At 66.1% G+C, this 54,143-nt stretch carries 51 protein-coding genes; 28 read left to right on the top strand and 23 right to left on the bottom strand.

Annotated elements, in window-relative coordinates:
- Nucleotides 1-94: 94 nt before the first annotated feature.
- Nucleotides 95-592: an Lrp/AsnC family transcriptional regulator gene (locus VF194_RS04450; protein ID WP_330888431.1), complete on the bottom strand. Its 498-nt coding sequence runs from the start codon at nt 590-592 to the stop codon at nt 95-97.
- A 215-nt stretch (nt 593-807) separates the two neighbouring features.
- Between VF194_RS04450 and VF194_RS04445 the strand changes: the two genes are divergently transcribed.
- From VF194_RS04445 to VF194_RS04430, 4 genes are all read left to right on the top strand, one after another.
- A complete protein-coding gene (locus tag VF194_RS04445) occupies nt 808-2,805 on the top strand; it encodes a hypothetical protein (protein ID WP_330888429.1) in 1,998 nt (665 codons plus the stop codon).
- Nucleotides 2,806-2,978: 173 nt separating this feature from the next.
- Entirely contained in the window at nt 2,979-3,947 is a 969-nt protein-coding gene (gene trxB, locus VF194_RS04440; RefSeq protein WP_330888427.1) for a thioredoxin-disulfide reductase, read from the top strand.
- Nucleotides 3,948-3,980: 33 nt separating this feature from the next.
- Nucleotides 3,981-4,868, top strand: a complete 888-nt coding sequence (locus VF194_RS04435; RefSeq protein WP_330888433.1) for a LysR family transcriptional regulator — start codon at nt 3,981-3,983, stop codon at nt 4,866-4,868.
- 1 nt (nt 4,869) lies between these two features.
- On the top strand, nt 4,870-7,098 hold the full coding sequence (locus tag VF194_RS04430) for a PAS domain-containing sensor histidine kinase (protein WP_330888425.1): 2,229 nt from the start codon (nt 4,870-4,872) through the stop codon (nt 7,096-7,098).
- A 274-nt stretch (nt 7,099-7,372) separates the two neighbouring features.
- On the opposite strand, the gene VF194_RS04425 is transcribed toward VF194_RS04430, so the two are convergent.
- The 3 genes from VF194_RS04425 to VF194_RS04415 form a co-directional block, all read right to left on the bottom strand.
- Nucleotides 7,373-8,026 carry an HAD family hydrolase gene (locus VF194_RS04425; RefSeq protein ID WP_330888423.1) on the bottom strand — a complete coding sequence of 218 codons (654 nt, stop codon included), beginning with the start codon at nt 8,024-8,026 and terminating at the stop codon, nt 7,373-7,375.
- A 38-nt stretch (nt 8,027-8,064) separates the two neighbouring features.
- On the bottom strand, nt 8,065-9,024 hold the full coding sequence (gene msrP, locus VF194_RS04420) for a protein-methionine-sulfoxide reductase catalytic subunit MsrP (protein ID WP_330888421.1): 960 nt from the start codon (nt 9,022-9,024) through the stop codon (nt 8,065-8,067).
- Nucleotides 9,025-9,131: 107 nt separating this feature from the next.
- Nucleotides 9,132-9,611 carry a Dps family protein gene (locus tag VF194_RS04415; RefSeq protein WP_330888419.1) on the bottom strand — a complete coding sequence of 160 codons (480 nt, stop codon included), beginning with the start codon at nt 9,609-9,611 and terminating at the stop codon, nt 9,132-9,134.
- A gap of 233 nt (nt 9,612-9,844) precedes the next feature.
- Between VF194_RS04415 and VF194_RS04410 the strand changes: the two genes are divergently transcribed.
- Complete coding sequence (locus VF194_RS04410) at nt 9,845-10,318, top strand: DsrE family protein (protein WP_330888417.1); 474 nt, start codon at nt 9,845-9,847, stop codon at nt 10,316-10,318.
- A gap of 5 nt (nt 10,319-10,323) precedes the next feature.
- Here the strand turns inward: VF194_RS04410 and ada are convergent, their stop codons facing one another.
- Nucleotides 10,324-11,394 carry a bifunctional DNA-binding transcriptional regulator/O6-methylguanine-DNA methyltransferase Ada gene (gene ada, locus VF194_RS04405; RefSeq protein WP_330888415.1) on the bottom strand — a complete coding sequence of 357 codons (1,071 nt, stop codon included), beginning with the start codon at nt 11,392-11,394 and terminating at the stop codon, nt 10,324-10,326.
- A gap of 70 nt (nt 11,395-11,464) precedes the next feature.
- Nucleotides 11,465-13,267, bottom strand: a complete 1,803-nt coding sequence (locus VF194_RS04400) for an acyclic terpene utilization AtuA family protein (protein WP_330888413.1) — start codon at nt 13,265-13,267, stop codon at nt 11,465-11,467.
- A 58-nt stretch (nt 13,268-13,325) separates the two neighbouring features.
- On the opposite strand from VF194_RS04400, the gene VF194_RS04395 reads away from it, so the two are divergent.
- The 3 genes from VF194_RS04395 (at nt 13,326) to VF194_RS04385 (ending at nt 15,188) form a co-directional block, all read left to right on the top strand.
- The gene (locus tag VF194_RS04395) at nt 13,326-13,721 is read left to right on the top strand and encodes a double zinc ribbon domain-containing protein (protein ID WP_330888411.1); all 396 of its coding nucleotides are present in this window, start codon (nt 13,326-13,328) and stop codon (nt 13,719-13,721) included.
- A 355-nt stretch (nt 13,722-14,076) separates the two neighbouring features.
- Nucleotides 14,077-14,337: a glutaredoxin 3 gene (gene grxC, locus VF194_RS04390; RefSeq protein ID WP_330888409.1), complete on the top strand. Its 261-nt coding sequence runs from the start codon at nt 14,077-14,079 to the stop codon at nt 14,335-14,337.
- An 8-nt stretch (nt 14,338-14,345) separates the two neighbouring features.
- Entirely contained in the window at nt 14,346-15,188 is an 843-nt protein-coding gene (locus VF194_RS04385; RefSeq protein WP_330888407.1) for a carbon-nitrogen hydrolase family protein, read from the top strand.
- On the opposite strand, the gene VF194_RS04380 is transcribed toward VF194_RS04385, so the two are convergent.
- The 3 genes from VF194_RS04380 to VF194_RS04370 all read right to left on the bottom strand — a co-directional run bounded on the left by VF194_RS04380 (nt 15,158) and on the right by VF194_RS04370 (nt 17,169).
- Nucleotides 15,158-16,012, bottom strand: coding sequence for an inositol monophosphatase family protein (locus VF194_RS04380; protein ID WP_330888406.1), 855 nt, complete (start codon nt 16,010-16,012; stop codon nt 15,158-15,160). The genes VF194_RS04385 and VF194_RS04380 overlap by 31 nt on opposite strands.
- A 109-nt stretch (nt 16,013-16,121) precedes the next feature.
- Nucleotides 16,122-16,652: a GNAT family N-acetyltransferase gene (locus tag VF194_RS04375; protein WP_330888404.1), complete on the bottom strand. Its 531-nt coding sequence runs from the start codon at nt 16,650-16,652 to the stop codon at nt 16,122-16,124.
- A gap of 7 nt (nt 16,653-16,659) precedes the next feature.
- Entirely contained in the window at nt 16,660-17,169 is a 510-nt protein-coding gene (locus VF194_RS04370; RefSeq protein WP_330888402.1) for a class I SAM-dependent methyltransferase, read from the bottom strand.
- A 174-nt stretch (nt 17,170-17,343) separates the two neighbouring features.
- On the opposite strand from VF194_RS04370, the gene VF194_RS04365 reads away from it, so the two are divergent.
- Nucleotides 17,344-17,775: a DUF1178 family protein gene (locus VF194_RS04365; RefSeq protein ID WP_330888400.1), complete on the top strand. Its 432-nt coding sequence runs from the start codon at nt 17,344-17,346 to the stop codon at nt 17,773-17,775.
- A 12-nt stretch (nt 17,776-17,787) separates the two neighbouring features.
- Here VF194_RS04365 and ubiG read toward each other — a convergent pair whose 3' ends face one another.
- Nucleotides 17,788-18,525, bottom strand: coding sequence for a bifunctional 2-polyprenyl-6-hydroxyphenol methylase/3-demethylubiquinol 3-O-methyltransferase UbiG (ubiG, locus tag VF194_RS04360; protein ID WP_330888398.1), 738 nt, complete (start codon nt 18,523-18,525; stop codon nt 17,788-17,790).
- 153 nt (nt 18,526-18,678) lie between these two features.
- Here ubiG and VF194_RS04355 point away from each other — a divergent pair, with 153 nt between their 5' ends.
- The 8 genes from VF194_RS04355 (at nt 18,679) to VF194_RS04320 (ending at nt 28,690) form a co-directional block, all read left to right on the top strand.
- Entirely contained in the window at nt 18,679-19,899 is a 1,221-nt protein-coding gene (locus tag VF194_RS04355; protein WP_330888396.1) for an aspartate kinase, read from the top strand.
- Between the two features lie 63 nt (nt 19,900-19,962).
- Nucleotides 19,963-22,233: a phosphoenolpyruvate--protein phosphotransferase gene (gene ptsP, locus VF194_RS04350; RefSeq protein ID WP_330888394.1), complete on the top strand. Its 2,271-nt coding sequence runs from the start codon at nt 19,963-19,965 to the stop codon at nt 22,231-22,233.
- Nucleotides 22,234-22,314: 81 nt separating this feature from the next.
- Nucleotides 22,315-23,538: a RodZ domain-containing protein gene (locus tag VF194_RS04345; RefSeq protein WP_330888392.1), complete on the top strand. Its 1,224-nt coding sequence runs from the start codon at nt 22,315-22,317 to the stop codon at nt 23,536-23,538.
- A 97-nt stretch (nt 23,539-23,635) separates the two neighbouring features.
- Nucleotides 23,636-24,775, top strand: a complete 1,140-nt coding sequence (gene ispG / locus VF194_RS04340) for a flavodoxin-dependent (E)-4-hydroxy-3-methylbut-2-enyl-diphosphate synthase (RefSeq protein WP_330888390.1) — start codon at nt 23,636-23,638, stop codon at nt 24,773-24,775.
- A gap of 28 nt (nt 24,776-24,803) precedes the next feature.
- Nucleotides 24,804-26,051 (top strand): histidine--tRNA ligase, encoded by a 1,248-nt coding sequence (gene hisS, locus VF194_RS04335; protein ID WP_330888388.1) that lies wholly within the window; start codon nt 24,804-24,806, stop codon nt 26,049-26,051.
- Nucleotides 26,052-26,053: 2 nt separating this feature from the next.
- A complete protein-coding gene (prfA, locus tag VF194_RS04330; RefSeq protein ID WP_330888387.1) occupies nt 26,054-27,142 on the top strand; it encodes a peptide chain release factor 1 in 1,089 nt (362 codons plus the stop codon).
- 2 nt (nt 27,143-27,144) lie between these two features.
- Complete coding sequence (gene prmC, locus VF194_RS04325; RefSeq protein WP_330888385.1) at nt 27,145-27,993, top strand: peptide chain release factor N(5)-glutamine methyltransferase; 849 nt, start codon at nt 27,145-27,147, stop codon at nt 27,991-27,993.
- A gap of 208 nt (nt 27,994-28,201) precedes the next feature.
- Complete coding sequence (locus VF194_RS04320) at nt 28,202-28,690, top strand: DUF4167 domain-containing protein (protein ID WP_414656071.1); 489 nt, start codon at nt 28,202-28,204, stop codon at nt 28,688-28,690.
- A gap of 126 nt (nt 28,691-28,816) precedes the next feature.
- Here the strand turns inward: VF194_RS04320 and VF194_RS04315 are convergent, their stop codons facing one another.
- Nucleotides 28,817-29,878, bottom strand: a complete 1,062-nt coding sequence (locus VF194_RS04315) for an alpha/beta hydrolase family protein (protein ID WP_330888381.1) — start codon at nt 29,876-29,878, stop codon at nt 28,817-28,819.
- 252 nt (nt 29,879-30,130) lie between these two features.
- Between VF194_RS04315 and trxA the strand changes: the two genes are divergently transcribed.
- Nucleotides 30,131-30,454, top strand: a complete 324-nt coding sequence (gene trxA, locus VF194_RS04310; protein ID WP_330888379.1) for a thioredoxin TrxA — start codon at nt 30,131-30,133, stop codon at nt 30,452-30,454.
- On the opposite strand, the gene VF194_RS04305 is transcribed toward trxA, so the two are convergent.
- From VF194_RS04305 to VF194_RS04265, 9 genes are all read right to left on the bottom strand, one after another.
- Complete coding sequence (locus VF194_RS04305) at nt 30,451-31,782, bottom strand: folylpolyglutamate synthase/dihydrofolate synthase family protein (RefSeq protein ID WP_330888378.1); 1,332 nt, start codon at nt 31,780-31,782, stop codon at nt 30,451-30,453. The genes trxA and VF194_RS04305 overlap by 4 nt on opposite strands.
- Nucleotides 31,754-32,698: an acetyl-CoA carboxylase, carboxyltransferase subunit beta gene (gene accD / locus VF194_RS04300; protein ID WP_330888376.1), complete on the bottom strand. Its 945-nt coding sequence runs from the start codon at nt 32,696-32,698 to the stop codon at nt 31,754-31,756. Before accD ends, VF194_RS04305 begins: the two co-directional genes overlap by 29 nt.
- 18 nt (nt 32,699-32,716) lie before the next feature.
- A complete protein-coding gene (trpA, locus tag VF194_RS04295) occupies nt 32,717-33,559 on the bottom strand; it encodes a tryptophan synthase subunit alpha (RefSeq protein ID WP_330888374.1) in 843 nt (280 codons plus the stop codon).
- On the bottom strand, nt 33,556-34,767 hold the full coding sequence (gene trpB / locus VF194_RS04290) for a tryptophan synthase subunit beta (protein WP_330888372.1): 1,212 nt from the start codon (nt 34,765-34,767) through the stop codon (nt 33,556-33,558). The genes trpA and trpB overlap by 4 nt, the downstream gene beginning before the upstream one ends.
- Before the next feature lie 10 nt (nt 34,768-34,777).
- Nucleotides 34,778-35,422: a phosphoribosylanthranilate isomerase gene (locus VF194_RS04285; protein WP_330888370.1), complete on the bottom strand. Its 645-nt coding sequence runs from the start codon at nt 35,420-35,422 to the stop codon at nt 34,778-34,780.
- A gap of 2 nt (nt 35,423-35,424) precedes the next feature.
- The gene (gene pyrF / locus VF194_RS04280; RefSeq protein ID WP_330888368.1) at nt 35,425-36,141 is read right to left on the bottom strand and encodes an orotidine-5'-phosphate decarboxylase; all 717 of its coding nucleotides are present in this window, start codon (nt 36,139-36,141) and stop codon (nt 35,425-35,427) included.
- Between the two features lie 82 nt (nt 36,142-36,223).
- Nucleotides 36,224-37,009, bottom strand: a complete 786-nt coding sequence (locus VF194_RS04275; RefSeq protein ID WP_330888366.1) for an SGNH/GDSL hydrolase family protein — start codon at nt 37,007-37,009, stop codon at nt 36,224-36,226.
- Nucleotides 37,006-37,794 (bottom strand): hypothetical protein, encoded by a 789-nt coding sequence (locus VF194_RS04270; protein WP_330888364.1) that lies wholly within the window; start codon nt 37,792-37,794, stop codon nt 37,006-37,008. Before VF194_RS04270 ends, VF194_RS04275 begins: the two co-directional genes overlap by 4 nt.
- Complete coding sequence (locus tag VF194_RS04265; protein WP_330888361.1) at nt 37,791-38,840, bottom strand: OpgC domain-containing protein; 1,050 nt, start codon at nt 38,838-38,840, stop codon at nt 37,791-37,793. The genes VF194_RS04270 and VF194_RS04265 overlap by 4 nt, the downstream gene beginning before the upstream one ends.
- Before the next feature lie 110 nt (nt 38,841-38,950).
- Between VF194_RS04265 and VF194_RS04260 the strand changes: the two genes are divergently transcribed.
- The 4 genes from VF194_RS04260 (at nt 38,951) to VF194_RS04245 (ending at nt 41,434) form a co-directional block, all read left to right on the top strand.
- Nucleotides 38,951-40,003 carry a polysaccharide deacetylase family protein gene (locus tag VF194_RS04260; RefSeq protein ID WP_330888359.1) on the top strand — a complete coding sequence of 351 codons (1,053 nt, stop codon included), beginning with the start codon at nt 38,951-38,953 and terminating at the stop codon, nt 40,001-40,003.
- 144 nt (nt 40,004-40,147) lie between these two features.
- Nucleotides 40,148-40,666: a hypothetical protein gene (locus tag VF194_RS04255; protein WP_330888357.1), complete on the top strand. Its 519-nt coding sequence runs from the start codon at nt 40,148-40,150 to the stop codon at nt 40,664-40,666.
- Nucleotides 40,617-41,198 (top strand): hypothetical protein, encoded by a 582-nt coding sequence (locus VF194_RS04250; protein WP_330888355.1) that lies wholly within the window; start codon nt 40,617-40,619, stop codon nt 41,196-41,198. Before VF194_RS04255 ends, VF194_RS04250 begins: the two co-directional genes overlap by 50 nt.
- The gene (locus VF194_RS04245) at nt 41,198-41,434 is read left to right on the top strand and encodes a hypothetical protein (RefSeq protein ID WP_330888353.1); all 237 of its coding nucleotides are present in this window, start codon (nt 41,198-41,200) and stop codon (nt 41,432-41,434) included. Before VF194_RS04250 ends, VF194_RS04245 begins: the two co-directional genes overlap by 1 nt.
- 154 nt (nt 41,435-41,588) lie before the next feature.
- Here the strand turns inward: VF194_RS04245 and ggt are convergent, their stop codons facing one another.
- From ggt to VF194_RS04230, 3 genes are all read right to left on the bottom strand, one after another.
- Complete coding sequence (ggt, locus tag VF194_RS04240) at nt 41,589-43,193, bottom strand: gamma-glutamyltransferase (protein ID WP_330888351.1); 1,605 nt, start codon at nt 43,191-43,193, stop codon at nt 41,589-41,591.
- 158 nt (nt 43,194-43,351) lie between these two features.
- Nucleotides 43,352-45,688 carry a bifunctional salicylyl-CoA 5-hydroxylase/oxidoreductase gene (locus VF194_RS04235; protein WP_330888349.1) on the bottom strand — a complete coding sequence of 779 codons (2,337 nt, stop codon included), beginning with the start codon at nt 45,686-45,688 and terminating at the stop codon, nt 43,352-43,354.
- A gap of 97 nt (nt 45,689-45,785) precedes the next feature.
- Complete coding sequence (locus tag VF194_RS04230) at nt 45,786-46,370, bottom strand: hypothetical protein (protein ID WP_330888347.1); 585 nt, start codon at nt 46,368-46,370, stop codon at nt 45,786-45,788.
- A gap of 155 nt (nt 46,371-46,525) precedes the next feature.
- Here VF194_RS04230 and rpsT point away from each other — a divergent pair, with 155 nt between their 5' ends.
- The 6 genes from rpsT (at nt 46,526) to gyrB (ending at nt 54,134) form a co-directional block, all read left to right on the top strand.
- Nucleotides 46,526-46,789, top strand: coding sequence for a 30S ribosomal protein S20 (gene rpsT / locus VF194_RS04225; RefSeq protein ID WP_330888345.1), 264 nt, complete (start codon nt 46,526-46,528; stop codon nt 46,787-46,789).
- 452 nt (nt 46,790-47,241) lie between these two features.
- Nucleotides 47,242-47,685, top strand: a complete 444-nt coding sequence (locus VF194_RS04220) for a rhodanese-like domain-containing protein (protein WP_330888343.1) — start codon at nt 47,242-47,244, stop codon at nt 47,683-47,685.
- A gap of 58 nt (nt 47,686-47,743) precedes the next feature.
- Entirely contained in the window at nt 47,744-49,183 is a 1,440-nt protein-coding gene (dnaA, locus tag VF194_RS04215) for a chromosomal replication initiator protein DnaA (protein ID WP_330888341.1), read from the top strand.
- A gap of 188 nt (nt 49,184-49,371) precedes the next feature.
- The gene (dnaN, locus tag VF194_RS04210; RefSeq protein WP_330888340.1) at nt 49,372-50,490 is read left to right on the top strand and encodes a DNA polymerase III subunit beta; all 1,119 of its coding nucleotides are present in this window, start codon (nt 49,372-49,374) and stop codon (nt 50,488-50,490) included.
- A 5-nt stretch (nt 50,491-50,495) separates the two neighbouring features.
- Nucleotides 50,496-51,683, top strand: a complete 1,188-nt coding sequence (gene recF, locus VF194_RS04205) for a DNA replication/repair protein RecF (protein WP_330888337.1) — start codon at nt 50,496-50,498, stop codon at nt 51,681-51,683.
- 18 nt (nt 51,684-51,701) lie between these two features.
- Nucleotides 51,702-54,134 (top strand): DNA topoisomerase (ATP-hydrolyzing) subunit B, encoded by a 2,433-nt coding sequence (gene gyrB / locus VF194_RS04200; protein ID WP_330888335.1) that lies wholly within the window; start codon nt 51,702-51,704, stop codon nt 54,132-54,134.
- The last annotated feature ends 9 nt before the right edge of the window (nt 54,135-54,143 follow it).

The raw sequence follows: 54,143 nt of genomic DNA, 5'->3' as shown, positions 1-54,143 counted from the left end.
CTCCCCGTGGGGACGCCAGACCGGCGCGACGCTGCTTCTCGCAGATTCCCGTTTCGCAAATTCCCGCAAACCGACGGATGACGGCCGTGCCGGATCAGTCGGCGGCTTCTTCCTCGGCCGGCATGTCGACCGGCACGCCCGGCTCGTTCTTCGAACAGCGGATGGTCAGCGCTGTCTTCACATGGGCGACATTCTGCAGCGCCGTCAGCTCCTTGGTCAGGAAGGTCTGATAGGCATCCCAGTCGCGCGCCACAATCTTGAGGATGAAGTCGTTCTCGCCGGCCAGCATGTAGCATTCGCGCACCTGCGGCCAGGCGGCGACGGTCTGTTCGAAGGCGACCAGATCGTGCTCGGCCTGGCTGTTGAGGCCGACCATGGCAAAGACGGTGACCCCGTAGCCCAGCAACTGAGGGTTGAGCTCGGCATGATAGCCGCGGATATAGCCGGCCTCTTCCAGGGCGCGGACCCGGCGCAGGCAGGGCGGGGCGGAGATGCCGACCCGCTGGGCAAGCTCGACGTTGGTCATGCGGCCGTCATCCTGCAAGTCGGCAAGAATCTTGCGGTCGATCAGATCGAGCTTGACGCGTTGCATGGAAATTTTCTCAGCGGCTAACAATGCGCAATAATATTATAAGCGGCCTGCCGAATCCAAGGCCCGCCGGCTATTAATTTCACCCGGCCGCGCCATCGCGGCCCTGGCCGGGTTGTTTCACCCCCGCACGCTTGGTGGTAAGCATGGCACCCGGATCGGATGGGGGGCGGCCGATCCCGATTCTCCGTCCCGGCCCCGTAAGTTGGCACCTCGCGATGGCGCTCAAGATCGAAACCTTCACCAATGCCGACGCCAAGGGTGGCTGGCGGCCCGGCAACAATTTCGGCGGGCATAGTCTTTTCAAGGCTTTAGGGCACCCGAAAGTGGCTGCCGCTGCGCGCCGGCTGGTCGAGGGGCTGGCGAGGTTCAGCCGGCTGGCGGTCTATGACCCGGAGCCGCAGGCAGCGGCCGAGCATCTCGACGCCTTCTTTCCGATTCCGCGGCGGAATCTGGCCGGCGTCTTTGTGCAGCGCATTGAGGATATCGGCCAGACCCGGCTCGGCCAGGCGACCCGGCCGGTCACCGCCATCAAGGCGCTGGCGCCGGATGCGGTGCTGATCACCGCCTTCGATGCCGCCATCCACAAGGCGCAGATCGCCCGCCTGCTGCCGCCGGGCTGCACGGTGCTGACGCTGGACGAGATGCGCCTGCCGGACGACTGGCTCAGCAACAGGGGCCGCTATCTCGACCCGCTGAATTTCGCGACCAACTTCGCGCTCCTGCGCGACGAGGCCGGCGCCGATGGCGACGGGCTGCATACGCGCGTGGTCACGGCGAATTACTGGAGCGGCTATGGCGCCGGCGATCCGGCGCTGTGGCTCTGCCTGTTCGATCCGGCCGGCCGGGTGCTGGCGGAATGGATCGAACCGCTGGCCGGCGCGTTCCATACCGTGACCATCGACAGCCGCGACATCCGCCGGCGGTTCGGCCTGGGCGATTTCGTCGGCTCGCTGTTCATCCATGCGCTCCGGATCAAGGGGCACGACGTCGTCAAATACGCCCTGGACTGCTTCTCGGAATCCGGGCGGCAGCTCTCCTGCACCCATGACGCCAATGCCTGGCCGGCCGATCTCTATGCCGGCATCCCGGCGCCCAAGGCGGGCGAGCGTCTGGTGCTGTGGGTGCAGAACAGCCATCCGGTGCCGATCCCGTCGGGCGGCATCGGAGTCAACCTGGTCGGCTCGCAGGACATCGCCTGGTGGGATGGCGAGGTGCCGCCCTTCGGCACCACGGCGGTCGATCTCGGCCGGCTGCTGCCGAATGCGACATTCCCCGACCAGATCGAGATCCAGGCCGGCCGCTATTTCGTCCGTCCGCGTTACGAGATCGTCCAGGCGCCGAACGACCGCAAGGAGGCCGGCCGCCGGCGCATCGCGCATGCGAATGTGGAGCGCATCGATCTCAAGCCCGATCCGCGCCTGCCGGAACTGAGCAGCCTGATCGGCAAGGGCTATGTGATGCCGCTGCCGGTGCTGCCGCTCAGGGAATGGAAGTCGGTGACGATTCCGACCCCGATGTCGACCGCGCAGCATGAATTGCCGCTGCGCGCCGTGCTGTACGATGCCGATGGCAGCATCGCCGCCGAGGAGTATCTCGGCCGGCTGGCGCGGCGCGATTCGCGGCCGGCCGATATCGAGGTCTGGCTGGCCCGGGCCGGCGCCGAGCTGAAATCCGGCTACGGCCATATCGAATATCTCTACGATTTCCGCAATGGCGGCGAAGCCGATGGCTGGCTGCATGCGCTGGGGCTGTACGAGCAGCGTTCGTCCGGCCATGCCGCCGAAACCATTTTCGGCGCGCATATCTACAACATGCCGATCACCTACCGCGACGAGCCGCAATCCTACACGCATCGTCCGCCGGGCCTGACGACGCGGCTGTTCCTCCGCCTGGCCGGGGCGCCGTTCGATGCGCTGTGCCACCTGATCTATCCCGCCTCGCTGCCGCAGGACGTCTACGGCCAGGCGCAGTCGCAGACCAGGCTGATCCTGTTCAACGCCCGGGCCGAGCAGGTCGCCGAGCGGCCTTTGCCGATCCCCTATGGCGGCTCGCGCTTTTTCCGGGTTTCGGAGGTGTTTTCGCCGGCCGAGCGCCGCGCCGCCGGGGACGCCGGCTGGGTGCAGGTCCGCGATGCGAGCTGCCGCCTGTTCGGATTCCACGGGCTGCAGAACGGCCAGACGAGCTTCTGCCTGGATCATATGTTCGGTTTCTAGACTCCAGGCCGCTTGAGTCAGGTCGGCGCCGCCCCATTTGATCGATTCGATACACCAAGCCCGCGTCCGGGCCGGCGTGTTCGCGGTCCGGGCGCTTGCGCTTGCACCGGCTACAACCCCTGTCATAATCATGGAATCGCATTTATGGCGCTGCAGCGCCGGAGTTTTCCGCCATGGCCAAGACGCATCGTACCAAGGTTCTGATTCTGGGCTCCGGCCCCGCCGGCTGCACCGCCGCGATCTACGCGGCCCGCGCCTCGCTCGAGCCGATCATGGTGCATGGCCTGCAGCCGGGCGGCCAGCTTACGATCACCACCGATGTGGAGAATTATCCCGGCTTCGCCGAAGTGATCCAGGGGCCATGGCTGATGCAGCAGATGGAAGCCCAGGCGGCGCATGTCGGCACCACCATTCTGCACGACTACATCACCTCGGTCGATCTGTCGAAACGCCCTTTTGTCGCCAAGGGTGACAGCGGCGATACCTATATCGGCGACACCCTGGTGATCGCCACCGGCGCCCAGGCGCGCTGGCTGGGACTGCCGAGCGAGCAGGCCTTTCAGGGTTTCGGCGTTTCCGCCTGCGCCACCTGCGACGGTTTCTTCTTCCGCGGCAAGAAGGTGGTCGTGGTCGGCGGCGGCAATACCGCCGTCGAGGAGGCGCTGTATCTCACCAATCACGCGGCGGAGGTCACGGTGGTGCATCGCCGCGACGCCTTCCGCGCCGAGAAGATCCTGCAGCAGCGCCTGTTCGCCAACCCCAAGATCAAGGTGATCTGGGATCATGTGATCGACGAGATCCTCGGCGACGAGGAGCCGAAGGGCGTGTCCGGCGTGCGCCTGAAGAACGTCAGGACCGGTGCGACGCAGACGCTGGCCACCGATGGCGTCTTCATCGCCATCGGCCATACGCCCAATACCGAGCTGTTCAAGGGCCAGCTGGCGCTGGACGGCGACGGCTACCTGATCACCAGGCCGGGCACCACGCAGACGGACGTGCCGGGCGTGTTCGCGGCGGGCGATGTGCAGGACAAGATCTATCGGCAGGCCGTTACCGCCGCCGGCACCGGCTGCATGGCGGCTCTGGAGGCGGAACGCTTCCTCGCCCATCACGCGCCCGCGGCCGCAGAAGCAGCCGACTGAATACGGCTGGGGGCAGGGGGCTGAATGTCGGCGCTGGACTGGGACAAGCTGCGCATCTTTCATGCTGTCGCCGAAGCCGGCAGCCTGACGCATGCCGGCGAATCGCTGGGCTTGAGCCAGTCGGCGGTGAGCCGCCAGATCGGCGCGCTCGAGGCGCAGCTCAATGCCACGCTGTTCCATCGCCATGCCCGCGGCCTGATCCTCACCGAGCAGGGCGAGCTGCTCTACCGCACGGCGCGGGAAATCTTCTCCCGCCTGGCGGTCACCGAGGCGATGATCGCCGACGCCAAGGACAAACCCTCCGGCGAGCTTTGCATCACCAGCACGGTGGCGTTCGGCACCATCTGGCTGGCGCCGCGGTTGAAGGAGTTCATGGACCTCTATCCTGACATCCGCATCGAGCTGGTGGTGGACGACCGCGAACTCGACCTGTCGATGCGCGAGGCGGATGTGGCGATCAGGATGTGGAAGCCGACGCAGGCCGATCTCATCTACCGCCGGCTGCTCACGGTGCACAACCACATCTACGCTTCGGTGGATTACGTCACCCGCCATGGCGCGCCGCAGAAGAGCGAGGATCTCGACCATCATCATCTGGTCGTCTACGGCGAAGGCGCGCCGGCGCATTTCAGCAATATCAACTGGCTGCTCACCGCAGGCGATCCCGCCGTGCCGCGCGAGCCGACATTGACGGTCAACAACGTCTACGGCCTGATGCAGGTGGTTGCCAGCGGGCTCGGGATCGCGTCGCTGCCCGATTACATGGCGGAGGGCAATCCGCGCATCGTGCGCCTCCTGCCCAATATCGACGGGCCGAGTTTCGATACCTATCTGGTTTATCCGGAAGAGCTTCGCAACACCAAGCGGCTTGCCGTCTTTCGCGACTTTCTGCTGCGCAAGGTGGCGGACTGGCAGTACTGACATGATGGCGCGCTCTTCCCCGACAAATGCCGTAGCGCGCCAAAACGATCTTCTGGTCAAAATCCGGCGCCCCTACGACATGGTGGCGCAGGTCCTCGCCGCCGCGGCGGTCGCCTTCCTGCTGGACGGCTATGTCTCCGGCTTCTGGCGCCTGGCATACGTCGCCGCCACCGCAGGGGTGATCCTGCTGCAGCTTCTGATCTACCGGGGTCTGCGGGCCGACCGCGACCGGCGGCAAAGAGCGCCGCTCTGGAGATGGCGGCTGCTGGCCGTCTACGCGGCGAATGCCGCCGTTTTCGGCGCGATGTTCGTGCTTCTGGCGCGCCTGCCGCACGAGCCGGCGCCCTTGCTTGCCCTGTTGTGCATCGTCGGCATGGTGGTATCGGTCGCGCTGACGGTGGCGGCGCAGCTCATCGTCTCGATCATCGTCATCGTGGTTTCGTTCCTGCCGGCCGTTGCCGTACTTGTGATCGATCCGGATTTCGAAAAGCGCGTGATGGGCGCGGTCTCGATCATTCTCGGCCTGCTGCTGCTTGCCTTCGCCTATCGGCTGAACCGTTACTTTGCGCGTTCGACCGAGCTGGTGGAACGCCTGCGCAAGACGCTTCTCGACCGCAACCGGGTCAGCGCCGATGCGGAGGAAGCGCAGCGGCGGCTGCGTTCGATTCTCGATACGGCGCCCTTTCCCATCGTCGTCGTCCGGCGCGGCGACGGCGCCTTCCTGTACAGGAACCGGCCGGCGGCGGAGCTGTTCGGTATCGACAACGATCCTGCCGGCAAAGGCGTGCCGAGCTACATGCTCGACCCGGTGCATCATGCCCGCATTTTCCCGGAGCGGAATGAAAGCGGGCAAGCGAAAGCGGACGAGGAATTGCAGATCGCAACCGCCGCGGGGAAGGTGATCTGGGCGACGCTGGCCGCGGTGCCGATGCGCTACGCGGAAGAGGATGCCGCGCTGGTCGTCGTCAACGACGTCACTGCGAAAAAGGAATCGGAAGAGAAACTGCGCGAAACCGAGCAGCGCCTGAGCGACGCCCTGGCCACCGCGCCTGACGGCGTGGCGCTCTATGACGCCGACGAGCGTCTGGTGATCTGCAATCAGGCCTATGCCCGCATCATCGGCGTGTCCCACGATGTTGCCATCGGCATGACGCATGACGAAATCTGCCACCAATCCCTGGTCAGCCGGCCCTCGCCGGAACGCAGTTCCGTCCATACCGACTACCCGGAATGGCTTCGCAGCCGCGTCCACATCTTCAAGCGGGCGGAGGGCGAGCCGCATATCTTTTACGATACGCGCGAACGCCGCTGGCTGCAGATCCGCGATTTCCGCCTGACCTCGGGCGGTACGGCATCGCTGATCACCGATATCAGCGAGCTGAAGGCGCGCGAACGCGAACTGCGCGAGGCGAACGAAATCCTCGCCACGCAGGCGGAGACCCTGGCGGCACGGACCGAAACGCTGGAGACGGCACGGCAGGCCGCCATCAAGGCGCATCAGGAGGCGGAGTATGCCAACCGGGCCAAGTCGCAGTTCCTTGCCCATATGAGCCACGAACTGCGCACTCCGCTGAACGCGATCATCGGCTTCTCCGAGATCATGGCGCTGCGGCTGCTTGGATCTTCCGGCGTGCCGCAATACGACCGTTACGCGGAAGACATTCTGGCGGCGGGGCGGCATCTGCTGTCGGTGATCGACGACATCCTCGACCTGTCGAAGGTCGAGGCCGGCAAGATGCAGGTCATGGCCGAAATGGTGCCGTGGAACCGCCTGGCGCAGGATTGCCTGACTTTGCTGCGCCCGCTGGCCGCCGACCGGCTGGTCAATCTGCAGGTCGAGCCGGCGCCGGAAGGGGCGGCATTGTTCGCCGACCAGCGGCTGGCCAAGCAGATGCTGGTCAACCTGCTTTCCAATGCGGTGAAATACACGCCCTCGGGAGGCCGCGCCAGCTTTCGCATGATCCCGCAGACCGATGGCGCCGCCGTCGTCGAGGTCTGGGATACCGGCGTCGGCATGAGCGCGGCCGACATTCAAAAAGCTCTGGAGCCGTTCGGGCGAATCGATTCGGCCCTGGTTTCGCAGATGCGCGGAACGGGTCTTGGCCTGCCTTTGGTGAAAGCTCTGATTGAACTGCATGGCGGGCGCATGGAGATTGAGAGCGTTGTCGGCCAGGGTACCCTCGTGCGCCTCTATTTCCCGCCGCCCGCGGCTTTGGCGATGACAGGATAAAGCCTGGTTTAGCGCCATTTTTTTCCAAGGCGTACGTTATGCATACATCGCATAGCTGACTTGACAATTCGATGGATTCTCAAATCGGTTGCTTAGGCTTACATCTGTGTCCGTCAGATGTTGCGTCGCAGCATCTTCTGGGTTTTTGGCTTCGGCCAGAAACTTTGGCCGTGGCAGCTCCCCCGCTGCACCGGCCGTCCGCGCGTCTCGCGCGGAGCCTCCCTGTTAAGACTTTGCCGGCCTGGAAATCAGGCCGGCTTTTTTTTGCCCGCAGCTAGCGCAGTAGCAGGCCGGGCAGGTCTGCCATATCGCGGAAGATACGGCAGCCCAGATCATGGAGGGCGGCCGCGTCCGGGTCCTCCAGGAGCGGCCGATAGGCGAAGACCTGCATGCCGGCACGGTGCCCGGCCAGGGCGCCCGGCAGGCTGTCCTCGACGACGGCGCAGGTTTGCGGGGCATAGCCCATGGCTTTCGCGGCATGCAGGAACAGGTCGGGATGGGGCTTGCCGCGCGCGACCTGGCGGGCGCTGAAATAATGGCCGCCGAAATGACGGTCGAGCCCGCACAGCGCCAGGCTCAGGGCGATCTTCTCCGGCTCGGAGGAGGAGGCCACGCATTTCGGCAGCGCGACTGCATCCAGCATGGCCGGCACGCCGGCGACCGGCTTCAACTCGCTACGCAGGCGGCGATAGGTTTCGGCCTGCAGATCGTCTTCGAAATCCTCGGGCAGCACGATGCCGTAGCGCTCGCGCAGCAAGGCGAAGCAGCTTGGCAGGCTCAACCCGGTCAGATCGCGCGCCAGACAGGCCTCATCCACCTCGGCGGGCAGGCCGTAGGGCTTGAGCTTCTCGTGGAAGACGCGGTTCGCCAGCGGCTCGCTGTCGACCAGAGTCCCATCCATGTCGAAGATGACGAGATCGAAGGCCATGCCGGCTGCATAGCCGGCCCGGCCTCGATTGGAAAGGCCTACATGAACAGCCGCTCGTTGGGCAGGTCCTTGTAGAGATCGGCGACAAATTCGCCGTAGCCGTTGTAAAGCTGCGTCGGAACCCGCTTGCCGCCGGTGCCGATCAATTCCTCGCTGGCCTGACTCCAGCGCGGATGCGACACCTTCGGATTGACGTTGGCCCAGAAGCCGTATTCATCCGGGGCGATCGCTTCCCAGAAGGTTTTCGGCCGCTGGTCGGTGAAGGTGAAGCGGATGATCGATTTGATCGACTTGAAACCGTATTTCCACGGCACGACCAGGCGGATCGGCGCGCCCATCTGCTTGGGCAACGGCTTGCCGTAGACGCCGGTCGCGATGAAGGCGAGGTCGTTGTTGGCCTCGGCCATGGTCAGGCCTTCGATATAGGGCCAGGGATACCAGAATTGCCGCTGGCCGCTTGCTTCCTCGGGCCGCGTGAAGGTTTCCATGCGCAGGTATTTCGCGTTCGAGGTCGGTTGGGCGAAATCGACCAGCGCCTTCACCGGGAAGCCCGTCCACGGCACCGCCATGCTCCAGGCTTCGACGCAGCGATGGCGATAGAGCCTCTCCTGCAGCGACATCTTGCGGATCAGGTCCTCGGCGTCGATGGTCATTTCCTTCGCCACCATGCCGTCGATCCTGATCTGCCAGGGCGCGACCTTCAGCTTCTGCGCATCGCTGGCGATATGCTTGTGCGAGCCGAACTCGTAGAAATTGTTATACGACGTCACCACTTTCTCGGCGGTGATGTCGCGGTCCAGCACGAAACCGGGATTGCGTTTGGCGGGATAGAGGTCGCTGGTTTCGGCCCAAGCCGGCCGAACTGCCGAGATCAGCCCGCTTGTGCCCAGCCCGGCGGCGCCCAGCCCGACGAGCAGCTTGCGCCGGTTGAAGAACACTGCTTCCGGCGTTGCGGCGGATTCCGGTAATTCCCAGCCATGACGGCGCTTGATCAACATGGTCACTCTCCCACCGAAGCGGCACCCAGAACGACGGCGCCCGACTCCGACCCTACCGCGTCAGGGATCGAGCGCCAATCAAGCTTCGGTGAGGTCGCCGGTTGCGATCACTTCTTCTCGAGCAGGCTGCGCAGCATCCATGCGGTCTTCTCATGCGTCTGCATGCGCTGGGTCAGCAGATCGGCGGTCGATTCGTCATTCACCCGGTCGACATCCGGGAAAAGCTCGCGGGCCGTCTTGGTCACCTGCTGATTGCCGAGCACCAGGTTTTTGATCATGTCCTCGGCCTTGGGCACGCCGGTTTCCTCGCTGATCGAGGAAAGCTTGGCATATTGCGCATAGGAGCCCGGGGCGTAGTGCCCGAGCGCACGGATGCGCTCGGCGATCAGATCGACGGCCAGGGCCAGTTCCGTGTACTGCGTCTCGAACATGGTATGCAGGGTCTGGAACATCGGGCCTTCGACATTCCAGTGGTAGTTATGGGTCTTGAGGTAAAGCGTGTAGGTGTCGGCCAGCAGGCGCGACAGGCCATCGGCGATGATTTTCCGATCCTGTTCGGAGATGCCGATATCGATGGCGACGGACATGGGATGGCTCCTTTGCTTGGATCGTCTAAAATTTAGAATTGTTCTAGAAAATGGCAACTAGGGTCGGCGCTCCTCCGCATATTCCGCGGCGGCAAAGATTTGCCATCAGGAAGTATATCATCCGCCCCTATGGCATGCTGCAACGCCGAAAGTCGGCGCTTGCGCTTTTTCTATTTCTCATCAAGAAAGTGTATATTATACTATATTACGGGATATTTAAGGAGGATCATAAAATGACAATGCAGCAGGTGGGATTTTGGGGCAGAAGGATTGCCGCCGTCATCGCCATGGTGCTGGCATTCGGCGTCGCCGCCCATGCCCAGCAGAACGCAGCCCAGGGGCATCATCATCTCGTCATCCAGGTCGATGAAAACGACCCCGCGAAGATGAACCTCGCGCTCAACAATGCGTCGAATGTCTTCGCGTATTATCTGGAGAAGAACGAGCCGGTCGAGGTCGAGATCGTCGCCTACGGTCCGGGCCTGCATATCTTCCGCGACGATACCTCGCCGGTGAAGAAGCGGCTCGAGGCGCTGAAGCAGACCTACGACAATCTGACCTACAGCGCCTGCCACAATACCATGAAGGGCATGGAGAAGGCCGAGAAGAAGCCGGTCAAGCTGGCCCCCGAAGTGCAGGTCGTGCCGGCGGGCGTCACCCGCATCATGGAACTGCAGGAAAAGGGCTGGACCTATATCCGGCCCTGATCCGCTCACTCGGCTGCGGAGTCGAGCCGGGCGCTTTCCTTGGCCAGCAGCTTTTCCTTGCGCGGCAGGCCCCAGCGATAGCCCCCTAAGCCGCCGTCGCTGCGCTTCGCCCGATGGCAGGGCACCAGCACGCCGATGATGTTGCTGGCGCAGGCGCTGCCGACGGCGCGGACCGCCTTGGGCAGGCCGATGGCCTGGGCGATCTCGGCATAGGACCTGGTCTCGCCCGGCGGGATCGCCTGCAAGGCCGTCCAGACGCGGATCTGGAAGGGAGTGCCGCGCAGGTCGAGCCGCAGGTCGCGGGGTATGGGGCGGCCTTGCAGCGTCGCGTCGAGCGCCGCAAAGGCCTGTCCGCCGGCCGCCTCGTCCTGCTGCAATTCGGCTGCGGGGAATTCCGCGCGGAGTTCGTCCACAAGGGCGGACTTGCCGTCGCCGAACAGGAGGGCCGCAACGCCGCGCGGGCTCTCGGCCACCAGCGTCCAGCCGATCGGCGTGCGGCGGATCGCATAACGCAAAGTCAGTCCCCTGCCGCCGCGCCGGTAATCGGCGGGCGTCATGCCGAGCCAGCGGCCGGCCTTTTCATAGACCCGGCTGGTGGCGCCGAAACCGGCGCCGTAGATGGCATCGCTCACGCCGTTGCCGGAGCGCAATTCCTGCTTGAGCATCGTCAGCCGCATCGCTTCGCCATAGGCGCGGGGGCTCAGGCCATAGGCGGCGGCGAAGCGGCGCTGCAGATGCGTGGCGCCCATATGCGCCACATCGGCAAGCTGGGCCAGGCTTGGCGCGGCTTCTCCCGCCAGAACCTTTTCTTCGATCAGTTCCCGCGCGCGTTCCAGACGGGCATCCGCCGCCGGCACCCGTTCCGGCCGGCAGCGTTTGCAGGGCCGGAAACCGGCCTCGATCGCGGCAGCCGGATCGGCGAAAATGCGGACATTGTCGCGCTTCGGCGGCCGGCTGATGCAGGACGGACGGCAGAACACCCTGGTCGAGGTAACGCCGTAGAAGAAGCGGCCGTCCGCGCTTCTGTCATTGGTGCGGATCGCGGCGAACTCGGTATCGGTCGGGATGCGTGTCATGATCTGAGCCTCTGTCCTGGCTCCTAACATAGGCGGCCCGCACCAGCCCTGCTATCCGGCTTTTGCGCTGCTATTCTGCCGCAAGGCCCCAGCTTGCCGGCACTGGGATCGGGTAATCCAGCAGCATCTGGGCATAGGCCTTGCCCTGCGGATCGTTGCGCAGGGAGGCGATGCCGCCGCCGCCAAGCGCCTGGTGCAGAACGAAATTCAGGCCGTTGATGCCCGGCCATTCGAAGCGCTCGATGCCGCCCTCGACCAGATGGCTGAAATAGCGCCGCACGGCATCTTCGGTCAGGGCCGCGCGGATCGCCGCCAGATATTCGGGCCTGCGGGCGATGACGCCGATATTGCTGTCGTCGCCCTTGTCGCCCGAGCGGGCATAGGCCAGCCGCACCAGCGGGACGGCATGACGCGGCTCATCCGGCAAGGGCGCGGGCACGGGCTTGCCCGCCGGCGCGCCCCCCGTATCGCCGGCAATGACCGGCAGGTCCAGCCGCTGCGGCTGGCCGTCCAGTTCGAGGCTGACCGGCACGGCGGCTTTCGGAATCAGGCAGGAGAAAAGCCGCATGACGGGCTGCGGCGTCGGCCGGCCGCCGAAGAAACCGGTCGTGCCGGGAGAAAAGGACGTGCCGGCAGGTGCGATCTCGCGCGCGAAGATTTCGAGCGCCGCCTTGTCGGCATGACTGACCGCGAGTTTAAGCACGACCTCGCGGCTGGCCGCCGCGCCGGGTCCGGCATGCGGCCCGTACATCGCCTCGGCGCCCAGCACTTCCATCGAGACCGCGCGATAATCGCCCAGATTGGCCATCGTGAAGATGCGGCGCGTGCGCTTCAGGATGGCCTCGGCGGTGCGCTCGGCCTTCGCCCGCGCCTCGGTCCCGCCGATCGTCAGATGCGCCACGGCGCGGAAGCCGTCGAGATACGTTGCCGATACCTTGTAACGGTCGGAGGGCGGCCGGTCCCTGGCGCCGCTGACGCGCACGCGATCCGCGCCGATCTCTTCGATCGTCACCGCGCTGAAATCGCAGGTGACATCCGGCAGTTTGTAACAGGCGGGGTCGCCGATCTCATAGACCAGTTGCTCGGCGACCGTGCCGAAGCTGACCAGCCCGCCGGTGTTTTCCGGCTTGGTGATGACGATGCCGCCATCGGCCGAGACTTCCGCAATCGGATAGCCGATATCGTCCCAGTCGGGGACGTGGCGCCAATCGGTGAACAGGCCGCCGGTGGCCTGCGCGCCGCATTCGATGATATGCCCGGCGAGGCTGCCGGCGGCGAGACGGTCGAAATCGCGGATGTCCCAGCCGAATTCGTGGATCAATGCCCCCAGGCACAACGCGCTGTCGACGCAGCGGCCGGTCACCACGATATCGGCGCCGGCCCGCAAGGCGGCGGCGATCGGCGCCGCGCCGAGATAGGCGTTCGCCGACATGAAACGCTCGGGCGCCCTCCTGCCATCCGGCGCGCCGGGCTGCATCGGCTCGAGCAGCGGCTTCAGCTTCTCCATGTCCGGCATCAGGTCGTCGCCCAGCACGACGCCGACCTTCAGATTAAGGCCGGCCTGCTCGATCAGTTGCCGGATCGCGGCGGCGCAGGCGGCCGGATTGACGCCGCCGGCATTGGAAACGATCTTGACCTTGCGCCGCGCGATCTCGGGCAGCAGGCGCTTCATCGTCACGGTGACGAAATCGGTGGCATAGCCCTGGGTGGGATCTTTGGCGCGCATGCGCGCCATGATCGACATGGTGATTTCCGCCAGATAATCGAAGATCAGGTAGTCGACCGCGCCGGAGGACAGAAGCTGCGGGGCGGCAACCATGGAATCGCCCCAGAAGGCCGAAGCCCCGCCGATGCGCACCGTCCTGCCGGCCATGCCCTGGTTCCCTCCATAATGGTTTTCTGCCACCATAGCCGCGATGCAGCAGCCCGTCATGCCTCCCTTTGCCCGGCCGCTTCGGGCGGCACGCGCGGCCTGGCGCGGCGCCATCGACTCGCTGCTGCCGCCGCAATGCATGCTGTGCCATGCCGAAACCGACGCGCCAGGGCGGCTATGCGGCACCTGCTGGCCCAGCATCGGCTTCATCGCCGAGCCGTTCTGTCCCGTCTGCGGCACGCCTTATGCGGCTCCGGTGCCGGAGGGGCTGGTCTGCGGCAGTTGCCTGCGCGAGCCGCCGCGCTTCGCCCGGGCGCGGGCTGTCTTCGCCTATGCCAGCGGCGGCCGCGAGCTGGTGCTGCGGTTCAAGCGTGGCGACCGCACCGACCTGACGCCCGGCCTGGCTGCGATGCTGCGGGTCAGCGCGCCGCTTTGCTGGCCGATTGCGATCTGATCGCTCCGGTGCCGCTCAACCGCTGGCGGCTCTGGCGCCGCCGCTTCAATCAGGCGGCCTTGCTGGCCCAGGCGCTGGCGCCTGACGGACAAGCCGGCTGCCGTCGATCTGCCGGAGCGGCCCAAGCCGACCCGCAGCCTGGGGCATGCCGGCCGCACCGAGCGGCGGCGCATTCTCGCCGGCGCGATCGGGGTCAATCCGCACCGCCGGCAGGAGGCCGCCGGAAAGCGCATCCTGTTGGTAGACGTTTTCACAACGGGTGCCTGCCGCGGATGTCCTGACACTGGCGCGGGTTGTACGGCCGGAATAGCGCACAATATAATTGATCGAGGGGCTCGAACGGACCGAAGCGAAAATGGCTGATATCCTGATTTATACGACCTTCATGTGCCCATACTGCTCTCGCGCCAAGGCGCTGTTGGAGAAAAAGGGGCAAAAATACACCGAGATCGACGTCTCCTACGACGCGGCCAAGCGCGCGGAGATGACCGAGAAGTCGGGCGGCCGCCGCACCGTGCCGCAGATATGGATCAACGGACAGCATGTCGGCGGCTGCGATGATCTCTATGCCCTGGATCGCGCCGGCAAGCTCGATCCGCTGCTGACGGCGGTGTAGGCGGCATCATGGCGGGCCGGGTCAAGATCGGACTGGTGCAGCCCAATGTCTGGGACGACATGGCGGCCAATATCGCGCATGTCTCGGCGCTGGTGCGCAAGGCGAAATCCGAAGGGGCCGAGTTGATCGCGACGCCGGAGAATTCCGGCTTCATGGGCGCCAATGCGGCGGCCAGCATCGCCGCCGCCCGGCCGGAAGACCAGCATCCGGCCCTGCAGGCCTTTCGCGATCTGGCGCAGGAGCTCAGCGTCTGGCTGCTGGTCGGCTCGCTGGCGATCAGGCCCGAGGGCGCCAACCGCAACTACAACCGCTCCTATCTGCTGGCGCCGGACGGCACGATCGCCGCCCGTTACGACAAGATCCATCTTTTCGACGTCGATCTGCCGTCCGGCGAAAGCTATCGCGAATCCAATTCGATCGCGCCCGGCAGCGAAGGCATCCTGGCGCCGCTGCCCTTTGCCACGCTGGGCATGAGCGTCTGCTACGATCTGCGCTTTCCCGCGCTCTATCGCGGCCTGGCGCAGGCCGGAGCCAATCTGATCTCCATTCCGGCGGCCTTCACCAGGGTGACCGGCGAGGCGCATTGGCATGTGCTGCTGCGGGCGCGGGCCATCGAGACCGGCACTTTCGTGATCGCCCCCGCCATGTGGGGCAACCATCCCGGCAACCGCCAGACCTACGGCCATTCGCTGGTGATCGATCCCTGGGGACGGGTGCTGGCCGATGCCGGCGAAGGCGTCGGCACGGTGACCGTGGAGATCGATCTGGCGGAGGTGGCCAAGGCGCGGGCGCAGATCCCGGCCTGGCGGCATGATCCTATCTATAGCTTGCCGGCGCGCGCCGCCGAGTGATTGCCCGGATGCAGTTCCGGCGAGGCCGGCGCATAGAGGGGAAGCGTGATTCCAATGGCGGCGGCGAACGGCGCCCAGAGTCCGGGCGTTAGTGCCAGCACCGGCTCGGCGCGCTGCAATCCGTCGAGGCCTTCGTAATCGTTGGTCAGGCCGCCGGCCTCGCGCACCATCAGCAATCCGGCGAGGGCGTCCCACGGCTTCATGCGCGCTTCGTAGAAGCCGTCCAGCCCGCCCTCGGCGGCGAGGGCGAGCAACAGCAGGCCGCTGCCGATGCGGCGGTATTGGCAATGCGCGCGCAGAAGCTGTTCGATCAGCGCGGCATGGGGCGGCCCGGCCTCGTCATGGCCGATGCCGAGCCCGATGCAGGCATGATCGAGACGGCGGGTCGCGCTGACCGAAATGGGCGCGCCGTTGCAATACGCGCCGAAGCCGCGCCGCGCCGTATAGAGGCGGTTGCCCACCGGATCGTAGATCAGGCCGAGTTCGATCACGTCGCCGACGACCAGCGCGATGGCAACGCACCAATAGGGCAGGCCGCGCACGAAATTGGCGGTGCCGTCGATCGGATCGATTACCCAGAGCGCATCGGTCTCGCCGCCGCGCCGGCCGCGCTCCTCGCCGAGGATGCCGTCATGCGGGAAGGCCGAGAGCAGCCGCGAGGTGATCAGGTCTTCCGTTTCGGCATCGGCCTGACTGACGAAATCCTGCACGCCCTTGAGCTTGACCACCAGCTCGCCGCGGTTGTCGTAGAAACCGCGCGCCAGCTTGCCGGCTTCCCGGATCACCTGTTCGGCATGCTGCAGTCTTTGCTCGACATCGATCATGGCGTGTCCGCATGGTCGGGTGGATGAGTGTTACAATGGTAGCGCCGGGGTCCGCGCTCGCCCAGTATTAAACCGCGAAAAGGAAGCTAAATCCCGCTCAGGCGGCGATTCAGGCGGCCGCCCAGCGCGCGCGGGCGAGCGCAAACCATGCGACTTTCTGCGCGCCCATCATCTGCTCGCCGCTATGGCTGAACCCGAGCTTGTCCAATACGCGCTGCGAGGCTTTGTTTTCCGGCGCGGTCAGCGCGATCAGCCGCTCGAGCGCGGTGGACCCGAAAGCGAAATCCAGGGCCGCCCGCCCGGCTTCGGTGGCAAGACCGCGGCCCCAAACCGTCTTGGTCAGCAGATACAGCAATTCGGTCTGTTCCGCCTCGGGAATCCAGCGCAGGCCGCATTGCCCCAGCAGACGGCCGCTGGCCCGATCCTCGACCGCCCAAACGCCGTAGCCGCGCCGGTCCCACTGGTCGTTGAAGTTGTGGATGTTGCTCTTGGCCCGCTGTTCGGCTTCCGGGCGGGGCAGGCCGCGACCCGGCGCCATGTACCGCATCACGATGTCGTCGGCATAGAGGCGCGCCAGGGCCTCCCAGTCCCGCCCGGTGAAGCGGCGCAGGACGAGCCGTTCGGTTTCCACTCGGTTCATCGGCGATCTACCGCTTGATGGCGCAGATGCGTTGCCGCATCGCCGGATAGGGTTGCTCGTCCGGCCCCTGTTCGAAGGCGCGGATCTCCAGCGCATCCTTGCAGCGTTCGAACAATTCGTTCGGGGTCAGAAGGAAATCGGGATTGCCAGGGCGGCCGAAGCGCTCGTTACCGCGCGCGAATGTCTCGTAAAGCAGTATGCCGCCGGGTTGTAGCGCGGCAATCAGGAGCGGAAAAAGCGGGCGCCAGAGATAATTGGTGACGACGATGCCGGCGAATTGGCGCTCCGCGAGCGGCCAGGGGCCGTCCTTCTCCAGATCGGCTTCGATCAGGCTGGCCGCCGGATCGCCCGCCAGGTCGGCGACGCCGCCGAGGTCGCGATCGAGGAAGGTGACCGCATGGCCGCGCGCAAGGAAAAGCCGGCCATGCCGGCCGCCGCCGCAGGCAAGGTCCAGTACCGGCCCGCCGGCCAACACCAGCGGCGCGAACCGCAGAATCCAAGGCGACGGCGCCGCCATTGCCGCTGAATGCCCTGTCACGCGATCTGCCTCACCCCGGCCGTTGCCGTTTACCAAGAAAAAACAGCCTCTTGACCCACTTGTTGCGCCCCCACGACAGCACCATGTATAACGCAAGCCACTACTCTACCTGTATTTGGACTTGCCCGAATCGCAACCGAATCACTGGCGCGCATGATCAAGTACGAATTGAAATGCCGCAAGGAACACGTCTTCGAGGCGTGGTTCTATGACAGCGCCACCTACGACAAGCAGGCGGCCGGCGGCAAGGTGGTTTGTCCCGTCTGCGGCTCCCGCAAGGTGACCAAGGCGCCGATGGCGCCGCGCATCGCCAAATCCAAATCCGACCGGGCCAGCGAACGCGCCTCGCAGGAGGCGCAGCAGAAGGCCGTCATGATGAAGGCCTTGCGCGAATTGCGCGAGCATATCGAAAAGAATGCCGATTACGTCGGCGACAAATTCGCCGAAGAAGCGCGCAGAATCCATTACGGCGAGACGGATGAGCGCAACATCTACGGCGAGGCCAGCAAGGACGAGGCGCGCGAACTCGCCGAAGAGGGCATCGACATCGCGGTCATCCCCTGGGTGCCGCGCGGGGATGCATAACGGCCTGCCGGCTTATTTCACCGCCACCATCATGTAATTGACGCCGGTATCGCGGCCGAGCTGCCAGCGGTCGCCGAGCGGATCGTAGCTCACGCCGGCGAGTTCCTGCACGGCCAGGCCGGCATGACGCAGTCCGGCCGCCAGTTCGTGCGGCTTGACGAATTTCTTCCAGTCATGCGTGCCGCGCGGCAGCCAGCCGAGCACGTATTCGGCGCCGATCACCGCCAGCGCGTAGGCCTTCGCGGTGCGATTGAGCGTTGCCGCGATCAGCAGGCCGCCCGGCTTCACCATCTGGCCGCAGGCCTTCAGGAATCCCTCCAGATCGGCGACATGCTCGATCACCTCGAGCGCCAGCACCACATCGAAGCTTTCGCCGGCGGCGGCGAGCGCCTCGGCGCTGGTACAGCGATAGTCGATCGCCAGCCCGCCCTCGCCGGCATGCAGCTGCGCCACGCCGATATTGCGCTCGGAAGCATCCACGCCGACCACCGCGGCGCCCAGACGGGCCAGCGGCTCGGCGACCAGGCCGCCGCCGCAGCCGATATCCAGCAGACGAAGCCCCGAAAGCGGGGCGGCCTTGGCCGGATCGCAGGCAAAATGGCTGGCGATCCGGTCACGGATAAAACCCAGCCGGACCGGGTTGAATTTATGCAGCGGCCGGAACTTCCCCTGGGGATTCCACCATTCCGCCGCCATGGCCGAGAAACGGGCGATTTCGGCCGGATCGATGCTGGCGGCAGTCTGTGTCATGGTATCCCCGCGTAAGCTGGAAAAGACGGCAAATTCCCGGCCGGTTGGCTTGCCTTCCGGAGGGCGCCAAGAGTATTAAGGAGCCGCCTTCTACCGGCAAGTTTCCGGCCGGTCAGCTAACGACAACAAAAGTGAAAGACAGGATCGAGCGACATGGCGCGCTTGGTGATGAAATTCGGCGGCACGTCGGTTGGTTCGGTGGATCGGATCAAGAACGTCGCGGCAAAGGTGAAGCGCGAAGTCGAGGCCGGCAACCAGGTTGCCGTGGTCGTCTCGGCGATGTCGGGCGAGACCAATCGCCTGGTCGAGCTTTGCAAGCAGGTCGATCCGGTCCATGACCAGCGCGAATACGACACCGTGGTCGCCTCCGGCGAGCAGGTGACGACCGGCCTCGTCGCCATGGCGCTGCAATCGGCGGGCGTCAAGGCGCGGTCCTGGCAGGGCTGGCAAGTGCCGATCCGCACCAGCGCGATGCATGGCAAGGCGCGTATCGAGAGCATCGAGGGCGACGCCATGCTCAAGGATATGGCTGCCGGCGTGGTGCCGGTGGTGGCGGGCTTCCAGGGCATCGCGCCGGGCGATCGCATTGCGACCTTGGGCCGCGGCGGCTCGGACACCTCGGCGGTGGCTTTGGCCGCGGCGCTCCAGGCGGACCGCTGCGACATCTACACCGACGTCGACGGTGTATACACCGCCGATCCGCGCATCGTGAAAAAAGCACGGAAGCTGGATAAGATCACCTACGAGGAAATGCTCGAACTGGCCTCCCTCGGCGCCAAGGTGCTGCAGACACGTTCGGTCGAGATGGCGATGAACCATCGCGTCCGCACGCAGGTATTGTCGAGTTTCGCGGATGTGCCGGGCACATTAGTCGTTGATGAGGATGAGATCGTGGAAAAGCAGATCGTTTCCGGTGTCACCTATTCCGCCGACGAGGCGAAGGTCACCCTGATCGGCGTGGCCGACCGCCCGGGGATTGCGGCCGGCATTTTCGGTCCGCTGTCGGACGCCGGCATCAATGTCGACATGATCGTGCAGAACATCTCCGAGGACGGCAAGAAGACCGACCTGACCTTCACGATGGGCCGCAGCGATCTGGATCGCGCGGTGCAGATCCTGGAGAAGCAGGAGAAGAGCCTCGGCTGGGTCAAGCTGGTGCCGGACCGCAATGTCGTGAAGGTGTCGGTGGTCGGCGTCGGCATGCGCAGCCATGCCGGCGTGGCGCATACCATGTTCAAGGCCCTGGCCGAGAAGGGGATCAACATCCTCGCCATCACCACTTCGGAGATCAAGGTGAGCGTGCTGATCAGCGCCGATTACACCGAACTTGCCGTGCGTGCCCTGCATACTGCCTTCGGTCTCGACGCCGAATGAAGGAGGGCCGATGCACGGCGGAACCGCCTCATCATCCCTCCGGCTAGCTGACGGAGCGGAGCAGTGACCCCGGGCCGGGCGCCGCCGCCGGGCCCGCGCGGCCTGCTGCGCCGTCTCCGCGAGGTGATGGCGGAGGCCGGTTCGGTCGAGGAACGCCTCAACCGCGTCGTGCGCAACATCGCCGCCAACATGGTGGCGGAAGTCTGTTCGGTCTATCTGCTGCGCGGCGACGAGCTTGAACTCTACGCCACCGAAGGCCTGAACCCGGACGCCGTGCACAAGACCCGGCTGAAGGTCGGCGAAGGTCTGGTCGGCGACATCGCCAGCCATGCGCGGCCGCTGGCGCTGGCGGATGCGCAAACCCATCCGCAATTCGCCTATCGCCCGGAAACCGGCGAAGAAATCTATCACTCGCTGTTGGGCGTGCCGATCCTGCGCGACAGCCGCGTCATCGGCGTCCTGGTCGTGCAGAACCAGACCCGCCGGCAATATGCCGATGAGGAGGTCGAGGCGCTCGAGACCATCGCCATGGTGCTGGCCGAGATGGTCGCCTCCGGCAAGCTGAGCGGCGGCGAGGATCTGGCGGTTGCCGCCCGCGCGCCGCTGGTGCCGTTCCGCGCCGATGGCCGGATGCTGTCGGAAGGCCTGGCGATCGGCGTCGCGGTGCTGCACGAGCCGCGCATCCATGTCGAGAAAACCATCGCCGACGACATCCCCTACGAAAAGGAGCGGCTGGACGCCGCGGTCGCGTCGATGCGGGATCAGGTCAACCGTATGCTTGAGCGGCCCGACAGCGAGATCGTCGGCGAAAGCCGCGAGGTGCTCGAAACCTACAAGATGTTCGCGCACGACACCGGCTGGCTCGCCAAGCTGCATCAGGCGGTGGAATCCGGCCTGACGGCGGAAGCCGCCGTCATGCGCGTGCAGGGCGATACCCGGCATCGCATGCAGGCGATCACCGATCCCTATCTGCGCGAGCGTCTCGCCGATCTCGACGATCTGGCCAACCGGCTGCTGCTGCATCTGGCCGGCAAGCCGGCCCATTCGGCGGCCGAGAACCTGCCGGACAATGCCGTGCTGCTGGCGCGCACCATGGGGCCGGCCGAGCTGCTTGATTACGACCGGCGCAAGCTCCAGGGCGTCGTGCTGGAGGAAGGCTCCAGCGTCAGCCATGTCGCCATCGTCGCCCGCGCGCTGTCGATTCCGGTGATCGGCGGCGTCGAAGGCGTCATCGACCGCGTCGAGCCGGGCGATCCCGTAATCGTCGATGGCGATCATGCCCAGGTCTTCGTCCGTCCGGCGCCGGATGTCGTCACCGCCTTCCAGCAGAGCCTTTCCTTGCGCAAGGCGCGGCTGGCGAAATACGCCGCCCAGCGCGACGATCCGCCGGTCACCCGGGACGGCACGCGCGTCTCGCTGCTGATCAATGCCGGCCTTCTGATCGACCTCAGCCATCTGGACGAGACCAATGCCGACGGCATCGGGCTCTATCGCACCGAGCTGCAGTTCATGGTGCGGCCGACCTTGCCGAAGGCGGAGGCGCAGACGGCGATCTACCGGCGCGTCATCGAGCATGCCGGCGACCGTCCGGTCGTGTTCCGCACGCTCGATATCGGCGGCGACAAGGTGCTGCCCTATCTGATCCGCTATCCGGAAGAGAATCCGGCCATGGGCTGGCGCGCCATCCGCCTGGCGCTGGACCGTCCCGCCCTGCTCAAGGTGCAGTTGCGGGCGCTGCTGGCGGCGGCGGCGGGGCGCAACCTGCATATCATGTTTCCGATGATTGCCGAGGTGGACGAATTCCGCCGCGCCCGCCGGCTGCTGGACCGCGAGGTGCAGCGGCTGGTCAGCTTGCGCAAGCCGGTGCCGCTGAAGATCGCCGTGGGCACGATGCTGGAGGTGCCGGCGCTCGCCTGGCAGCTCGGCGCCCTGCTGCCGCTGGTCGATTTCGTCTCGGTCGGCTCCAACGACCTGATGCAGTTTCTCTTCGCCTCCGACCGCGGCAATCCCAAGCTGGCCGACCGTTACGATCCGCTCAGCCCCAGCATGCTCGCCTTCCTGCATTGGGTGGTGCAGCAATGCCGCGCGGCGGGCAAGCCGGTGACATTGTGCGGCGAGATGGGCAGCCGGCCGCTCGAGGCCATGGCGCTGCTGGGGCTTGGTTTCGAACGGCTGTCGATGCCGGCCAGTGCCATCGGTCCGGTGAAGGAGATGCTGCGCAGCCTGGATGTTCGACGTCTGGCCGAATTCATGTCGCCGTTATACCAGTCATCCGAGCATAGTATCCGGGCACAACTCGAAGAATTTGCCCGCGAGAATGGCGTAATCGTTTGATTAGGCTGGTTTCCCCGCCCGATTGCCGTAATATGGCTCAGGGGTTGCAAGTAGCGTGTGAACAGGGGGCGGGTGAATCCAATGAATACGCAGTCCGGTGCCAGGCCGGCCGCCATGGAAGTCGTCGCAGAGGAAACGCGTTATGAAGGGGTTGGCCACAGCCTGAGGGTTGTGCGCGAGCGCCGCGGCGTCGCCTTGGCTGATGTCTCCGCGCGGCTGCGCATCCGCCGCCCCTATCTGGAGGCGATCGAAGCCGGCCGTTTCGATGAGCTGCCGGGCGCGGTGTATATCACCGGCTTCCTGCGTCAGTATGCGGAATTTCTCGGCCTGGATGCCGAGCAGGTGCTGAAGACCTATCAGGATGAAGCCGACGCGTCGCTGCGGCGCCCGGTGCTCAATTTCCCGATGCCGCGGCCGGAGCAGCGCACGCCGCCGCTATGGCTGGTGATCGGCGCGCTGCTGGTCGCCGGCATCATCTATATTCTCTGGTACAACCATCAGGCGGCGTTGCGTTTCGGACAGGAGCTGGTGGAAGCCGTACCGCCCAAGCTCGCCGAACTCATCCCCAGCACGCAGCCCATCGCCCCGGCATCGACAGCCGCGCCTTCGACGACTGCGCCATCGGCAGCCACGCCACCGATTGCCACGCCGTCCGCCACGGCGCCGGCTACACCCGTGCCGAATGCTGCAGCCTCCGCCGCACCGGCCGCGCCATCCGCTCCGGCGGCGGCATCGACGACGACGCCCTCGCTGCCGCCGCCCGGCGGCGCGGCGGCACCGGCCACGCCGGCTCCGGCGGCCGCTTCGGTCGATCCGAATTCCGTAACCCCCGCACCGGCAACCCCCGCACCGGCAACCCCCGCACCGGCGCCGTCTTCGGCCCCGGCGGCGGCTGGCGGATCAAACCCGGCCACCGGAGCCTCGACAACGGCCGCAGATCAGCCGGCGGCCGGGGCCGCGACGGAAACCGCCGTCGCCGAAGCCGCTCCCGCCAAGCCGGCGACCTATGGGGCGCTGCCGGGGGAAAGCCGGATTCAGCTCGAAGCCACCGCCCCGGCCTGGATCCAGGTCCGCGGTCCGAACAACGAGCAGATCTTCACCCGGCTGCTGAATACCGGCGAACGCTATCTGGTGCCCGACCGCTCCGGTCTGACGCTTCTGACCGGCAATGCCGGCGGCCTGCGGATCGTCGTCGACGGACAGGCTCTGCCGCCGCTCGGCGCCGACGGCGAGGTGAAGCGCGGCATCGAGCTCGACCCGGACCGCCTGAAGGCGCCGCCGGCTGCGGCGGCGAACCAGGGCTGAGCGCCGGGGATTTCGGCCGGCTGCCTTGCTATTGCGGGGCAAAGACGCCATGTTACGCGCGCCATGCCGGCCGTAAGAGGGTCGGGCGGCTGAACCCATGAGCATTCGACCCTATCGCGATATCCAGCGCCGCCGTTCGCGGCAGATTTTCGTCGGTTCCGTGCCGGTCGGCGGCGATGCGCCGATCACCGTGCAGACGATGACGAACACGCCGACCGCCGACGCGAAGGCGACGATCGACCAGATCCGCCGCTGCGAGGAGGCCGGCGCCGATATCATCCGCGTCTCCTGCCCGGACGAGGCGTCGACCGCCGCACTGAAGGAGATCGTGCGCGCCGCCAGGGTGCCGATCGTCGCCGATATCCATTTCCACTATAAACGTGCCATCGAGGCGGCCGAGGCGGGTGCTGCCTGCCTGCGCATCAACCCGGGCAATATCGGTTCGGCGGCGCGCGTGCGCGAGGTAGTGCAGGCGGCGAAGGATCACGGCTGCTCGATGCGCATCGGCGTCAATGCCGGCTCGCTGGAAAGGCACCTGCTGGAAAAATACGGCGAGCCGTGCCCGGAGGCGATGGTGGAAAGCGCGCTGGATCATGCGCGCATCCTCGAGGATCACGGTTTCCGCGAGTTCAAGATCAGCGTGAAGGCCTCGGATGTCTTCCTCGCCGTCGCCGCCTATCAGGGCCTGGCCGAGGCCTGCGATTATCCGCTGCATATCGGAATCACCGAGGCCGGCGGGCCGCGCAGCGGCACGGTGAAATCCTCGGTCGGCCTCGGCATGCTGCTCTGGTCGGGCATCGGCGATACGATCCGCGTCTCGCTCTCGGCGCCGCCCGAGGAGGAAGTCAAGGTCGGCTTCGAGCTGCTGAAATCGCTGAACCTGCGGCATCGCGGCGTCAACGTGATTTCCTGCCCGTCCTGCGCGCGCCAGCAATTCGACGTGATCAAGACGGTCGAGATTCTGGAGCAGCGGCTTGCCCATATCACCACGCCGATGACATTGAGCGTGATCGGCTGCGTGGTGAACGGTCCGGGCGAGGCGCGCGAGACCGATATCGGCTTCACCGGCGGCGGCAATGGCACGCATCAGGTCTATTTGAGCGGTGTGACCGCACATCGCCTGCAGAACGAAGACATCGTCGACCATCTGGTCAAGCTGGTGGAAGCCAAGGCGCGCGAAATCGAGGCCGCCAAGGCGCAGCAGGCCGGCGATCAGGCGGCTGACGCCGCCTCTTAGCCCACTACATCTACAACGGAGACACGCCGTGGCCCAGTTGCAGCCCGTGCGCGGCACGCATGACATTCTGCCCGATGAATATGCCCGCTTCCGTGCGGTGGTGGAGACCGCGCGCCATGCCGCGGCTTTGTTCGGCTATCGCGAGATGGCGACGCCGATCATCGAATTCACCGATGTCTTCGCCCGCTCGATGGGCGAAACCTCGGATGTCGTCTCGAAGGAGATGTATTCCTTCACCGACAAGGGCGGCGAGGAGCTGACGCTGCGGCCGGAATACACCGCCGGCATCTGCCGCGCCTTCATCTCCAACGGACTGCAGCAGCATGTTCCGTTCAAGGCATTCGCCTGGGGACCGATGTTCCGTTTCGAACGGCCGCAGAAAGGCCGGCAGCGGCAATTTCATCAGATCGACGTCGAGGTGATCGGCGCCACCGAGCCGGAGGCCGATGTCGAGGTGATCGCCGTCGCCGCCGAAGTCCTGCGCCGGCTCGGCATATTGGACAAATGCGCGCTCGAGCTGAACACGCTGGGCGATCCGGAAAGCCGCGCCGTCTACCGCACGGCGCTGGTGAAGTATTTCGGCGACCACGTCGAGAAGCTGTCGGAAGACAGCCGGCGCCGGCTGGAGAAGAATCCGCTGCGCATTCTCGATTCCAAGGACGAGGGCGACCGCAAGCTGGTCGCCAACGCGCCGCTGATCGAGGAATATCTGACGCCGGCGGCGCGCGATTTCTTCGCCGCCGTCAAGGACGGCCTCGGCGCCAATGGCATCGCCTTCGAGGTCAGCCCGCGTCTGGTGCGCGGCCTTGATTACTACACGCATACGGCTTTCGAATTCACCACCACGGCTCTGGGCGCCCAGGGCACCGTGCTGGCCGGCGGCCGCTATGACGGCCTGATCGAGCAGCTTGGCGGGCCGTCCACCCCCGGTATCGGCTGGGCCGGCGGCATCGAGCGCCTGGTGCTGCTCAGCAATCCGCTGCCGATGCAGCGGCGCATGATCGCCGTGATCCCGATCGGCGCGGAGGCGGAGGCCGAAGCGGTGAAGATCGCCACGGAACTGCGCCGCAACGATATTCCGGTCGAGCTTGCCTACAAGGGCAATGCCGGCAAGCGCTTCAAGCGGGCCGACAAGCTGGGCTGCTTCGCCGCCGTGGTGATCGGCAGCGACGAGATGGCCAAGAATGCCGTCATGCTGCGCGATCTGGCCAGCGGCGAGCAGACGGAAGTGCCGCGCGACATGCTGGTCGCCCAGCTCGTTCGGCTGCAGGGCTGACCATGGAGGTTTCCGGCCTGCCCGAGGCCAAGCTCGATCGGGTGATCGAGCGCTACGACATGCTGCAGGCGCAGATGGCGTCGGGCGGCCAGGATGCGGCCGCCTTCGTCAAGCTGTCGAAGGAATATGCCGAGATCGAGCCGCTGGTGCAGGCGATTCAGGCCTGGCGCAAGCTGCGCCGCGACCTGGCCGATCTGGCCGCCATGCGCGACGATCCGTCCGCCGATGCGGAGATGCGCGCGCTTGCCGAGGCGGAATGGCGGGAGGTGCAGGCGGCGCTGCCCGAGGCCGAGAAGAAGGTGAAGATCCTTCTGCTGCCCAAGGATGAAGCCGACGAGAAGAACGCGATCCTCGAGGTGCGCGCCGGCACCGGCGGCGACGAGGCGGCGCTGTTCGCGCGCGACCTGTTCGAGATGTATCGCGGCTATGCCGCCCAGCATGGCTGGCGTTTCGAGGTCGACAGCATTGCCGATACCGAACTGGGCGGCTTCCGCGAAGCGGTGGCGACCATCTCCGGCCGCGGCGTCTTCGCCCGGCTGAAATTCGAATCGGGCGTGCATCGCGTGCAGCGCGTGCCGGAAACCGAGGCCTCGGGCCGCATCCATACCTCGGCGGCGACGGTGGCGGTGCTGCCGGAAGCCGAGGATGTCGATATCGAGATCAACGAAAGCGATCTGCGCATCGATGTCTATCGGTCCTCGGGCGCCGGCGGCCAGCATGTGAACACCACGGATTCCGCCGTCCGCATCACCCATATTCCGACCGGCATCGTCGTCGCGCAGCAGACCGAACGCTCGCAGCACAAGAACAAGGCCAAGGCGATGAAGATCCTGCGCGCCAAGCTTTACGAGGCCGAGCGCGAGCGCACCGCCAGCGCGCGGGCGGCGGACCGCAAGGGCCAGGTCGGCTCGGGCGACCGCTCCGAGCGCATCCGCACCTACAATTTCCCGCAGGGCCGCGTCACCGATCATCGCATCAACCTGACGCTCTACAAGATCGAGCAGGTGATGACCGGCGAGGCCCTGGACGAGATCATCGAGGCGCTGATCGCCGAGGACCAGGCCAGCCGCCTCGCCGAACTCAACAGCTGAGCATGCAGATCGGCGAACTGCTGCTGGAGGCGACACGGCAACTGAAGGCGGCCGGCGTCGATGCGCCGCGGCTGGGTGCCGTCCTGCTGCTCGCCGAAGCGACCGGCCTGAGCGCCGATCGCATCCGCATCGATCTCGATCGGGCGGTCGCCGGCGAGGCGGAAGCCGCCTTCAGGACAATGCTTGCGCGCCGGCTGCGGCGCGAGCCGATATCGCATATTCTCGGCCGGCGCGAATTCTGGGGTCTGGAATTCTGCGTCACCGCCGATGTGCTGGATCCCAGGCCGGACAGCGAGACTTTGATCGCCGCCGTGCTGGAGCGGATCGCGGAACGCAGCGCGGCGCTGCGGATCGTCGATTTCGGCACCGGCTCGGGCTGCCTTCTGCTCGCCTTGCTGCACGAATTGCCGGCGGCCGCCGGCCTTGGCATCGACCGCTCGGCGGCGGCGCTCGCAATCGCCGAAGCGAATGCCGCGCGTCTTGGCCTTTCGGCACGCGCGCGGTTCCGGCAGGGCGACTGGGGCGCGGGCCTGGACGGACGCTTCGACATCCTGATCGCCAACCCGCCCTATATCGAGACCGCCGCGATCGACGGCCTGGAGCCTGAAGTGGCGCATCATGAGCCGCGCCTGGCGCTCGACGGCGGGGCGGACGGCATGGCCGCCTACCGGCGGCTCATTCCCGATCTTGCGCGCCTGGCCGCGCCGAATGCCGCGGTGGCGCTGGAAGTGGGGCAGGGACAAGATGTCGCAGTTGCCGGTTTGCTCGAGGCTGCCGGTTTCGGAGAAATCGCGGTCAAAGCCGATCTGGCCGGGATCGGCCGCGCCGTTCTGGCCCGGCAGGCGAATTAGATTCCTGCCAAAAAGGGGTTGGCAGCAGCCCCCGCCCCCCTTATGTTGGTTTCCGGGATGACGCAGCCCCAAGGAATCTCGCCCAAAGAGCGTTGAACCCGGGGGTGCATAAGGCAGGCGGCGTCATCGCCTCTTCGACGGATGTCGGGTGTGAATGCTCGATCGAGAGGCCGTCCGCTTCGCGCGCGGATGTTGAGCGTCGCGATGCGTGTGCGCAATTCGCCTGGATGCGCTATTTGCGAAAAAGCGAGATGAAGCTGTGAATAAGAATCGTCAACGTGGCGGCCGCCCCCAGGGCCGTCGGCCGCACGGTAATATGAACGGGACCCACCGTAATTTTGATTCCAATGGTCCCGATGTGAAGATCCGCGGCACTGCCAGTCATATCTTCGAGCGGTATTGCCAGCTGGCCCGCGATGCCAATGCCGCAGGCGATCGGGTTGCCGCGGAGAATTACCTGCAGCATGCCGAACATTACTATCGCATCATGCTGGCGCAGGGCGTCACGCCGATGCAGCGGGCCGCCAATGGCGGCGGTCAGCAGCAGCCGGCACAGCAGGCGGCCCAGCCGCAGCCGTCGCAGGCTTTCGCCGATGGCGAGCAGCCGAGCCTGGAAATGGAACTCGAGGCGGCGCTGGATCCCGCGGAAGGCAGCAACGGCAAGGCCGCCGATCAGGACGAGGCGACCGCCGCCTGATCAGGCCGGCCGCCGCCGCGGCGGCCGTCTTGACATCGTGAAAAGGGCCGCCGTAGCCCGGCGGCCTTCATGCGTCTGCACGAAATGCATCTGTGTGGATTTTCGCCCAGGTATTGCGCGCTCAGGCTATTGCCCGCCCAGGCTATTGCCATCTGTGGCGCCGGCCGCTTCGGCTTCGACGCCGAGCTTTTCATCCGCGATGGTGAACTGGCGGATCGGCAGGGTTTCGTTTTCCGGCACGATCGGCGCCAGCACGATATCGACCTTCAATTCCTTGTCCAGCAGGCCGTGGTCGCCGAGGTAGCGCTCGAAGAAATCCACCGTGCGGCTGATGCTGTCTTCCCGGGCCTCGCCCCGGAAGGTATGGCCCTGGCCGTGATAGATCTTCATCTCGTGCTCGGCGCCGACTTCCTGCAGCAGGTTGGCCAGTTCGTAGGCGCGCCGCACCGGCACGGTGCCATCGCGGTCGCCATGCAGGATCAGGGTGGGCGGCATGCGATGCACGCCCTGGCGCTGCACTTCCGCCGGCATGGCGCCGACGACATCGACCACCGCCTGGATGCGCGGATCGCGGCTGCCCAGGCTGAGGGCATGGAAGCCGCCGAGCGAGAGCCCGAAGATGCCGATGCGGTCGGGATCGACATAGGGCTGCTTGGAAACGAAGGAGACCGCGGCCTCGATCACCCGCTCGCGTTCGTCGCGCAGCAGCGGCGAGGCCTTGTGGCTTTGTGGGATGCCGTCGAAATAATGCACCACGAAAGCGGAGATGCCGCGGTCGGCGAGGGCTTTCGCCTGTGGGTAGAACAGCGCGCCGTCGCCCAGGCCATGGGCGCCATGCAGGATCAGCACGGCGGGGGACTTGTCCGTTTCGGTCTGATCCCCGTCTGCCTTGACCACGTCGACCCGCACCCGGCGGCCATTGATGGTAAAGCCTGCGCCTTCGGCCTCGGCGGCGCGGCGTGCCGGCTCGGCGGATTTGGCCGGGTGCTGGGCCGGGCGCTGGGCGTGTTTCCTGGCCGGCTTGCTGGCGGGCTTCGGGGCGGCGCCGGTCGCGCGCGGCTGGGCCTGGGCCGCCGGAGCGAGCGCCATCGCCACGCTGGCGCCCAGCGCCAGGGCAACGGCCGCCTTCCGGCTCGAGGCCAGAAAATGGCTCCACGACAGCAGACTTTTGGCAGGCCCCCCGGCCATTGAACCCCCTCTTCGAAACCGCGCCCCCGGAGCATGATTTCTCAGGCATGATGGGGGGCGCCCGATCACGAGCTTATTTCGGTTTGTAACAAGGCCATGCCGCTCCTGTCCAGCTTCGTTTTCTGCCGAATTTGTAAACTTAACATGATAAATCAGTGACTTGCGCCCTGCTTGACGCTGCGGGGTGGGCTTCTTACCTTTACCGCCACCACCGGAATCGTTCCGGCCTTTCCCCATCAACGAGGATTCCGCATGTCCGCGCCGACCAAAGTCACCGATGCCTCCTTCGAAAGCGATGTGCTGAAGTCCTCCAGCCCGGTGCTGGTCGACTTCTGGGCCGAATGGTGCGGCCCCTGCCGTCAGATCGCCCCGGCGCTGGACGAGATTGCCGGCGAGATGGCCGGCAAGCTCACCGTCGCCAAGGTGAACATCGACGAAAACCCGATGACGCCGTCAAAGTTCGGCGTGCGCGGCATTCCGACCATGATCCTGTTCAAGGACGGCAAGCCGGTCTCCACCAAGGTCGGTTCGATGCCGAAGAGCCGCATCGTCGAGTGGCTGAATTCGTCGATCTAACCATTCTCGGCTAGGATCCGGCCCGCCAGATAGAGCGAGCCGGTGATGACAACCCGGGCCGGCGCGGCTTGAATGGCTGCGCCGGCCCGGATCATGTCTGCGATCCGCTGCGCCGCCCGGGAGGGACTCTCGGCGGTCGAAGCCTGCAATCCCGCCGAATGCGCCGCTGCGGCGAGATTTTCCGCCGACAGGCTGTTCGCTTCGCCCGGGATGGCGATGCAGCAGGCGCCCTGCATCAGCGGCAGCGACGCGAGGGGCCGCAGCAGGCCGGCGGCATCCTTGGTATTCAGCACCCCGGCGATCAGCCAGGTCGGCCTGGGCGGCAATTCCCGCAAGGTCGCGGCCAGGGCTTCTCCCGCCATCGCGTTATGGGCGCCGTCGAGCCACAATTCCGTGCCTGTCGGCATGGCGTCCAGCAACGGGCCATGGCCGAGCCGTTGCATCCGGGCCGGCCAATCCACCGTCTGCAGGCCGGCGGCGATGGCCGCCTCGGGGATGGCGAAGCCGTCGAGCTGCGTGGCGCAGGCAATCGCGATGCCGGCATTGACGATCTGATGCGGGCCGCGCAGGGCCGGGCGCGGCAGGCGAAAGGCCTGCATGCGGCTTTCCCATAACAGGCCGGTGGGCATCGGTGTCGCATTCCATTCCCGGCCGTGCCGGAACAGCGGCGCATGGTTCCGCGCCGCCGCCGCCTCGATGATCGGCACGGCTTCGGCCGGTTGCGGCCCGATCACGCAGGCGACCTCCGGTTTGATGATGCCGGCCTTGGAGACGGCGATCTTGGCGATCGTATCGCCGAGGAAGCCGATATGGTCGATGCCGATCGGCGTGATCGCGGTCAGCAGAGGCCTGGGCACGACATTGGTGGTGTCGGCGATGCCGCCCAGGCCGGTTTCGAGCAGCACGATATCGGCGGGCTCTTCGGCGAAGGCGAGAAAGGCGGCTGCCGTCGTGATCTCGAAAAAGGTGATCGGCTGTCCGGCATTGACGCTCTCGCAGCGCTCGAGCAATCGCAGCAGCCTTTCATCCGAAATCAGCCGGCCATTCAGCCGGATGCGTTCGTTGAAGCGCACCAGATGCGGCGAGGTATAGGCATGCACGCGATAGCCGGCCGCCTCGGCGATGGCGCGCAGGAAGGCCGTGGTCGACCCCTTGCCCTTGCTGCCGGCGACATGGAATACCGGCGGCAGATGCAGATGCGGATCGCCCAGCCGGGCCAGCAGGGCGCGGATTCGGTCGAGCGAAAGATCGATCGCCTTGGGATGCAGCGCCGTCAGGCGCTGCAGGATGGCATCGAGGTCAGAGGGTGCGCTTGCCGGGAGAGCCATGCGGAATCTCCCCGGTCGGCGGAATCTCGATGCCGGGGCGCGGCAGCGAGACGACCTCGGCCGTTGGCGCCGGGCTGAGCAGCAGCGACACGACGCGGCCCAGCGTTTCGCGCAGCTCGTGGCGATGCACCACCATGTCCAGCATGCCGTGATCGAGCAGGTATTCGGAACGCTGGAAGCCTTCCGGCAATGTCTCGCGGATCGTCTGCTCGATCACGCGCGGGCCGGCGAAGCCGATCAGCGCGCTCGGCTCGGCCAGCTGGATATCGCCCAGCATGGCGTAAGAGGCCGTTACGCCGCCGGTGGTCGGGTCGGTGAGCACGACGATGAAGGGCAGATGCGCCTCGCGCAGGCGCTGCACGGCGATCACGGTGCGCGGCATCTGCATCAGGCTCAGGATGCCTTCCTGCATGCGCGCGCCGCCGGCGGCGGAGAACAGGATCAGCGCCGCACGCTGCGTGATCGCCAGATTGGCGGCGGCGATCAGCGCCTCGCCGGTCGCCATGCCCATCGAGCCGCCCATGAAGGCGAAGTTCTGCACCGCGATGACGACATCCTGATCCATCAAGGTGCCGTGGGCGACGGCGAAGGCATCGCGCATGCCGGTCTTGGCGCGGGCATCCTTCAGCCGCTCGGGGTAGCGCTTGGAATCGCGGAAATGCAGCGGGTCCTGCAGAACCTCGGGCAGTTCGATGGTCTGGTATTCGCCATTGTCGAACAGGGCGGCGAAACGCTGCTTCGGCCCGATGCGCATGTGATGGTCGCATTTCGGGCAGACATGCTGGTTTTCTTCCAGCTCCTTGGCGTAGATCATCTGCCCGCAATTGGGGCACTTGGTCCACAGATTGTCCGGCGTGTCCTTCTTGCGCGTGAGGTCGCGGATTTTCGGCAGGACCGTGCGGGTCAACCAGTTCATCGCAAGTCTCCTGAAATCTTAGGCGGCCACTTTGCGCGCATTGCGCACCGCGCTGCCGAGTTCGCGTACCAGGGCCAGCATATGCTCGACCGGATCGAGGCCCTTATCCTTCGCTTCGCCGATGCGTTCCACCAGGGCCGAGCCGACCACGGCGGCATCGGCGATAGCGGCGATCTCGGCGGCGCGGCGGCCCTCGCGGATGCCGAAGCCGACCGCGACCGGTATTTGCGTATGCTTCTTGATGCGGGCGACGGCCGCGGCCACGGCGGCGGTATCGGGCGCGGCGGCCCCGGTGATGCCGGCGATCGAGACGTAGTAGAGGAAGCCGGAGGTGTTCTGCAGCACCGCCGGCAGGCGCTGATCGTCCGTCGTCGGCGTCGCCAGCCGGATGAAGTGGATGCCGGCCTTCATCGCCGGAATGCAGAGTTCGTCGTCTTCCTCCGGCGGCAGGTCGACGACGATCAGGCCGTCCACCCCGGCCGCCTTGGCGTCGGCCAGGAAGCGGTCGACGCCGTAGGCCGAGATCGGGTTGAAATAGCCCATCAGCACGATCGGCGTATTGTCGTCGCCTTTGCGGAAGCCGCGGACCAGCTCGAGCGTCTTCTTCAGGCTGGCCCCGGCGGCAAGCGCGCGCAGATTGGCGGCCTGGATCGACGGGCCGTCGGCCATCGGATCGCTGAACGGCATGCCCAGTTCGATCACATCGGCGCCGGCCGCCGGCAGGCCGGCCAGCAGCTTCGCGCAGGTTTCCTGGTCGGGATCGCCGGCGGTGATGAAGGTGACGAGGCCGGCGCGGCCTTCGGCCTTCAGCGCGGCAAAGCGTTTCTCGATGCGGCTCACGGCGTCATTCTTCCCCGTCATAGCTTCACCCCGAGCGCCTTGGCCACCGTATAGATGTCCTTGTCGCCGCGGCCCGACAGGCAGACGACCATCAGGTGATCCTTCGGCAGCGTCGGCGCCAGCTTGGCGACATGCGCCAGCGCATGCGAGGACTCGAGCGCCGGAATGATGCCCTCCAGGCGCGAGCAGAGCTGGAAAGCCTCCAGCGCTTCCGCGTCGGTGGCCGAGACGTAGTTGGCGCGGCCGACGTCATGCAGCCAGGCATGCTCCGGGCCGATGCCGGGATAATCGAGGCCGGCCGAGATCGAATGCGCTTCGGTGATCTGGCCGTCGGCATCCTGCAGCAGGAAGGTGCGGTTGCCGTGCAGCACGCCGGGCACGCCGCGCGCCAGCGAGGCGGCGTGCTTGGACGTATCGAGGCCCTCGCCGGCGGCCTCGACCGCATAGATCTGCACGCTGCGCTCGTCCAGGAAGGGATGGAACAGGCCCATGGCATTCGAGCCGCCGCCGATGCAGGCCACCAGGCTGTCGGGCAGGCGGCCTTCCTTTTCCATGATCTGCCGGCGGGTTTCGTTGCCGATCACCGACTGGAAGTCGCGCACCAGCATCGGATAGGGATGCGGGCCGGCCACCGTGCCGATGATGTAGAAGGTGTCGTGCACGTTGGTGACCCAGTCGCGCAGCGCCTCGTTCATCGCATCCTTCAGGGTGCGCGAGCCGGATTTCACGCTGCGCACTTCGGCGCCCAGAAGGCGCATGCGGAAGACGTTCGGCTGCTGGCGCTCGATATCGACTTCGCCCATATAGATGACGCAGGGCAGGCCGAAGCGGGCGGCCACCGTCGCGGTCGCCACGCCATGCTGGCCGGCGCCGGTTTCGGCGATGATGCGCTTCTTGCCCATCCGTTTGGCCAGCAGAATCTGGCCGATGCAGTTGTTGATCTTGTGCGCGCCGGTATGGTTCAGCTCTTCGCGCTTGAGATAGATCTTGGCGCCGCCGAAATGCTCGGTGAGCCGCTCGGCGTAATAGAGCGGGCTGGGGCGGCCGACATAATCCTTCAGGAAGTAATCCATCTCGGCCTTGAAGGCCGGATCGCTCTTGGCGGCCTTGTAATGCCGCTCGAGATCGAGGATCAGCGGCATCAGGGTCTCGGCGACGAAGCGCCCGCCGAACATGCCGAAATGGCCGCGCTCGTCGGGGCCGGAGCGATAGGAATTCAGCGCCGTCATGCGATCATCCTCACTGCAGGCCTTTCGCCGCCTTGAGAAAGGCGGCGATCCTGGCCGGATCCTTCTTGCCCGGCGCGCTTTCCACGCCGGACGATACGTCCACCGCCTTGGCGCCGGACAGCTTGACGGCGGTGGTCAGATTCTCCGGCGTCAGGCCGCCCGACAATATCCAAGGGCGGTTGAACTGCGCGCCCTGCATGATCGTCCAGTCGAAGCTGACCGCGTTGCCGCCCGGCCGGTTCGCGCCTTTCGGCGGACGCGCATCGAACATCAGCCAGTCCACGGCATCCTGATAGTCTTTGGCCATAGCGAGGTCGGCCGGGGTTTCGACCTTGATCGCCTTGATGATCGGCAGGCCGAAATAGATGCTGATGGCGCGGCAGCGATCGGGCGTCTCGTCGCCGTGCAATTGCAGCAGATCGAGCCGCGCCTTGGCCAGGATCTGGTCGAGGAAATCGGTCTCCGGATCGACGAAGACGCCCACGCGATCCGTGCCGGTGGGCATGGCGCGCAGCAGGTCCTCGGCCTGTTCCGCCGTCAGATTGCGCGGCGAGGGTGGATAAAACACGAAGCCGCACATATCGGCGCCGTTCTCCAGCGCCGCTTGCAGCGCCGCATGGTCGGTGATGCCGCAGATCTTGGTGAAAACGCTCATGGCTACGCCGCCTCGGCCAGTTCCCGCGCGATCGCCTGCGCCGCCGCCTCGGGACTGGCGGCCTCGGTGATCGGCCGGCCGATGACGAGGTGATCGGCGCCCAGCCGGAAAGCCTCGCCCGGGGTCATGACGCGCTTCTGATCGCCGGCCGCCGCGCCTTTCGGGCGGATGCCCGGCACCACCAGCTTGAAATCCGGGCCGCAGGTGGCGCGCAGCATCTCGATCTCGGTGGCGGCGCAGATCACGCCATCGGCGCCGTTGTCCTGCGCCAGCTTCGCCAGCCGCACGACCAGGGCGCTGACATCGCCGGACACGCCGATGGCGGCAAGATCGCCCGCATCCAGCGAGGTGAGCACGGTCACGGCCAGGATCAGGGGGCGCTGGCGGCTTTCCCGGGCGGCTGCCACGGCCGCCTTGATCATCGCCGGCCCGCCCGCCGCATGGATGGTGAGCATCATCGGCCCCATCGCGGCCGCGGCCGAGCGGACGGCGCCGGCCACCGTGTTCGGGATGTCGTGGAATTTCAGGTCGAGAAACAGCGGCGTTCCGGCCGGCAGCACGGCGCGGACCTCGGCCGGGCCATGCGCGGTGAAGAATTCCTTGCCCAGCTTGACGCCGAAGCCGGCGGCGGCGGCGGCGCGGGCGCAGCGCACGGCATAGGCCAGTTCAATGGTGTCGATGGCGCAGAAAACGGGGGCAAGGGGGGCAGCTTTTGTCATCGGCCGGGCTTATAGCCCAAACGCCCGGTGGAGTCTCCCCTCCGGCGATGTCGATTGGCGGCGGTTGGAATCATTTATGGAGTCATTTATGGGCGGAAACCGCGGAATTCGGCACTCCGCCGGGGCCCGGGGCCAGCGCTCCGGCGAGGGCCCGGGCCAGGGCCTCGGCCCAGCAGCCATAGCCGGTATCGTTCATATGCAGGCCGTCCGGTGCCAGCATGTCGGCCGGGCGGAGCTGGCCCGAGTCCTGCCAGTGCTTCATCGCCCCGAAGCGCTGGAACAGGCCGACCTGCAGCTCCGCCGCGACGCCGCGCAGCAGGGCCTCCATGGCCGCATGGTCGGGATCGCGCAGCACCTTCGGCGCATATTGCAGGTCGATCAGCACCACATCGGCGCCGCCGGCCTTGAGTTCGGCCACCGCCTGGCGGAGGCCGCCGGCATAACGCCCGATCCCGTCGGAGCGCAGCACCGCATTGGTGCCGAGCTGCCAGAGGATGAGGTCGGGTTTCAGATCCGTCACGTCCCGGCGCAGCCGCTTGCGCATGTCGTCGATCGTTTCTCCGCCGATGCCGCGGTTGACCATCTTGACCGTTGCGATGCCGAGATAGCGCGGCCAAAGCCGGGCAAGCTGCGCGGGATAGGCATGCGCGGCGTCGCTGGCGCCGGCGCCCTGCGTCGAGGACGAGCCGAAGGCGACGACGGTGACCGCTTCGCCGCGGGCGATGCGGGCGGCGACATGCGGCAGCGGCTGGCCGAGATCGAGCAGGGCCGCGGGGGTCTCGCAGCGCGGCGTCGCCGCCAGGTCCGCCGCCTCGACATTGGCGGGCAGCAACAGCAGCAGGAGGAAGACCTGGATGCCGCGCCTCACTGGCCGCCGCCCTCCCGGGCCGGTGCCGCGGCGCGGACGATCAGGCCGGCCAGCAACTCGGCCAGGCAGCGATTCTCGGCTTCCGCCTCGCGCATCTGCATCGCCTGATCGGCATGACGCAGATCGAAAACGTCGTTTTCGTCCCAATGCCGCATGATGTCGTAGCGCGGAAACACCAGGGCGTTGTAGCCGCCGGCGATCTGGCCCATGACGTCGTCATAGGGCGCGGCGTCGATCAGCGCCGAAAGGCGCGCGCGGTATTGCGGCGCGATCAGCACGACATCGATATTGGACGCCTTGAGCGCCTGCAGCCCGTTTTCCAGCGCGGCGCCGAACAGGTTGATGTCGATTTGCTGCGCCGCATCGACATTGCCGGTCTGCCACAGCAGCAGATCGGGCTTCGCGGCGGCGATGCCGGTCCGGATGCCATCCGCCATCTGCTCGGCGGTCAGCCGGCGCGCCGAGCGGTTGTCGATCTTCAGCCGCAAGCCCGGCAGTTTGGCCTCCAGCGCGGCGGGCAGGCTGGCGATATAGGATTTCGGCATGCCCTGGCGTGCCGGCGTTACCGACGAGCTGCTGCCCAGCACGATGACATGGACTTCCTCATGGGCGGCGATGCGGGCCGCCACGCCCGGCAGCGGCGCATCGACGAAGGTCAGGCTTTCCGGCGCCGCGCAGCGGTCGCCGGCCGCGGCGGCATCCGCTGCCCGGGCCGCGCCAGTCACCAGCCCTGCCAGCAGCCCGCCCGTCAGCAGGCAGAGTACCGCCAGGATCGTCGCTCTCATGTCTTGGCCGTCCTCCCGGCGATGTCGGCGCGCGCCTCGCCCTCGGCCCCCAGCAGCCCGGCGAGAGCGATCATCAGGCCGATCCCGGCGAAACTTACGATCACCTGGGCCGGCAGGCCGGGGGAAATCTCGGTCAGCACGAAATGCGCCGCGAAGGACAGGAAGATGCCGGTGCAGAAGACATGCAGCGAATGCTGGCCGCACAGGATCACCGGCCGGGCGAGGCGCCAGCGCAGAAAGCCGCTGTCCGGCCGGACCAGCAGGATGGTGAGATAGGCCAGGGCGAGGAAATGCAGAAGCCGCAGCAGGTCCAGCTCGGTCTTGTCGATGGGATAGATCAGGCGGGCGAACCAGCGCGGCATGTAGGCCGCCCAGGGCGGATGCAGCCAGGTCAGCACGATCAGGAAGGCGAAGGCCAGGTAGCCGGCTGCCGCGGCGGCGAACGGCCGCCTGGGCAGGCCCTGCCAGGGCGCATCGGCGCGGCGCATCGCGCACCAGGCGCCGAGCACGAACAGGAACTGCCAGGCCAGCGGGTTGAAGAACCAGCCGCCGCGCGGATAGGCCGGCAGGTTCCAATGGGTGAACTGCACCGCCAGCCACAGAAGGAAGGAGGCGGCCAGCACGAGGCGCGGCCAGCGCAGCAGTGCCCACATGATCGGCGGGAAGGCCAGCATGAGCGCGATATACATCGGCAGCACGTCCATGTTGACCGGCTTGAACTTGAGTATCAGCGCCTGCAGCATCAGCATCTGCGGCGCCTCGAAGAAGCCGCCGATGTTCATCTCCTCGGCCAGGGCCTCGTTGTAGCGGACGCTCAGATAGGCGAGCAGCACGGAATAGCCCGAGATGAAGACGAAAATCTCGGTGGCGTCGCTGAAGCCGTAATTGCGGTTCGAAATCCAGCTCACCACGTTGTTGGGGATGTGGTTGAGGAAGATGAAGAACAGCGCCATGCCGCGAAAGAAATCGAGCCGCAGATCGCGCGGCTTCTTCGCGGGCGCTGAGGTTGCAGTGGCGGCGGCAACGGGCGGGGCGGCGGAAGCCATGCAAGGATGTTTCCTGATCCTTCGGCCTGATCCTCTGGCCGGCATTATCGGGAAAGGCTAAAGTGCCGGCAATCCTCGCGCCCGCTTTTCCCCTTTTTGCCGGTTTTCCCATGCGAAAGCTTCTGCTTCTCTGCGCCTTGCTCGCCAGCGCCCCCGCCCATGCGGCCGCCGGTCCGCCGGCCGATCCTCTCGCCCTGGCGATGTCCAGCCATGCGGTGATCCTGATGTATCACCGCTTCGGCGAGGACGGCATTCCCTCGACCAATATCCGGCTCGAGCAGTTCGACGCCCAGCTCGCCGCGCTCGCCGCGGGCAAATACCATGTCCTCGGCCTGCCCGAGATCGTCGCCCGGCTGAAAAAGGGCGAGCCCTTGCCCGACCGGACCGTGGGCCTGAGCGCCGACGATGCCTATGCCTCGTCCTTCACCGAGGCCTGGCCAAGGCTGAAAAAGGCCGGGCTGCCATTCACCCTGTTCGTCGCCACCGAGCCGGTCGATCAGAAATTGCGCGGCTATCTGACCTGGGATCAGATCCGTCGGATGAAGGCCGAGGGCGTCACTATCGGCGCCCATGGCAATGCCCATCCCAGCCTGCCGGCAATGACGCCGGAAGCGATGCAGGCCGATCTGGAAACCTCGATGCGGCGCTTCCGCGAGGAGCTGGGCGAAACGCCGAAGCTGTTCGCCTGGCCGTTCGGCGAATGGGATGCCGCCAGCATGGCGGTGCTGCGCGGCTTCGGCTATGCGGCGGCCTTCGGCCAGCATTCCGGCGTGGCCTATGCGGGACATGGCATGTTTTGGCTGCCGCGCTTTCCGATGAACGAGCATTACGGCAGCCTCGACCGCCTGCATCAGGCCGTCGAGGCCTTGCCGCTGCCGGTCAGCGATATCACGCCGCAGGACGTGCTGATCAGGCTGGGCCAGACGCCGAATCCGCCGGTGCTCGGCTTCACCGTGGCGCCCGGCGTCGAGCGGCTGAAGCAGATGCGCTGCTATACCGGCCCGGGCGAGGCCGTCGCGATCACGGATCTGGGCGGGCAGCGCTTCGCCGTGACGCCGCCCAAGGCCTTCGCGCCGCCGCGCGAGCGGATCAGCTGTACGGTGCCGACGCAGGAGCAGGGCCGTTTCCGCTGGTTCGGCATCCAGTTCACCGTCCAGAAATAATGAGTCGGAAATAGCCTAACCCGCTGGTTTGGCTGGGCGGGTCGGCGGCGGCCGCGCGCCATCCGGTGCGAGCCAATTGCAGCCCATTCCGGCCAATAGCCGGCCAATGCGACGCCAGTTCCATGCCGATTCGAGGCCAGTGCGATGCCCGATCTGCCGCAGCCCGGCGCGCCGACCGGCTGGCCGGGCGGCGAACTGGAGCGCGGCATCCGCCGCTATCAGAAGACGCGGGGCGTCGCGCCGGACGGCGTGCTGCTGCCCCTGCCGGAGGGCGGCGTTGGCGCCGATGGCGCGGGCGAGACGCTGGCGGCCCTGCAAGCCGGGCTGGGCGGCAGGCTAGAGGGCTATGACGCGCCGCCGCCCGAGGAGGTCGACGTCTTCCATGACGCGCATGCGCGCAACGATGCGGATGCGCCGCCGTGCTCGACCATCGTCACGCCCGCCACCGCGGCTTCGGACGACACCGGCCAGGCCAGGCATCCCGTCGGCGTGCGCACGCCAGCGAGTGGCCGGGCTCCGAGCGCGCAGGGCCAGCCGGCGATGACGAAGCCGGGCCAGCAGGAAGCCGTTCTGCCGGCTGCGCTGGTACCGGCCCCGGCCGAAAGTTTTTCCGATGCTGCGCTATTATGCCAGCCCGAAACGGGACCAGATCCATTCGCCTGAGCCGCTCGACATCACCATCCATCGCCATGTTTTCGATGTCGAAACCGCCCGCTCCGGCGGCCGCGTGATCGGCACTTTCGACGAGACCTGGCAGCCCGACATCCGGCGCGTCGCCAATTCGATCCGCCCGGGAGAAGAGCAATGGGCCATTGTGAACAACAATGAGAACAATCCCAGTTTCATGATCCAGATGTGGCATCGGTATTCGCCGGAGCAGCTGAAGACGGCGACATCGATGAAGCACAACGACATCTTCTTTTACCGCGATCCGGGCAACAAGGAGCATGACCTGCTGTCGCGGCGTTTCTATCGCCTGTTCGGCAAGTTCGCGACCAACAGGGATCAGACCAGCTTCTGGATGCCGGAGCGGAGATTCTGGTCGGAGCAGAAGAAAGGCTCGCTGTTCTGGCTCGGATACGATGCGATCCGCTGGGCGAAGGAAGATCCGCAGCGGGTGTTTTTCTATAACACGAACGGTTGGGCTTTCCGGCCGGACGATGCCGGCGTGATCAGACAGGCGGCGGCAGATTGATGGCACCGCCGCCGCCGCATCCGACGGTGCGGTTCCGGCTCGGCGTTGCGGTCTGGACCATGCAGGGGCCGCCGCATCACGGCGTCGGCGAGGTCGATTTCTACGCCACGCCGAAGAACAAGGAGCAGGCGGCGCTTTCTGCATTTCAGCGGCAATTCCGGCCTGCGGCCGGTGGATGCGACGGCGAAAGTCATTCCGTTCAGGACGGCCGATGCAGGATGAGGGACAGCGCATGACGCCGATGACGCATCCGGGTTGAGCCGCCATGACGGCCGTCCCTGGTTCCGTTCGCGCCGGCTCTGCGGTTCCGCCAATGCGCGGGCGGCGATGATCCGCCGTGCCATGAAGGCTCGGGAGGAGCCGGGTTGAGCCCGGTCAGTACGCCCCCGGTCAATACGTCAGGGCGCAGCCGTCCTTGCGCGGATCCGAGCCGGCCTGCAGCACGCCGTTCTCGGCATCGATCATGATCGCCTGGCCGCCGCCATGCGGCATCTCGGCCATCTTGATCTCATGCCCCAGCGCCGCGAGGCCCTGCAGCACTTCGGGGCGGATGCCGCGCTCGGCCTCGAACTTGCCCGAGATATGGAAGCCGCGGGCGCAGTCGATCGCTTCCTGCACGTTCATGCCGTAATCGACGATATTGGTCAGCACATGCGCCTGGCCGACCGGCTGGAAACCGCCGCCCATCACGCCGTAGGACAGCCAGGGCTTGCCGTTCTTCAGCGCCATGGCGGGGATGATGGTATGCAGCGGCCGCTTCAGGGGCGCCACGCAATTGGCATGCGCCGGATCGACCCGGAAGCCGTAGCCGCGATTCTGCAGCAGCACGCCGGTCTTCGGGCTGCACAGCCCGGTCCCGTAGGGGAAGAACAGCGAATTGATGAAGGAGCAGACATTGCCCTCGGCATCGGCCACCGTGATGTAGACCGTGTCGCGATAGACGAAACCGCCGACCGGGCCCGGCGCGGCCATGGCCTTTTTGAGGTCGATGCGGCCGCGCAGCTCGTCGGCGAAGCGCATCGACAGCAGCCTGTCGATCGGCACATCGGCGAAGGCGGGATCGGCCACGTAAGTGTCGCGCGCCTGGAAGGCGAGCCGCGTGGCTTCCGCTTCGATGTGGAACCGCTCGACGCCGACCGGATCGTATCTGCCCAGGTCGAAGCCGCTCAGGATGTTGAGCATCAGCAAAGTGATGATGCCGACGCCGTTGGGCGGAATCTCCAGCAGCTCGACATCCCTGTAGCGCGTCGAGATCGGATCGACCCAATAGGCTTCCTGGCCGGCGAAATCCTCCAGCGTATGGGTGCCGCCCAGGCTTTGCAGATAGGCGACCATGTCCTCGGCGACCCAGCCGGTATAGAAACCGTCGCGGCCTTTCTCCGCGATGGCGCGGAATACCTTGGCATGCTCGGGCTGGCGGAAGACCTCGCCGGCCTTCGGCGCGCGGCCGTCCTTCAGCCACATGCGGGCGGAATTCGGGTCGGTCTGCAGCTTGGCCTCGTTGCGCTGCCAGTCGGTGCCGACGCGCTCGGTGATGGCGAAACCCTCTTCGGCATGGCGGATCGCGGGCTGCAGCAGATCGGCAAGCGGCATGCGGCCGAAGCGCTTGTTCAGCTTGCTCCAGGAATCCACCGCGCCCGGCACGGTCACGGCATGGACCGAGGTCAGGCCGATCTCCTTGATGCCCTGTTCGAGCAGCCATTCGCAGGACAGGCCCCTCGGCGCGCGGCCCGAGCCGTTCAGACCATAGACCTTGCCGCCCTTGGTGATGTCGGTGCCCGCCGGCGCGTAGAGCACGAAATTGTCGCCGCCGATGCCGGTGGAGCCCGGCTCGACCACGCATTGCACGGCGCAGGCGGCGATGGCGGCGTCGGCGGCATTGCCGCCGCGGCGCAGGATTTCGATGGCAGTCAGCGTCGCAAGGCTGTGCGAGGTGGCGGCGGCGCCGTTCCGGCCCATCACGACCGAGCGGCCAGGCAATTGCAGATCACGCATGAGGCTTGGGGACTCCGGGGAAGATCAGGACCCGGAGCTTATGCCGGACGCGCCGTCATGGAAAGCCAGGAGTCGAACAACAAAACGTCACCCCGGCGCCCGCCAGGAAAATGGCGCCGGGAAAATGGTGCCGGGAAAATGGTGCCGGGACGGCGCGGCTAGATGTCGTCGCGCCGGGCGCGCTGTTTGGCGAAGGCATCCGCCGCGGCGGCTTCCTCGCGCTCGCGCGCCTTGCGCTGGTAGAGCTGGTCGCGGCCCGCCTGGTACTGTACCGGCCAGTGGATGCCGCGCCAGTCGTAATCGGCGGCGGCATGCAGGGTGAAGTACGGGTCGGCCAGATGCGGCCGGGCCAATGCGCAAAGGTCCGCGCGGCCGGACGCCACGATGGTATTCACCTGATCGGCCGTGGTGATGGCGCCCACCGCCATGGTGGCGATGCCGGCTTCCTGGCGGATCGCATCGGCGAAGGGCGTCTGGAACATGCGGCCATAGACCGGCCTGGCCGCGGCCGAGGTCTGGCCGGCGGAGACATCGACGAGATCGCAGCCATGCGCCTTCAGCATCCTGGCGATCTGGACGGAATCGGCGATGGTCAGCCCCTCGGGCACCCAGTCGACCGCCGACAGCCGCACCGAGATCGGTCGCTCGGCCGGCCAGACGGCGCGGACCGCATCGAAGATCTCGAGCGGAAAACGCATGCGGTTTTCCAGGCTGCCGCCATAGGCATCGCCGCGCCGGTTGCTGAGCGGGGAGATGAAGCTGGAGAGCAGGTAGCCATGCGCCATATGCAGCTCGAGCAGATCGAAGCCGGCGTCGATGGCGTGCCGCGCCGCCGCGATGAAGTCGTCGCGGACCGCGTCCATGTCGTCCCGGTTCATCTCGCGCGGCACCTGGCTATGCGGCAGATAGGCAAGCGGCGAGGGAGCGACGATCTCCCAGGCGCCCTGCGGCAGCGGCTCGTCATAGCCGCCCGACCAGGGCAGGCAGGTGGCGCCCTTGCGGCCGGCATGGGCAAGCTGGATGCCGATCTTCGCCTCGCTATGCGCGTGCACGAAATCGGCGATGCGCCGCCAAGCTTTGGCATGCATGGGACTCCACAGGCCGGCGCAGCCGGGCGTTATGCGGGCCTTCGGCGCGATGTCGGTCATCTCCGTCATCACCAGCCCCGCGCCGCCGATGGCGCGGCTGCCCAGATGCACCAGGGTCCAGTCGTTCGGCAATCCGTTCTCGGCCGAATACTGGCACATCGGCGAGACCACGACGCGGTTGGCCAGGGTCAGGCCGCGCAGCTTGAACGGCGTGAACATCGGCGGCGGCGGCGCGGGCGATGGCGGCAGGCTCAGGCCCTGTTCGCGCTGCACCTTTTCGGCAAACCAGCGGTCGATCGCGGCGACGAAAGCCGGATCGCGCAGGCGCAGATTGTCGTAGGTGATGCGCTTGGACCGCGACAGCAGGCTGAAGGCCAACTGGATCGGCTCGAAACCGCGATAGCGATCGGTATGCTCGAACCATTCGAGCGACAGCTGCGCCGCATGCTGCAGGATCGAAACTTCGGTCTGCCGCGCCTCTTCGAATGCCCGCAGCGCCGCCGGCAGCGAATTATGGCCGCCATGCAGGGCGCGGTTGAGCGCGATGGCGTCTTCCATCGCCAGCTTGGTGCCGGAGCCGATGGAAAAATGCGCCGTATGCGCCGCATCGCCGATCAGCACCACATTGTCGTGCACCCAGCGCTCGCATTTGATGGTGGGGAATGTCCGCCAGATCGAGCGGTTGCTGAGCAGCCTATGGCCATCGAGATGCCTGGCGAACAGCGTCTGGCAATAGGCCAGCGTGTCCTCCTCGCTCGCCCGGTCCAGCCCGGCGCGTTGCCAGGTCTCCTCGGTGGTTTCGACGATCCAGGTCGACAGCCCCTTCTCGAAACGATAGGCATGCACCTGGAACAGGCCATGCCGGCTGGCCTCGAAGATGAAGGTGAAGGTATCCAGCGGCAATGTCGTGCCGAGCCAGACGAATTTGTTGCGCCGCCAGTCCAGGCTGGGCCGGAACCGATCCTTCCAGGTCTCGCGGATCGCGCTGTTGATGCCGTCGGCGCCGACCAGCAGATCGCAGTCGCGCCGCAGCCGCTCGAAATCGGCCTGTTCGCTCTGAAAGCGCAACTCGACGCCATGCGCCTGGCAGCGTTCCTGCAGGATCTGCAAAAGACGCTTGCGCGCCAGGCCGCAGAAGCCATGCCCGCCGGAGCGGATGCGCTCGCCGCCGGCGAGGACGTCGATCTCGTGCCAGTAGGAGAAGCTGTCGCGGATGGCGTGATAGGTCTCGGTATCTTCGGCCAGGAACTGGTTCAGCGTCTCGTCGGAGAAGACCACGCCGAAGCCGAAGGTATCGTCGGGGCGGTTGCGCTCATGCACCGCGATTTCGTGCCGGGGATCTGCCTTCTTCATCAGCAGGGCGAGATAGAGGCCGGCCGGGCCGCCGCCGACAATCGTCACGCGCATGGCATTCCTCGTCGGATCGCAGGGCACAGGCGCCTGCCTGCGCCGGAATTATTTTATATCTAAAATAATTCCGGCTGACAAGGAGAGCCGGCCGAGGCTAGCGGGCGCGATGGGCGGTCAGGCCGAACCCGATCAGCGCCAGGCCGAGGCAGGCGCGGGCGAGATAGCCGGGCGCGACCGGAATGAAGCCGAGATAGCGGTAGCGGGCGAACTCGGCCAGGGCGAAGGCCAGCGTGCCGAGCAGAAGCCAGCGCCCCGGCGCCGGCCGCCGCCGCAGGCCGATGACGGCGGCGATCAGCATGACGCCGAGCAATATGAGCGGGACCGGCAGGCGTCCCATCGGGATGCGGTCCGCCGCGACCGCCACCAGCAGCGCCAGGGCGACGGCGGTGAAGATGGTCAGGCGCGGCGAACTCGGCGGCAGGATCAGGCTGAAGACGGCGCCAAGCGCCAATCCGAACGCGCCGGCGGTGAAGGCGAGATAGCGCAGATCCCCTTCCAGTCCCGCGAAGGCGGACAGGCCGATCATATCGGTGAATTCCGCCGCGGCCACAGCGGTGAAAAGGACGGCGCCGACGCCCCAGAACAGGGCGGCCGGCAGCGAGCTGCGCGCCACGAGAATGAGACAGGCAATGCCGCCGGCCAGATAGGCGGCCTGAGCGATCAGGGCGATACTGAGCATGCCGGCACTATGGCCAGCCCCGATTATCGCCGCAAGCATCGATGAACAGGCGAAAAACCGCCCATGCGGCGGGGTTGACGGGTGCCGGGGCGGGGGCTATAACCCCCGCCTCGATTTCGCCGCAAGGCAACGTCAACCATCGGAAATCGCAAAGCATGGCTCAGCATAAGTCCGCGGAGAAGCGCGCCCGCCAGACCAAGAAGCGCACGGTCGTCAATCGCGCTCGCCGCAGCAAGGTGCGGACGGCAGTGAAGAAGCTCGAAACCGCAATCGCGAGCGGCGACAAGACGGCGGCCCAGGCCGCTTTCAAGGAAGCGCAGCCGGCGCTCGACAAGAGCGTGAGCAAGGGCGCTGTGAAGCGTCGCACTGCCTCGCGCAAGCTGTCGCGGCTGAACGCTCGCATCAAGTCTATGGCTTGAGCCTCGGCGACCGCGCCGAGCGCAATCGATTTTTGTGCGTCGACGTCGCCTCGCTCGAAGGAGCGAGGCGATGTTTTTTTATGCGCATGCTTTCTTAGGCGCGGGCTTTTTTATGCGCGTGCGAAACGCGGCAAAAACGACGGTGCGTTCGCGTACGTTTTCGCAAAGGTGATTAATCCATGCTCCATTCCATGGCGACGAACTGCGTTTGGCAAGTTCCAATTCTGCAACATGGAAAAAATTTTTCGGGGAGTCTTCATCTGTCCGCTTGCGTGGCCCCTTCGATTTCCCTTTAATGCCTCCGCTGTCGCGCGGTGAAAGCTGGTCGGCGAATGATGGCGAGGCGCAAAATTGTTGCGTGGAGCGAGCCAGAGAACCGGTGGGATTGGGCGACAGGACGCGTGACGGAATATCAAGATTGAATAACAAACAAACGTGGCGCGAGGTTGGGGATGTTGGCTTCGGTGAAGGCGGGGGACGATGACTATGCAGGTGATGTTGCGACGACCGAAGCCTGGAACCAACTTTCGAACGATCCGAACGCTCAACTAATAGACGTCCGTACCCAACCAGAATGGACTTTCGTCGGCATGCCCGATCTGGGCAGGCTGGGGAAGCGGACCTTGTTTGTGTCATGGCAGCTGTATCCTGAGATGAGCCCGAACCCGCGTTTTATTGATGATTTGCGTGACCACGGTATCAAGGCCGGGCAGGCGCTGTATTTCCTCTGCCGTTCGGGTGGTCGCTCGCGGGCTGCGGCGAAGGCCATGACGGCCGCCGGCTTCGGGCCTTGCTACAATATCGCGGGCGGGTTTGAGGGCGATCTCGATGCCGACAAGCATCGGGGGCAGTTGGGCGGCTGGAAGGCGGCGGGCCTTCCCTGGGTCCAGAGTTGAGGGCCTGGCCATGTCGAAGTCGTCTCAACCTCAGCCGCAACCTGTCTCCCTGTCAGCGATGGCGCACAGCGCCGGCGCAGGCGATGCGCTGGATGCGCAATGGCAGCGCGTCCGCGCCCGGTTGCGAGTGTCATTTGGCGATGCTGCGTTCAATTCGTGGTTGAAGCCCGTCGTGCTTGCCGATGAAGGCCTGGCGCAGGATGGCGACGTCCATCTCGCCGTGCCGACCCGCTTCATGCGGGACTGGGTGGCCAATCATTACAGCGAGCGCCTGCGCGAGATCTGGCGCCTGGAAAACGCCTCGGTGCGCCGGGTCGTCATCCATGTGCGGCCGACCGGCGCCACGCAGCCGCCGCAGGCCAAGGTCGCCCCGCTCGGGGACAGCTTGCCGGTGGCGGGGCGCCCTCCCATGGCCGACCGCATGGCGGCCGCCGGCCTGCAGGTCCGCGAGATGGACGATGTCGAGCGCGAATTGTCCGCGCCGCTCGATCCGCGCTTCACATTCGACAGCTTCATCACCGGAAAGTCGAACGAGCTGGCGCGCGCCGCGGCGCTGCGCGTCGCCGAAAGCCCGACGGTGACCTACAACCCGCTGTTCCTCTATGGCGGCGTCGGCCTGGGCAAGACGCATTTGATGCATGCAATCGGATGGCATATCCGCCAGCGCTTTCCCGAGCGCCGCGTGGTGTATCTGTCGGCCGAGAAGTTCATGTACCAGTTCATCCGGGCGCTGCGCTTCAAGGATACGATGGCGTTCAAGGAGCAGTTCCGCTCGGTGGATGTCCTGATGATCGACGACATCCAGTTCATCGCCGGCAAGGAAAGCACCCAGGAAGAGTTCTTCCATACCTTCAACGCGCTGTGCGATCAGAACCGGCAGATCATCGTCTCGGGCGACCGCTCGCCCTCGGACCTGGAAGGCATCGAGGAGCGCATGCGCTCGCGCCTGGGCTGGGGCCTGGTCGCCGATATCCATCCCACCGATTTCGAATTGCGGCTGTCGATCCTGCAGGCCAAGGCCGAGAAGAACGGCCTGAGCAACATCCCGCAGGAGGTTCTGGAATTCCTCGCGCGGCGCATCACGTCGAATGTGCGCGAGCTCGAAGGCGCGCTGAACCGGATTTCCGCCTATGCCAGCCTCGTCGGCAAGCCGGTGACGGTGACCTCGGCGCAGGAAGTGCTGCAGGATCTGCTGCGCGCCAACGACCGCAAGGTGACGATCGAGGAAATTCAGAAGCGCGTCGCGGAACACTATTCGATCCGCTTCGCCGACATGCATTCGCCGCGCCGCGCCCGCGCGGTGGCGCGTCCGCGGCAGGTGGCGATGTACCTCGCCAAGCAGCTGACCTCGCGTTCGCTGCCCGAAATCGGCCGCAAGTTCGGCGGCCGCGACCACACCACGGTGATGCATGCGGTGCGCAAGATCGAGGAATTGCGCGAGATCGACGCCGCCTTCGCCGAAGACATCGATTTGCTGCGCCGCAAATTGGAAGGCTGATTTTGTGAGTTTATCATTAATTTCAATATCTTATCATACTATTGGGGCCGCCGCGAGGCGGCCTTTCGCTTTTGCAAAAAGGGGGCCGGAAAGCCCCAAATCCCTCGCCTCCGATAGGGGGCTTTGGTATAATTGCGAGATTCGGTAACAGTGCCGAAAACAAAGAAAAACATCGTCGGTTTTCAACCATGAAACTCACCATTGAGCGCGCTGTTTTGCTGACCGCCCTGAGCCATGTTCAAAGCGTGGTGGAGCGCCGCAATACCATCCCGATCCTGTCGAATGTGCTGCTCGAGGCGGAGGGCGACCGGCTGGCATTGACCGCGACGGATCTCGATATCGCGGTCGTCGAGAAGCTGCCGGCGAAGGTGGCCAAGCCGGGCGCGACGACGGTCGCCGCGCATACGATCTACGATATCGTGCGCAAACTGCCTGACGGCGCCGAGGTCGAGTTGACATTCACCGCCGCCGAGCAGCGCCTGGATCTGCGCGCCGGCCGCTCCAGCTTCAAGCTGAGCTGCCTGCCGAAGGAGGATTTCCCGGTCATGGCCACCGGCGATCTGCCGCACAGCTTCGCGCTGGCGGCCGAGCAGTTGCGGCGGCTGATCGACAAGACGAAGTTCGCCATCTCGACGGAAGAGACCCGTTACTATCTGAACGGCATTTACGTGCATGCCGCTTCGAGCGCCGGCGTGCCGATGCTGCGGGCGGTGGCGACCGACGGCCATCGTCTGGCGCGCGTGGAAGTGCCGCTGCCGGCCGGTGCCGCCGGCATGCCCGGCGTGATCGTGCCGCGCAAGACCGTGACCGAACTGCGCAAGCTGCTCGAGGGCGGCTCGGCGGAGGTCAAGATCGAACTGAGCGACACCAAGATCCGCTTCACCTTCGGCGAACTGGTGCTGGTCTCGAAACTGATCGACGGCGCCTTCCCGGAATACGAGCGCGTCATTCCGCGCGACAACGACAAGGTCATGGAAGTCGACAGCAAGGCTTTTGCCGCCGCGGTCGACCGTGTCGCGACGATTTCGACCGAAAAGAGCCGCGCCGTGAAGCTGTCGCTCAAGCCCGACGGCATCGAGCTGTCGGCGACCAGTCCGGATCATGGCTCGGCTTCCGAGCAGCTGACGGCGGCCTACAGCGCCGCGCCGCTCGAGGTCGGTTATAATTCGCGTTACCTCCTCGACATTGCCAGCCAGATCGAAGGGGAGAATGCGCGCTTCCTGTTGGCCGATGCACTGGCGCCGACGCTTGTCCGCGATCCGAGCGACGACGGGGCGCTGTATGTGCTGATGCCCATGCGGGTCTGAGCTTGGTGAGCAGCGCGGTTCTCATTGCGGACAGGTCGTTGGAAACTACGGCGGCGGGCAGTACGGCCATTTTGTCCCTGGGCCTGCGCGATTTTCGAAATTACGCCGCGCTGAAACTGCGTCTTTCCGGCAGGCCGGTGGTGCTGACGGGTCCAAACGGCGCCGGCAAAACCAATATCCTGGAGGCGCTGTCCTTCTTCAGCCCGGGGCGCGGATTGCGGCGGGCCCGCCTGTCCGAGGTGAGCCGGCATGCCGGCACAGGCTGCTGGGCGGCCCATGCCGAGGTGGCCTGCGCGGTGGGGCCGATCGCCATCGGCACCGGGCTGGCGGAGCCGGCCGGCGCCGAGGATGGCGGCGAGCGGCGCATCGTGCGCATCAATGGCGAGCCGGCGGCGAGTGCCGCGGGACTGACCGAGTATCTCGACGTGGTCTGGCTGACGCCGCAGATGGACCGGCTGTTCGTCGAGGGCGTTTCGACACGGCGCCGGTTCATGGACCGGCTGGTCTATGGCTTGGACAGCGGTTACGCCCGGCAACTGGCGGCTTACGAAAGGGCCATGCGGGAGCGCAACCGGCTGTTGAAGCAGGGCGGCGCCGATCCGGCCTGGCTTACGGCGCTGGAAGGCCAGATGGCCGAGCATGGGCTGGCCGTGGCGGCCGCCAGGCGGGACGGCCTGGCGCGGATCGAAGCCGGCATGGCTCTGGCGGCGGGTCCGTTTCCGCGGGCCAGGCTGGCGGTCAGGGGCACCATCGAGGCCTGGCTCGAGGAGATGCCGGCCCTGGCGGCGGAGGAGAAATTCCGCGCCATGCTGCGCGAGCGGCGCAATATCGATCGCGATGCCGGCGCGGCGACCGAAGGGCCGCATCGCAGCGATCTGGCGGTCTGGCATGCCGAGAAGGCGCAGGCCGCCGAGCAATGCTCGACCGGCGAGCAGAAGGCGCTGCTGATCGCGATCACGCTGGCGAATGCCCGCCTGATCAGGGCGCGGCGGCAGATGGCGCCGCTGATGCTGCTGGACGAGGTGTCGGCGCATCTCGATGGCCGGCGCAGGGCGGCATTGTACGAAGAATTGCTCGCATTGGGCGGGCAGGCATGGTTGACCGGCACCGACGAGACCCTGTTCTCGGATCTCGAAGGGCGGGCCGAGTTTTTCACGGTGATGGATGGCGTCGTGACGCCAGGCCACGCCTAATGTCGAGGTAACACGGAAATGAGTGAAGCAGTGGCGCCGCGCAACAATGGCGAAACGTACGATTCCTCCGCCATCAAGGTGCTGAAGGGACTGGATGCGGTTCGCAAGCGCCCGGGCATGTATATCGGCGATACCGATGACGGCACCGGCCTGCACCACATGATCTACGAGGTGGTCGACAACGCCATCGACGAGGCCCTGGCGGGCTTTTGCGACGAGGTCTATGTCGGGCTCAATCCGGACGGCTCCTGCACGGTGCGCGACAATGGCCGCGGCATTCCGGTCGACATCCATCCCGAGGAGGGGGTCTCGGCGGCGCAGGTGATCATGACCCAGCTGCATGCCGGCGGCAAATTCGACCAGAATTCCTACAAGGTGTCCGGCGGCCTGCATGGCGTCGGCGTCTCGGTGGTGAATGCGCTGTCGATCTGGCTGGAGCTGCGCATCTGGCGCGGCGGCAAGGCCTATTTCATGCGTTTCGCCAACGGCGATCCGGAAGCGCCGCTCGCCGAGGTGGGCGTGGCGGACGGCAAGCGCGGTACGGAAGTGACCTTCCTGCCCTCGCCGGAGACCTTCACCAAGACCGAATTCGATTTCGCCACGCTGGAGCATCGGCTGCGCGAGCTGGCCTTCCTCAATAACGGCGTGAAGATCGTTCTGGAGGATCTGCGCGGCGTCGAGCCCAGGCATGTCGAGCTGCGCTACGAGGGCGGCGTCGAGGCTTTCGTATCCTATCTCGACCGCTCCAAGGTGGCGCTGCACAAGCCGCCGGTGGCGATCCGCGGCGAGCGCGACGGCATCGGCATCGAGATCGCGATGGAATGGAACGACGGTTATCACGAGACCGTCCTGTGCTTCACCAACAACATCCCGCAGCGGGATGGCGGCACGCATCTGGCCGGCTTTCGCGCCGCCCTGACGCGGTGCGTGAACAATTACGCCAATGAAAGCGGCATGCTGAAAAAGGAGAAGGTGTCGCTGTCCGGCGAGGATGCGCGCGAGGGCCTGACCTGCGTGCTGTCGGTCAAGGTGCCGGATCCGAAATTCTCCTCGCAGACCAAGGACAAGCTGGTCTCGTCGGAAGTGCGCCCCGCGGTGGAAGGCCTAGTCAACGAAATGCTGGCCGCCTGGTTCGAGGAGCATCCGTCCGACGCCCGCATGATCATCGGCAAGGTGGTCGAGGCGGCGGCGGCGCGCGAAGCCGCCCGCAAGGCGCGCGAACTGACCCGCCGCAAGGGGGCGCTGGACGTCTCGTCGCTGCCGGGCAAGCTGGCGGATTGCCAGGAGCGCGATCCGGGCAAGGCGGAACTCTTCCTGGTCGAGGGCGACAGCGCCGGCGGCTCGGCCAAGCAGGGCCGCAACCGCGCCTTCCAGGCGGTGCTGCCGCTGCGCGGCAAGATCCTGAATGTCGAGCGCGCCAGGTTCGACAAGATGCTGTCGTCGCAGGAAATCGGCACGCTGATTACGGCGCTGGGCACCGGGATCGGACATGACGATTTCGATCTGTCGAAGCTGCGCTATCACAAGATCATCATCATGACCGACGCCGATGTCGACGGCGCCCATATCCGCACCCTGCTGCTGACGTTCTTCTACCGGCAGATGCGGTCCCTGATCGATGCCGGGCATCTCTATATCGCCCAGCCGCCGCTCTACAAGGTCAAGCGCGGCCAGTCGGAGCGCTACCTGAAAGACGAGGCGGCGCTGGAAGAATATCTGATTAGCGAAGGCATCGACGGGGCGGTGCTGAACCTGCACGACGGCAGCCAGCGCGCCGGCCAGGACCTCAAGCTGCTGCTGGAACATGCGCGCATCGCCCGCGCGCTACTGAATGCGATCGGCAAGCGTTACAATCCCTGGATCGTGGAGCAGGCCGCCATCCTCGGCATGCTGCAGCCGGACGTGATGGGCGACGCGGCGAAGGCCGCGGCGGCGGCGGAATACCTCGCCCGGCGGCTCAATGCCCTGACGCCGGAACTGGAGCGCGGCTGGACTTGCCAGGCCGCCGGCGATGGCACGCTCACCGTCAAGCGCAGCCTGCGCGGCTATACCGAGACCTATGTCCTCGACGGCCAGCTCTTCCGCGCGGCGGAGGCGCGCCGGCTGAACGAGATGACCGGCGAGCTGCAACTGACCTATCTCAGCCCCGCCGAGCTGCGGCGCAAGGACGAGGTGCATGCCGTCCGCGGCCCGATCGACCTGCTCGAGCGCGTGCAGGCCGCCGGCCGGAAGGGCATCAGCATGCAGCGCTACAAGGGGCTGGGCGAGATGAACCCCGACCAGCTCTGGGAGACGACGCTCGATCCGAATGCGCGCAGCCTGCTGCAGGTCAAGATCGACCATGCCGAGGATGCCGACAACGTCTTCGAGACGCTGATGGGCGACGTGGTCGAGCCGCGCCGCGATTTCATCCAGAGCAATGCGCTGAACGTGGTGAATCTGGATATCTGAGCGCGCTGT

The sequence above is a fragment of the Ferrovibrio sp. genome, assembly GCF_036381655.1.
Lineage (GTDB): Bacteria > Pseudomonadota > Alphaproteobacteria > Ferrovibrionales > Ferrovibrionaceae > Ferrovibrio.
This window is presented reverse-complemented; position numbering and strand designations above follow the sequence as displayed.

What these genes read in the sequence shown, in the direction of transcription:
- rpsT (WP_330888345.1), top strand. Translation starts at nt 46,526, where the DNA reads ATGGCTCAGCATAAGTCCGCGGAGAAGCGCGCCCGCCAGACCAAGAAG.
- ubiG (WP_330888398.1), bottom strand. Translation starts at nt 18,525, where the DNA reads ATGACACAGACTGCCGCCAGCATCGATCCGGCCGAAATCGCCCGTTTC.
- gyrB (WP_330888335.1), top strand. Translation starts at nt 51,702, where the DNA reads ATGAGTGAAGCAGTGGCGCCGCGCAACAATGGCGAAACGTACGATTCC.
- VF194_RS04355 (WP_330888396.1), top strand. Translation starts at nt 18,679, where the DNA reads ATGGCGCGCTTGGTGATGAAATTCGGCGGCACGTCGGTTGGTTCGGTG.
- trpB (WP_330888372.1), bottom strand. Translation starts at nt 34,767, where the DNA reads ATGACGGCGCTGAATTCCTATCGCTCCGGCCCCGACGAGCGCGGCCAT.
- trxB (WP_330888427.1), top strand. Translation starts at nt 2,979, where the DNA reads ATGGCCAAGACGCATCGTACCAAGGTTCTGATTCTGGGCTCCGGCCCC.
- prmC (WP_330888385.1), top strand. Translation starts at nt 27,145, where the DNA reads ATGCAGATCGGCGAACTGCTGCTGGAGGCGACACGGCAACTGAAGGCG.
- grxC (WP_330888409.1), top strand. Translation starts at nt 14,077, where the DNA reads ATGGCTGATATCCTGATTTATACGACCTTCATGTGCCCATACTGCTCT.
- VF194_RS04410 (WP_330888417.1), top strand. Translation starts at nt 9,845, where the DNA reads ATGACAATGCAGCAGGTGGGATTTTGGGGCAGAAGGATTGCCGCCGTC.
- VF194_RS04345 (WP_330888392.1), top strand. Translation starts at nt 22,315, where the DNA reads ATGAATACGCAGTCCGGTGCCAGGCCGGCCGCCATGGAAGTCGTCGCA.
- VF194_RS04380 (WP_330888406.1), bottom strand. Translation starts at nt 16,012, where the DNA reads ATGATCGATGTCGAGCAAAGACTGCAGCATGCCGAACAGGTGATCCGG.
- prfA (WP_330888387.1), top strand. Translation starts at nt 26,054, where the DNA reads ATGGAGGTTTCCGGCCTGCCCGAGGCCAAGCTCGATCGGGTGATCGAG.
- VF194_RS04375 (WP_330888404.1), bottom strand. Translation starts at nt 16,652, where the DNA reads ATGAACCGAGTGGAAACCGAACGGCTCGTCCTGCGCCGCTTCACCGGG.
- VF194_RS04425 (WP_330888423.1), bottom strand. Translation starts at nt 8,026, where the DNA reads ATGGCCTTCGATCTCGTCATCTTCGACATGGATGGGACTCTGGTCGAC.
- dnaN (WP_330888340.1), top strand. Translation starts at nt 49,372, where the DNA reads ATGAAACTCACCATTGAGCGCGCTGTTTTGCTGACCGCCCTGAGCCAT.
- VF194_RS04235 (WP_330888349.1), bottom strand. Translation starts at nt 45,688, where the DNA reads ATGCGCGTGACGATTGTCGGCGGCGGCCCGGCCGGCCTCTATCTCGCC.
- VF194_RS04245 (WP_330888353.1), top strand. Translation starts at nt 41,198, where the DNA reads ATGGCACCGCCGCCGCCGCATCCGACGGTGCGGTTCCGGCTCGGCGTT.
- VF194_RS04285 (WP_330888370.1), bottom strand. Translation starts at nt 35,422, where the DNA reads ATGAGCGTTTTCACCAAGATCTGCGGCATCACCGACCATGCGGCGCTG.
- VF194_RS04415 (WP_330888419.1), bottom strand. Translation starts at nt 9,611, where the DNA reads ATGTCCGTCGCCATCGATATCGGCATCTCCGAACAGGATCGGAAAATC.
- pyrF (WP_330888368.1), bottom strand. Translation starts at nt 36,141, where the DNA reads ATGACAAAAGCTGCCCCCCTTGCCCCCGTTTTCTGCGCCATCGACACC.
- VF194_RS04230 (WP_330888347.1), bottom strand. Translation starts at nt 46,370, where the DNA reads ATGCTCAGTATCGCCCTGATCGCTCAGGCCGCCTATCTGGCCGGCGGC.
- VF194_RS04260 (WP_330888359.1), top strand. Translation starts at nt 38,951, where the DNA reads ATGCGAAAGCTTCTGCTTCTCTGCGCCTTGCTCGCCAGCGCCCCCGCC.
- VF194_RS04370 (WP_330888402.1), bottom strand. Translation starts at nt 17,169, where the DNA reads ATGGCGGCGCCGTCGCCTTGGATTCTGCGGTTCGCGCCGCTGGTGTTG.
- trpA (WP_330888374.1), bottom strand. Translation starts at nt 33,559, where the DNA reads ATGACGGGGAAGAATGACGCCGTGAGCCGCATCGAGAAACGCTTTGCC.
- VF194_RS04270 (WP_330888364.1), bottom strand. Translation starts at nt 37,794, where the DNA reads ATGAGAGCGACGATCCTGGCGGTACTCTGCCTGCTGACGGGCGGGCTG.
- ispG (WP_330888390.1), top strand. Translation starts at nt 23,636, where the DNA reads ATGAGCATTCGACCCTATCGCGATATCCAGCGCCGCCGTTCGCGGCAG.
- accD (WP_330888376.1), bottom strand. Translation starts at nt 32,698, where the DNA reads ATGAACTGGTTGACCCGCACGGTCCTGCCGAAAATCCGCGACCTCACG.
- VF194_RS04400 (WP_330888413.1), bottom strand. Translation starts at nt 13,267, where the DNA reads ATGGCCGGCAGGACGGTGCGCATCGGCGGGGCTTCGGCCTTCTGGGGC.
- ggt (WP_330888351.1), bottom strand. Translation starts at nt 43,193, where the DNA reads ATGCGTGATCTGCAATTGCCTGGCCGCTCGGTCGTGATGGGCCGGAAC.
- VF194_RS04220 (WP_330888343.1), top strand. Translation starts at nt 47,242, where the DNA reads ATGTTGGCTTCGGTGAAGGCGGGGGACGATGACTATGCAGGTGATGTT.
- VF194_RS04450 (WP_330888431.1), bottom strand. Translation starts at nt 592, where the DNA reads ATGCAACGCGTCAAGCTCGATCTGATCGACCGCAAGATTCTTGCCGAC.
- VF194_RS04395 (WP_330888411.1), top strand. Translation starts at nt 13,326, where the DNA reads ATGCCTCCCTTTGCCCGGCCGCTTCGGGCGGCACGCGCGGCCTGGCGC.
- VF194_RS04255 (WP_330888357.1), top strand. Translation starts at nt 40,148, where the DNA reads ATGCCCGATCTGCCGCAGCCCGGCGCGCCGACCGGCTGGCCGGGCGGC.
- VF194_RS04315 (WP_330888381.1), bottom strand. Translation starts at nt 29,878, where the DNA reads ATGGCCGGGGGGCCTGCCAAAAGTCTGCTGTCGTGGAGCCATTTTCTG.
- ada (WP_330888415.1), bottom strand. Translation starts at nt 11,394, where the DNA reads ATGACACGCATCCCGACCGATACCGAGTTCGCCGCGATCCGCACCAAT.
- VF194_RS04250 (WP_330888355.1), top strand. Translation starts at nt 40,617, where the DNA reads ATGCTGCGCTATTATGCCAGCCCGAAACGGGACCAGATCCATTCGCCT.
- trxA (WP_330888379.1), top strand. Translation starts at nt 30,131, where the DNA reads ATGTCCGCGCCGACCAAAGTCACCGATGCCTCCTTCGAAAGCGATGTG.
- VF194_RS04305 (WP_330888378.1), bottom strand. Translation starts at nt 31,782, where the DNA reads ATGGCTCTCCCGGCAAGCGCACCCTCTGACCTCGATGCCATCCTGCAG.
- VF194_RS04385 (WP_330888407.1), top strand. Translation starts at nt 14,346, where the DNA reads ATGGCGGGCCGGGTCAAGATCGGACTGGTGCAGCCCAATGTCTGGGAC.
- msrP (WP_330888421.1), bottom strand. Translation starts at nt 9,024, where the DNA reads ATGTTGATCAAGCGCCGTCATGGCTGGGAATTACCGGAATCCGCCGCA.
- dnaA (WP_330888341.1), top strand. Translation starts at nt 47,744, where the DNA reads ATGGCGCACAGCGCCGGCGCAGGCGATGCGCTGGATGCGCAATGGCAG.
- VF194_RS04265 (WP_330888361.1), bottom strand. Translation starts at nt 38,840, where the DNA reads ATGGCTTCCGCCGCCCCGCCCGTTGCCGCCGCCACTGCAACCTCAGCG.
- VF194_RS04430 (WP_330888425.1), top strand. Translation starts at nt 4,870, where the DNA reads ATGATGGCGCGCTCTTCCCCGACAAATGCCGTAGCGCGCCAAAACGAT.
- VF194_RS04445 (WP_330888429.1), top strand. Translation starts at nt 808, where the DNA reads ATGGCGCTCAAGATCGAAACCTTCACCAATGCCGACGCCAAGGGTGGC.
- VF194_RS04365 (WP_330888400.1), top strand. Translation starts at nt 17,344, where the DNA reads ATGATCAAGTACGAATTGAAATGCCGCAAGGAACACGTCTTCGAGGCG.